Origin of the sequence: Bacillus sp. 5B6 (assembly GCF_000259405.1) — a bacterium.
Classification (GTDB): domain Bacteria; phylum Bacillota; class Bacilli; order Bacillales; family Bacillaceae; genus Bacillus; species Bacillus velezensis.
Genome location: NZ_AJST01000001.1, coordinates 293358 through 349695 on the forward strand (window position 1 = coordinate 293358; position 56338 = coordinate 349695).

64 protein-coding genes, 7 tRNA genes and 4 pseudogenes (1 of these 75 running past the window's edge) are annotated in these 56338 nt (G+C 43.2%); 55 read left to right on the forward strand and 20 right to left on the reverse strand.

Annotated features, from left to right (window positions below; all coding sequences use genetic code 11):
* Window positions 1–140, reverse strand: partial view of a hypothetical protein gene (locus MY7_RS01330; protein ID WP_007609521.1) — the 5' portion only. Its footprint begins 127 nt before the window's first position; the window shows 140 of its 267 coding nt (coding positions 1–140); the start codon lies at window positions 138–140; its stop codon lies beyond the left edge, outside the window.
* A 106-nt stretch (window positions 141–246) separates the two neighbouring features.
* Entirely contained in the window at window positions 247–1524 is a 1278-nt protein-coding gene (locus MY7_RS01335; protein WP_088005335.1) for an Nramp family divalent metal transporter, read from the reverse strand.
* A gap of 655 nt (window positions 1525–2179) precedes the next feature.
* Between MY7_RS01335 and MY7_RS01345 the strand changes: the two genes are divergently transcribed.
* On the forward strand, window positions 2180–2533 hold the full coding sequence (locus tag MY7_RS01345) for a hypothetical protein (RefSeq protein ID WP_007410203.1): 354 nt from the start codon (window positions 2180–2182) through the stop codon (window positions 2531–2533).
* Between the two features lie 58 nt (window positions 2534–2591).
* Here the strand turns inward: MY7_RS01345 and MY7_RS01350 are convergent.
* The 3 genes and pseudogenes from MY7_RS01350 to MY7_RS01360 form a co-directional block, all read right to left on the reverse strand.
* Window positions 2592–2807, reverse strand: a pseudogene (locus MY7_RS01350) (DUF2188 domain-containing protein); the annotation flags it as partial.
* A gap of 57 nt (window positions 2808–2864) precedes the next feature.
* Complete coding sequence (locus MY7_RS01355; protein ID WP_007609537.1) at window positions 2865–3272, reverse strand: DUF5360 family protein; 408 nt, start codon at window positions 3270–3272, stop codon at window positions 2865–2867.
* Window positions 3269–3634, reverse strand: coding sequence for a DMT family transporter (locus tag MY7_RS01360; protein ID WP_007609539.1), 366 nt, complete (start codon window positions 3632–3634; stop codon window positions 3269–3271). The genes MY7_RS01355 and MY7_RS01360 overlap by 4 nt, the downstream gene beginning before the upstream one ends.
* 166 nt (window positions 3635–3800) lie before the next feature.
* On the opposite strand from MY7_RS01360, the gene MY7_RS01365 reads away from it, so the two are divergent.
* The 4 genes and pseudogenes from MY7_RS01365 to MY7_RS01380 all read left to right on the forward strand — a co-directional run bounded on the left by MY7_RS01365 (window position 3801) and on the right by MY7_RS01380 (window position 5907).
* Entirely contained in the window at window positions 3801–4607 is an 807-nt protein-coding gene (locus MY7_RS01365; protein ID WP_007609542.1) for an EcsC family protein, read from the forward strand.
* 100 nt (window positions 4608–4707) lie between these two features.
* Window positions 4708–5079: a glucose starvation-inducible protein GsiB gene (gsiB, locus tag MY7_RS01370; protein ID WP_007609544.1), complete on the forward strand. Its 372-nt coding sequence runs from the start codon at window positions 4708–4710 to the stop codon at window positions 5077–5079.
* A 134-nt stretch (window positions 5080–5213) separates the two neighbouring features.
* Window positions 5214–5555: a cupin domain-containing protein gene (locus tag MY7_RS01375; protein ID WP_007609550.1), complete on the forward strand. Its 342-nt coding sequence runs from the start codon at window positions 5214–5216 to the stop codon at window positions 5553–5555.
* Window positions 5549–5907 (forward strand): annotated as a pseudogene (locus tag MY7_RS01380) (DUF4937 domain-containing protein). Before MY7_RS01375 ends, MY7_RS01380 begins: the two are co-directional and overlap by 7 nt.
* Window positions 5908–5943: 36 nt before the next feature.
* Here the strand turns inward: MY7_RS01380 and MY7_RS01385 are convergent.
* Window positions 5944–6765 carry a manganese catalase family protein gene (locus MY7_RS01385; protein WP_007609558.1) on the reverse strand — a complete coding sequence of 274 codons (822 nt, stop codon included), beginning with the start codon at window positions 6763–6765 and terminating at the stop codon, window positions 5944–5946.
* Between the two features lie 84 nt (window positions 6766–6849).
* On the reverse strand, window positions 6850–7902 hold the full coding sequence (locus MY7_RS01390) for a TRAP transporter substrate-binding protein (RefSeq protein ID WP_007609559.1): 1053 nt from the start codon (window positions 7900–7902) through the stop codon (window positions 6850–6852).
* 80 nt (window positions 7903–7982) lie between these two features.
* On the opposite strand from MY7_RS01390, the gene MY7_RS01395 reads away from it, so the two are divergent.
* The 8 genes from MY7_RS01395 to MY7_RS01430 all read left to right on the forward strand — a co-directional run bounded on the left by MY7_RS01395 (window position 7983) and on the right by MY7_RS01430 (window position 16329).
* Window positions 7983–9605, forward strand: coding sequence for an ATP-binding protein (locus MY7_RS01395; protein ID WP_007609562.1), 1623 nt, complete (start codon window positions 7983–7985; stop codon window positions 9603–9605).
* Window positions 9580–10251, forward strand: coding sequence for a response regulator (locus MY7_RS01400; protein WP_007609564.1), 672 nt, complete (start codon window positions 9580–9582; stop codon window positions 10249–10251). Before MY7_RS01395 ends, MY7_RS01400 begins: the two co-directional genes overlap by 26 nt.
* Window positions 10252–10359: 108 nt before the next feature.
* The gene (dctP, locus tag MY7_RS01405) at window positions 10360–11616 is read left to right on the forward strand and encodes a C4-dicarboxylate transporter DctP (RefSeq protein WP_029326214.1); all 1257 of its coding nucleotides are present in this window, start codon (window positions 10360–10362) and stop codon (window positions 11614–11616) included.
* 185 nt (window positions 11617–11801) lie between these two features.
* Window positions 11802–12851 carry an AI-2E family transporter gene (locus MY7_RS01410; protein WP_007410215.1) on the forward strand — a complete coding sequence of 350 codons (1050 nt, stop codon included), beginning with the start codon at window positions 11802–11804 and terminating at the stop codon, window positions 12849–12851.
* 101 nt (window positions 12852–12952) lie between these two features.
* On the forward strand, window positions 12953–13879 hold the full coding sequence (locus tag MY7_RS01415) for an ABC transporter ATP-binding protein (protein WP_012116860.1): 927 nt from the start codon (window positions 12953–12955) through the stop codon (window positions 13877–13879).
* Window positions 13872–14639, forward strand: coding sequence for an ABC transporter permease (locus MY7_RS01420; protein WP_007410217.1), 768 nt, complete (start codon window positions 13872–13874; stop codon window positions 14637–14639). Before MY7_RS01415 ends, MY7_RS01420 begins: the two co-directional genes overlap by 8 nt.
* Before the next feature lie 94 nt (window positions 14640–14733).
* Window positions 14734–15069, forward strand: a complete 336-nt coding sequence (locus MY7_RS01425) for a hypothetical protein (RefSeq protein ID WP_007609568.1) — start codon at window positions 14734–14736, stop codon at window positions 15067–15069.
* A gap of 114 nt (window positions 15070–15183) precedes the next feature.
* Window positions 15184–16329, forward strand: a complete 1146-nt coding sequence (locus MY7_RS01430; RefSeq protein WP_007609569.1) for an acyl-CoA dehydrogenase family protein — start codon at window positions 15184–15186, stop codon at window positions 16327–16329.
* A 26-nt stretch (window positions 16330–16355) separates the two neighbouring features.
* Here the strand turns inward: MY7_RS01430 and fbpB are convergent, their stop codons facing one another.
* Window positions 16356–16502 carry a Fur-regulated basic protein FbpB gene (fbpB, locus tag MY7_RS18955; RefSeq protein WP_003156206.1) on the reverse strand — a complete coding sequence of 49 codons (147 nt, stop codon included), beginning with the start codon at window positions 16500–16502 and terminating at the stop codon, window positions 16356–16358.
* Complete coding sequence (locus tag MY7_RS01435; protein WP_007609570.1) at window positions 16489–16668, reverse strand: Fur-regulated basic protein FbpA; 180 nt, start codon at window positions 16666–16668, stop codon at window positions 16489–16491. The genes fbpB and MY7_RS01435 overlap by 14 nt, the downstream gene beginning before the upstream one ends.
* Before the next feature lie 215 nt (window positions 16669–16883).
* Here MY7_RS01435 and MY7_RS01440 point away from each other — a divergent pair, with 215 nt between their 5' ends.
* Window positions 16884–17777: a cation diffusion facilitator family transporter gene (locus MY7_RS01440; RefSeq protein ID WP_007609573.1), complete on the forward strand. Its 894-nt coding sequence runs from the start codon at window positions 16884–16886 to the stop codon at window positions 17775–17777.
* Here MY7_RS01440 and MY7_RS01445 read toward each other — a convergent pair.
* Window positions 17774–18091, reverse strand: coding sequence for a thioredoxin family protein (locus MY7_RS01445; protein ID WP_003156200.1), 318 nt, complete (start codon window positions 18089–18091; stop codon window positions 17774–17776). The genes MY7_RS01440 and MY7_RS01445 overlap by 4 nt on opposite strands.
* 153 nt (window positions 18092–18244) lie before the next feature.
* On the opposite strand from MY7_RS01445, the gene MY7_RS01450 reads away from it, so the two are divergent.
* The 5 genes from MY7_RS01450 (at window position 18245) to MY7_RS01470 (ending at window position 24643) form a co-directional block, all read left to right on the forward strand.
* Window positions 18245–19330 carry a D-alanine--D-alanine ligase gene (locus tag MY7_RS01450; RefSeq protein ID WP_003156199.1) on the forward strand — a complete coding sequence of 362 codons (1086 nt, stop codon included), beginning with the start codon at window positions 18245–18247 and terminating at the stop codon, window positions 19328–19330.
* Between the two features lie 76 nt (window positions 19331–19406).
* On the forward strand, window positions 19407–20777 hold the full coding sequence (locus MY7_RS01455; protein ID WP_029326213.1) for a UDP-N-acetylmuramoyl-tripeptide--D-alanyl-D-alanine ligase: 1371 nt from the start codon (window positions 19407–19409) through the stop codon (window positions 20775–20777).
* Between the two features lie 330 nt (window positions 20778–21107).
* The gene (gene cshA / locus MY7_RS01460) at window positions 21108–22592 is read left to right on the forward strand and encodes a degradosome RNA helicase CshA (protein ID WP_015239193.1); all 1485 of its coding nucleotides are present in this window, start codon (window positions 21108–21110) and stop codon (window positions 22590–22592) included.
* A gap of 115 nt (window positions 22593–22707) precedes the next feature.
* Window positions 22708–23187 (forward strand): PH domain-containing protein, encoded by a 480-nt coding sequence (locus MY7_RS01465; RefSeq protein WP_007410226.1) that lies wholly within the window; start codon window positions 22708–22710, stop codon window positions 23185–23187.
* Entirely contained in the window at window positions 23177–24643 is a 1467-nt protein-coding gene (locus tag MY7_RS01470; RefSeq protein WP_029326212.1) for a PH domain-containing protein, read from the forward strand. Before MY7_RS01465 ends, MY7_RS01470 begins: the two co-directional genes overlap by 11 nt.
* On the opposite strand, the gene MY7_RS01475 is transcribed toward MY7_RS01470, so the two are convergent.
* Complete coding sequence (locus tag MY7_RS01475; RefSeq protein ID WP_007609579.1) at window positions 24640–25239, reverse strand: rhomboid family intramembrane serine protease; 600 nt, start codon at window positions 25237–25239, stop codon at window positions 24640–24642. The genes MY7_RS01470 and MY7_RS01475 overlap by 4 nt on opposite strands.
* A 92-nt stretch (window positions 25240–25331) precedes the next feature.
* On the opposite strand from MY7_RS01475, the gene acpS reads away from it, so the two are divergent.
* The 14 genes from acpS (at window position 25332) to MY7_RS01545 (ending at window position 36104) form a co-directional block, all read left to right on the forward strand.
* On the forward strand, window positions 25332–25697 hold the full coding sequence (acpS, locus tag MY7_RS01480; RefSeq protein WP_007609580.1) for a holo-ACP synthase: 366 nt from the start codon (window positions 25332–25334) through the stop codon (window positions 25695–25697).
* Between the two features lie 164 nt (window positions 25698–25861).
* Window positions 25862–26869: a LolA family protein gene (locus MY7_RS01485; RefSeq protein WP_007410230.1), complete on the forward strand. Its 1008-nt coding sequence runs from the start codon at window positions 25862–25864 to the stop codon at window positions 26867–26869.
* Window positions 26870–26985: 116 nt separating this feature from the next.
* Window positions 26986–28155, forward strand: a complete 1170-nt coding sequence (gene alr, locus MY7_RS01490) for an alanine racemase (RefSeq protein WP_007609581.1) — start codon at window positions 26986–26988, stop codon at window positions 28153–28155.
* A 119-nt stretch (window positions 28156–28274) separates the two neighbouring features.
* Window positions 28275–28556 carry a type II toxin-antitoxin system antitoxin EndoAI gene (endB, locus tag MY7_RS01495; RefSeq protein WP_003156188.1) on the forward strand — a complete coding sequence of 94 codons (282 nt, stop codon included), beginning with the start codon at window positions 28275–28277 and terminating at the stop codon, window positions 28554–28556.
* A 5-nt stretch (window positions 28557–28561) separates the two neighbouring features.
* A complete protein-coding gene (gene ndoA, locus MY7_RS01500; protein WP_003156187.1) occupies window positions 28562–28912 on the forward strand; it encodes a type II toxin-antitoxin system endoribonuclease NdoA in 351 nt (116 codons plus the stop codon).
* 117 nt (window positions 28913–29029) lie between these two features.
* On the forward strand, window positions 29030–29851 hold the full coding sequence (locus MY7_RS01505) for an STAS domain-containing protein (protein WP_003156182.1): 822 nt from the start codon (window positions 29030–29032) through the stop codon (window positions 29849–29851).
* A gap of 4 nt (window positions 29852–29855) precedes the next feature.
* Window positions 29856–30221: an RsbT antagonist protein RsbS gene (gene rsbS, locus MY7_RS01510; RefSeq protein WP_007609584.1), complete on the forward strand. Its 366-nt coding sequence runs from the start codon at window positions 29856–29858 to the stop codon at window positions 30219–30221.
* A 2-nt stretch (window positions 30222–30223) separates the two neighbouring features.
* Window positions 30224–30625 carry an anti-sigma regulatory factor gene (locus tag MY7_RS01515; RefSeq protein ID WP_003156178.1) on the forward strand — a complete coding sequence of 134 codons (402 nt, stop codon included), beginning with the start codon at window positions 30224–30226 and terminating at the stop codon, window positions 30623–30625.
* A gap of 11 nt (window positions 30626–30636) precedes the next feature.
* Entirely contained in the window at window positions 30637–31644 is a 1008-nt protein-coding gene (locus MY7_RS01520) for a PP2C family protein-serine/threonine phosphatase (protein ID WP_007609589.1), read from the forward strand.
* A gap of 63 nt (window positions 31645–31707) precedes the next feature.
* Window positions 31708–32037 (forward strand): anti-sigma factor antagonist RsbV, encoded by a 330-nt coding sequence (rsbV, locus tag MY7_RS01525; RefSeq protein WP_003156176.1) that lies wholly within the window; start codon window positions 31708–31710, stop codon window positions 32035–32037.
* A complete protein-coding gene (gene rsbW / locus MY7_RS01530) occupies window positions 32034–32516 on the forward strand; it encodes an anti-sigma B factor RsbW (protein WP_007609591.1) in 483 nt (160 codons plus the stop codon). Before rsbV ends, rsbW begins: the two co-directional genes overlap by 4 nt.
* The gene (gene sigB / locus MY7_RS01535) at window positions 32482–33270 is read left to right on the forward strand and encodes an RNA polymerase sigma factor SigB (RefSeq protein WP_003156171.1); all 789 of its coding nucleotides are present in this window, start codon (window positions 32482–32484) and stop codon (window positions 33268–33270) included. Before rsbW ends, sigB begins: the two co-directional genes overlap by 35 nt.
* Entirely contained in the window at window positions 33270–33872 is a 603-nt protein-coding gene (locus MY7_RS01540) for a PP2C family serine/threonine-protein phosphatase (protein WP_007410234.1), read from the forward strand. The genes sigB and MY7_RS01540 overlap by 1 nt, the downstream gene beginning before the upstream one ends.
* A gap of 72 nt (window positions 33873–33944) precedes the next feature.
* A complete protein-coding gene (locus MY7_RS01545; RefSeq protein ID WP_007609594.1) occupies window positions 33945–36104 on the forward strand; it encodes a Tex family protein in 2160 nt (719 codons plus the stop codon).
* 9 nt (window positions 36105–36113) lie between these two features.
* Here MY7_RS01545 and cmpA read toward each other — a convergent pair whose 3' ends face one another.
* On the reverse strand, window positions 36114–36227 hold the full coding sequence (gene cmpA, locus MY7_RS19480) for a cortex morphogenetic protein CmpA (RefSeq protein ID WP_003156164.1): 114 nt from the start codon (window positions 36225–36227) through the stop codon (window positions 36114–36116).
* A 99-nt stretch (window positions 36228–36326) separates the two neighbouring features.
* On the opposite strand from cmpA, the gene MY7_RS01550 reads away from it, so the two are divergent.
* From MY7_RS01550 to MY7_RS01585, 8 genes are all read left to right on the forward strand, one after another.
* Window positions 36327–36776, forward strand: a complete 450-nt coding sequence (locus MY7_RS01550; RefSeq protein WP_029326211.1) for a SprT family protein — start codon at window positions 36327–36329, stop codon at window positions 36774–36776.
* Between the two features lie 135 nt (window positions 36777–36911).
* A tRNA-Asn gene (locus MY7_RS01555) sits at window positions 36912–36986 on the forward strand.
* 3 nt (window positions 36987–36989) lie between these two features.
* Window positions 36990–37080 (forward strand) — tRNA-Ser (locus MY7_RS01560).
* A gap of 19 nt (window positions 37081–37099) precedes the next feature.
* A tRNA-Glu gene (locus MY7_RS01565) sits at window positions 37100–37174 on the forward strand.
* Between the two features lie 11 nt (window positions 37175–37185).
* Window positions 37186–37260, forward strand: a tRNA-Gln gene (locus MY7_RS01570).
* 33 nt (window positions 37261–37293) lie between these two features.
* Window positions 37294–37369 (forward strand) — tRNA-Lys (locus MY7_RS01575).
* A gap of 8 nt (window positions 37370–37377) precedes the next feature.
* A tRNA-Leu gene (locus tag MY7_RS01580) sits at window positions 37378–37459 on the forward strand.
* A 68-nt stretch (window positions 37460–37527) separates the two neighbouring features.
* Window positions 37528–37611: transfer RNA gene (locus MY7_RS01585), tRNA-Leu, on the forward strand.
* A 493-nt stretch (window positions 37612–38104) separates the two neighbouring features.
* On the opposite strand, the gene MY7_RS01590 is transcribed toward MY7_RS01585, so the two are convergent.
* Window positions 38105–38554, reverse strand: a complete 450-nt coding sequence (locus MY7_RS01590; protein WP_007609601.1) for a hypothetical protein — start codon at window positions 38552–38554, stop codon at window positions 38105–38107.
* 1133 nt (window positions 38555–39687) lie between these two features.
* On the opposite strand from MY7_RS01590, the gene MY7_RS01595 reads away from it, so the two are divergent.
* The 6 genes and pseudogenes from MY7_RS01595 (at window position 39688) to MY7_RS01615 (ending at window position 44684) form a co-directional block, all read left to right on the forward strand.
* Window positions 39688–40212: an NAD(P)H-dependent oxidoreductase gene (locus MY7_RS01595; protein WP_007609603.1), complete on the forward strand. Its 525-nt coding sequence runs from the start codon at window positions 39688–39690 to the stop codon at window positions 40210–40212.
* A gap of 911 nt (window positions 40213–41123) precedes the next feature.
* Window positions 41124–41525: pseudogene (locus MY7_RS19835) on the forward strand (BCCT family transporter); the annotation flags it as partial.
* 38 nt (window positions 41526–41563) lie between these two features.
* Entirely contained in the window at window positions 41564–42967 is a 1404-nt protein-coding gene (locus tag MY7_RS01600) for an MFS transporter (RefSeq protein WP_007609613.1), read from the forward strand.
* Window positions 42968–43306: 339 nt separating this feature from the next.
* Window positions 43307–43621, forward strand: coding sequence for a MarR family winged helix-turn-helix transcriptional regulator (locus MY7_RS01605; RefSeq protein ID WP_007609620.1), 315 nt, complete (start codon window positions 43307–43309; stop codon window positions 43619–43621).
* A gap of 160 nt (window positions 43622–43781) precedes the next feature.
* Window positions 43782–44133: pseudogene (locus MY7_RS01610) on the forward strand (cystatin-like fold lipoprotein); the annotation flags it as partial.
* A 125-nt stretch (window positions 44134–44258) separates the two neighbouring features.
* On the forward strand, window positions 44259–44684 hold the full coding sequence (locus MY7_RS01615; RefSeq protein WP_007609622.1) for a MaoC family dehydratase: 426 nt from the start codon (window positions 44259–44261) through the stop codon (window positions 44682–44684).
* 264 nt (window positions 44685–44948) lie between these two features.
* Here MY7_RS01615 and MY7_RS01620 read toward each other — a convergent pair whose 3' ends face one another.
* From MY7_RS01620 to MY7_RS01625, 3 genes are all read right to left on the reverse strand, one after another.
* Entirely contained in the window at window positions 44949–45290 is a 342-nt protein-coding gene (locus MY7_RS01620) for an MmcQ/YjbR family DNA-binding protein (protein ID WP_012116882.1), read from the reverse strand.
* 148 nt (window positions 45291–45438) lie between these two features.
* Window positions 45439–45540, reverse strand: coding sequence for a hypothetical protein (locus MY7_RS20095; RefSeq protein WP_225307344.1), 102 nt, complete (start codon window positions 45538–45540; stop codon window positions 45439–45441).
* Window positions 45541–45633: 93 nt separating this feature from the next.
* Entirely contained in the window at window positions 45634–46077 is a 444-nt protein-coding gene (locus tag MY7_RS01625; protein ID WP_007609624.1) for an Rrf2 family transcriptional regulator, read from the reverse strand.
* A 197-nt stretch (window positions 46078–46274) separates the two neighbouring features.
* On the opposite strand from MY7_RS01625, the gene MY7_RS01630 reads away from it, so the two are divergent.
* From MY7_RS01630 to MY7_RS01645, 5 genes are all read left to right on the forward strand, one after another.
* Window positions 46275–46913, forward strand: coding sequence for an NAD(P)-dependent oxidoreductase (locus tag MY7_RS01630; RefSeq protein ID WP_007609625.1), 639 nt, complete (start codon window positions 46275–46277; stop codon window positions 46911–46913).
* A gap of 195 nt (window positions 46914–47108) precedes the next feature.
* The gene (locus MY7_RS19995) at window positions 47109–47234 is read left to right on the forward strand and encodes a hypothetical protein (RefSeq protein WP_260627164.1); all 126 of its coding nucleotides are present in this window, start codon (window positions 47109–47111) and stop codon (window positions 47232–47234) included.
* Window positions 47235–47768: 534 nt separating this feature from the next.
* Window positions 47769–48344: a TetR/AcrR family transcriptional regulator gene (locus MY7_RS01635; RefSeq protein ID WP_007609628.1), complete on the forward strand. Its 576-nt coding sequence runs from the start codon at window positions 47769–47771 to the stop codon at window positions 48342–48344.
* Between the two features lie 58 nt (window positions 48345–48402).
* The gene (locus tag MY7_RS01640; RefSeq protein ID WP_007609629.1) at window positions 48403–49152 is read left to right on the forward strand and encodes an SDR family NAD(P)-dependent oxidoreductase; all 750 of its coding nucleotides are present in this window, start codon (window positions 48403–48405) and stop codon (window positions 49150–49152) included.
* 263 nt (window positions 49153–49415) lie between these two features.
* On the forward strand, window positions 49416–50429 hold the full coding sequence (locus MY7_RS01645; RefSeq protein WP_029326210.1) for an NADP-dependent oxidoreductase: 1014 nt from the start codon (window positions 49416–49418) through the stop codon (window positions 50427–50429).
* Window positions 50430–51027: 598 nt separating this feature from the next.
* Here the strand turns inward: MY7_RS01645 and MY7_RS01650 are convergent.
* Window positions 51028–52056: a fatty acid desaturase gene (locus MY7_RS01650; protein ID WP_029326209.1), complete on the reverse strand. Its 1029-nt coding sequence runs from the start codon at window positions 52054–52056 to the stop codon at window positions 51028–51030.
* 184 nt (window positions 52057–52240) lie between these two features.
* On the opposite strand from MY7_RS01650, the gene MY7_RS20100 reads away from it, so the two are divergent.
* Together MY7_RS20100 and cspC are read left to right on the forward strand one after the other, a co-directional pair.
* Window positions 52241–52339: a molecular chaperone TorD family protein gene (locus tag MY7_RS20100; RefSeq protein ID WP_076490075.1), complete on the forward strand. Its 99-nt coding sequence runs from the start codon at window positions 52241–52243 to the stop codon at window positions 52337–52339.
* A 446-nt stretch (window positions 52340–52785) separates the two neighbouring features.
* The gene (cspC, locus tag MY7_RS01655) at window positions 52786–52989 is read left to right on the forward strand and encodes a cold shock protein CspC (protein WP_003156143.1); all 204 of its coding nucleotides are present in this window, start codon (window positions 52786–52788) and stop codon (window positions 52987–52989) included.
* A gap of 662 nt (window positions 52990–53651) precedes the next feature.
* Here cspC and MY7_RS01660 read toward each other — a convergent pair.
* A complete protein-coding gene (locus MY7_RS01660; protein WP_012116891.1) occupies window positions 53652–54113 on the reverse strand; it encodes a CarD family transcriptional regulator in 462 nt (153 codons plus the stop codon).
* A 451-nt stretch (window positions 54114–54564) separates the two neighbouring features.
* Here MY7_RS01660 and MY7_RS01665 point away from each other — a divergent pair, with 451 nt between their 5' ends.
* Window positions 54565–55245 carry an aspartate/glutamate racemase family protein gene (locus tag MY7_RS01665; protein WP_007609641.1) on the forward strand — a complete coding sequence of 227 codons (681 nt, stop codon included), beginning with the start codon at window positions 54565–54567 and terminating at the stop codon, window positions 55243–55245.
* 104 nt (window positions 55246–55349) lie between these two features.
* Here MY7_RS01665 and MY7_RS01670 read toward each other — a convergent pair whose 3' ends face one another.
* Together MY7_RS01670 and MY7_RS01675 are read right to left on the reverse strand one after the other, a co-directional pair.
* Window positions 55350–55919, reverse strand: coding sequence for a DUF2812 domain-containing protein (locus MY7_RS01670; protein ID WP_029326208.1), 570 nt, complete (start codon window positions 55917–55919; stop codon window positions 55350–55352).
* Window positions 55906–56223 carry a PadR family transcriptional regulator gene (locus MY7_RS01675; protein ID WP_007609643.1) on the reverse strand — a complete coding sequence of 106 codons (318 nt, stop codon included), beginning with the start codon at window positions 56221–56223 and terminating at the stop codon, window positions 55906–55908. The genes MY7_RS01670 and MY7_RS01675 overlap by 14 nt, the downstream gene beginning before the upstream one ends.
* Window positions 56224–56338 lie beyond the last annotated feature (115 nt).

Sequence of the window (56338 nt, forward strand, 5' to 3'; positions counted from 1 at the left end):
AAGGAAACGATGCTTAATGCGATCATGAAAAAGCCGGGAATCAGACGTTTCTTACCCGTTGTCCGATAAGCAATAAGAGAACAGAAGATGCCGATGACAATCGGCACAATCCACAGATAAAAAAGGATAAATACTGACATAAGCAAAACTCCGATTTTTCTTCTATCATACCAAAAACGCCCGGAAAAAGATACGAACGGCACCCGGCGCCAAAAGAAAAACCGGCCGCTATGGCCGGTTTTTTTTCTAACGGAATGAATCGTAGATCACAAACAGATTAAGCGCGATCACCAAAACCGCAATCAGCCAGGCGAGAGCCGTCACCCATTTTCGGTTCGTCAGGGCGCCCATCAGGCGTTTGTTGCTTGTAAACATAATCAGCGGCACGAGCGCAAAGGAGATGCCGAATGAAAGAACGACCTGGCTCCATACGAGCGCTTCTGTGGCGTTGACCCCCGAGATAATGATGATCATCGGCGGAATGATGGTAATGAAACGCCGCAAGTAAAGCGGGATACGGTAACGGATGAAGCCCTGCATGATAATATCGCCTGACAATGTGCCGACAGAAGAGCTTGAAAGCCCTGCGGCCAGCAGCCCGATCCCGAAGAGAATGGCTGAAGCCGGTCCGATATAGTGGCCGAATTGCTGATAAGCCACGTCTAAATCTTCTACATACAGCCCGTTCTTGAAGAAAAGCGCCGCGGCGACGATGAGCATGCTTGCGTTAATCGCCCCGGCGATCACCATCGCGATGAGAATGTCAATCGTCTCGAATCTAAAAATCTTTTTCCGCTCACTATCCGTTTTTCCGACGACCCGGCGCTGTGTCAGTGCGGAATGTAAGTAAATGGCATGCGGCATCACGGTTGCGCCGAGTATCCCGGTTGCCAAGAGCACACTGTCCATTCCGTCAATTTTCGGAATAAACAGCCCTTCGAGAACGGAAGCGGCGTCAGGTTTGGCAAAGAAGGTTTGCAGAGCGAAGGCGATCACCACGACAAACAGAAGTCCGGCGATGCCCGCTTCCAGCGCCCGGTAACCCCGGCGCTGCAGCTCTAAAATCGCGAATGATCCGATCGCCGCGATAATGGCCGCTTCAACCATCGGTATGCCGAACAGCAGGTTGAGCCCTAGCGCCGCCCCGATAAATTCTGCCAGGTCAGTTGCCATAATCACCAGTTCACCCTGTATCCACAGCCCGGCGGATACCCATTTCGGATACCGGTCTCTGGCGATTTCCGGAAGGTTTTTACCCGTGGCAATGCCGAGCTTCGCGGAAAGAACTTGGATTAAAAAAGCCATCAAGTTTGAAAAGAGGATGACCCACAGCAGCATATACCCAAATTTCGAACCAGCTGAGATATTCGTAGCGAAGTTTCCCGGATCAATGTAGGCAATCGCCGCGATAAAGGCTGGGCCTAAGAAAGGCAGAAGCCGCTTGAATCCCTTGCTTTTGCCGTCAAGTGCATCCTGCACGGCTTTTGCTTGCAGTGATTGTGCTGAGATGTCTTTGCTCATTATGTCTCACCTAAATTCCGATAGATTTTTAGCTAAATAACAAAAAGTTTCCTAGATGCAAATTATTTTATCTACATCATAAATCCGCTATTATGAGATGTCAAGTTCTTTATGTTCAATAAACCGGCACATTGATGCCCTGTTTTATCTATGATATGTATCCCGCCGAAGAAAGGTCCGAAAATGAAAACGGCATCGTTCCGGGAAAGAAGCGATGCCGTTCGCAAAGCGTGTTTCCGCGTCCGATCATGCGCGGATGCGTTGAGCGTTCTTTTAAAAAGGTGAAAAGAGGACACTTGCCTGTATAACTTCACAACTTTCTGTGCGCCCAACTGATTTGAGAAAAAGACGCTTTATTTCCTCCGTTTTCCCGGGTAAATAGAATAATAATGTTTCTTTCCATTGGAAGATAAAACCTTTCTGTACCATTCAAATGACCTCCGGAAAAACTCCGGCCGCTCTGAATAAACGTTTGAATCAACGATATATCAGTGATTCCAGTCCAATAAACCGCTGTTATTTATCAAATAAAGAATCGGCATGGTCACTTGCGAAGAAAAGAAGTTGGAGCATTAGACTTATTTCAGTCTCCCGGGCGAAAAAGTATAATAACGTCAGGAAAGCTTTCCAGCCATATGATAAAAGAGGGGGAATTTTCTTGGTGCGTCGTTTGTCGATCATTTCTTTAGCCATGATTTTTGCTGTTTCTTTATTCGCTTTTGGCGGCTCTGCATCAGCAGCAGCTTTCAAACCTAAAGCTGAACCGGACGTTTCCATTTTAGCCAGCGGGGGTACAGTCGGTATTTACGGTGCTAATATGCGCTCATGCTCTAAGGTCAGCTGTTCAACGATCACAACATTCTCAAGCGGTAAAAAAATTACAGGTTCTTGGGTAACCGGAGAATATGTCCAAGGCCACTACACGAATTCTAATAAATGGCTGAAAGTCACGTATGCAGGAGCGACAGGCTACGTTTCAGTCACCACACTATCTTATTATTACGGTTTATAATCAGAAAAACCTCGTTCTCTTGAGAGCGGGGTTTTTCCTTTATTCCGATTCAATTTCCGCGTTTCGTTTCATCATCGTGTTTCATCAGCTGATCGATTTCTTCCTTAGAAGCGTTTTTTTTCCACTCTTTCGCCTGACTTGTCGCAATGGGAATGGCCCGTCCTTCTTCATAACCCTCATCTATCATCGCATTCGCGATTTCGATCGCTTTTTTCTTCACAGGTTCCTCGAGATTCTTCAATGATTGCGGATAATCCTTCATAGACCAAGGCATGTCTATCACTCCTTTATGAAAAGTGTTTCCCGCCTGGGGAAAAAGAAAACCGCCTCATCAAAAAGAATGACAGCTATTGTGACGAGAGACCAGCAATTTCCGAATAAAATATAAAGGATAAAGAAGCAAGTACAGATTGAATGCCCACCACATAAGATCAAAATCACCGATAAATACCCAAAAGGCAATCGCTTGCAGGCCTGAACAAAAGGTCAGCACAAGTGATATTAATGCGAAAGAGCGCCATAACGCATGTTTCCGTTTATAAAGAAACAAGCTGTACAGCCCGGTTATCGAAATGAAAATATCTAAGGGAAAGAATGACCAGTTCCAGGCCATTATCATGGCGTTATCATAATCTTTAAACACCATGTTTTTTGGAATCCACTCAAAAAAAGTAACAATCCAATAAACGATAAATCCAATATCTGTAATGAGGAAGAGAACCTTTAACCCTTTCATCATCTGTTTCTGTCCGTATGAACGCTGATGCCGTTTGATGACGTTTCACTTTCAGAAATAAAGTTTAAGGAAACAACACCGATGATGATCAGAAGAACAGAGACAGCTTTTATGACAGAGAACTGTTCATGAAAGAAAAAGATTCCGATCGCGGAAATCAGCACGATCCCCATTCCCGACCAGACCGCATACGCGATGGAGACGCTTATATATTTTAAAGTCAAAGTAAGAAAACAAAGGCTGCCGATATAAAACAATAACAATAAAATACTTGGGACAAGTTTTGTAAATCCATTTGATAATTTCATGCTGACCGTACCCAATACTTCAAAAATGATCGCTAAACTTAAATAAATCCATTGCATTCAACATTCTCCTTCAATCGTATTATTCAAAATTATACAATATAGAGAATTTGAAGAAAATTAAACAATGGAATGTTTTCCGGATAAAAAATCCGGCCGGGTGTAAAAAGAAAACGCCATAAAGGTATACTATGAACAAAGAAATCAGAAAGGACGTGCAGGACGGGTGACAGAAGAGCGGACAGACCTGGAAAGACAACTGAGAGACATTCAAAAATGGGAAAAGGCGCAGCAGAGGGTGATGTTCTGGCAAACATTCACCCGCTTGCCGTTTCAGCTTTTGGACAAGCTGACACCGCAATTTATTCAGAGGAAAATCGGACTCATTCTCGATGAAACGGGAACGTTTATTCAGTCAGGCGGACAGTACCTTACATCAGAAAAGCGCATCATGAAAAAGTTTCAAAAACGGCTGCCGCACGGTACATGTCAAACGCTTCACGACATCCGCAATGCGCCGCTTGCCGTCATGGACGAAATCGCAGAAGCCATAGCGCGTACAAGCGTAAAGGCCGCGACGGTGCAGGGAGCCGCAACGGGAGTCGGCGGCGTATTCACGCTGGCGGCAGACATTCCGGCGATGCTCGGCCTGTCCTTAAAGACGCTGCAGGATATCGCGGTTGCTTACGGCTTTGATCCGAAAGACAAAAAAGAACGCGTGTTTATCGTCAAATTGCTTCAGCTTGCATCCAGTGACGTCATCGGAAAAAAAGCAATCCTGCAAGATTTACGGCAATATGATCAAAACGACCGCGCCTATCAGCGCGTCGCCTCGCAAATCCAAGGCTGGCGGGAAGTCGTTTACAGCTACCGCGATACGTTCGCCGCGAAAAAACTGCTGCAAATGGTTCCGGTCGCGGGCATCGTCTTCGGCGCGTCCGCCAACCGTTCAGCTTTAGAAAGCATCGCGGAGACAGGCATCATGCTTTATAAAAAACGCCGGATTCTAAAACGCATGAACGATACAGAATGATAAAAAACCACCCGAAAACACATTCAATGTGTTTTCTTTGTTTAGCAGTTCTGAAATCGGGAAACCAACAACCAACACCAATTAAAGGAGGAATTCAAAAATGGCACAAGATAATAACAAAATGAGCAGAGAAGAAGCAGGTAAAAAAGGCGGAGAAGCGACAAGCAATAACCATGACAAAGAATTCTATCAGGAAATTGGTCAAAAAGGCGGAGAAGCAACAAGCAAAAATCACGACAAAGAATTCTATCAGGAAATCGGTGAAAAAGGCGGAGAAGCAACAAGCAAAAATCACGACAAAGAATTCTATCAGGAAATCGGTGAAAAAGGCGGAGAAGCAACAAGCAATAACCATGACAAGGATTTCTATCAAGAAATCGGCCAAAAAGGCGGAGAAGCCACTAGTAAAAATCATGACAAAGATTTTTATAAAGAAATCGGCCAAAAAGGCGGAAACAGACGAAGCAGCTAATAAAAGCATAAAAGGCAGACAACCTGCAGATCAAAAGCGATCCGGCGCATCAGCTGGATCGCTTTTTATTTTGGGGAAATCTTGATCTGAGCCGCCGTTGCGATACAATAAAATGAAAAAGGGGTTTTTCACTCGTGTCTGACATGCTGAATTTGCTCGCTATCGCCAATAAAGTCAAAGAAAAACACGACAATTTTTCAATCGCGGAGATCAATGACCACTGTGTGCGCCTCGCAGTGTTTACGGGAGAATATGACTGGCACCACCACCCTGACTCAGATGAATGGTTCATCGTTCTGGAAGGGGAGCTGATGATCGATTTTAAGGACAAAGAAACCGCAGTGCTCAAAGCAAATGACAGCCTGCTCATCCCGAAAGGCACGATTCACCGCACTCGCTCTTACGTCAGAACCGTGAATCTTTGTGTTGAGCATACGCATGCGAAAACAGTCATCACAGAGGAACGGTCATGCTGATCAAAAAGATTGTATGTGAAACAGACGCTGCAAACGCTGAAGCATTTGCGCAAGCACAGTCAAGGTGGGGAGCATTATCATGTGTAAATGGCTTCGTCAAACAGGCCGGCGGCTGGCGGAAAAACGCAGACGGCCTGTTCATCGCAGAGATCATCAGCTTTGGGAGAACAGACAGGCTTATGATGATTTTATGGAGAACGAACATGACCGCATATACGAAGAAATTGAGCAGAAGGCTGCGATTCTTTCAATAGAAGTGATGCTGTACGAAGAGGATGAACCTTTCATTCATGAGCTGCTACATCACCCGGACATCCGGTACGAACCGGACTGGACGGTTCAGAAGGCATAATGAAAGCCCAAAACAGTTTGTTTTGGGCTTGTGTCTTTACCCGCGGCCGGGAAGCGTGTTGTGGACATACGGCGGGACGGGATCCAGCTTAGCTATTTCGCCGTGCGCTTTCGGTTCCTTTTCGTATTCAAATGGTTCTCCGTCCGGCGCTGTTTCCTTCAGCCAATTTTGTTCAGCGCTTTCTGCTCCATCTGAGAAATGAATAAGCTTATGGGAGAATGACTGTTTTTCCAGAGCCTTCGGGAATGTGGAAGGAACGATCGGACCTTCCTGTTCTTCTAATTCTTTAATGGCCGCAAGCCATTGGTTTTGATGCATGGTATCGCGGGCCAATAAAAAGCTGAGCATATCTTTCACGCCTTTATCATCGGTCATTTCATACAGGCGTGCGACTTGAAGCCTTCCTTGTGATTCGGCGTTCAGATTGGCGCGGAAGTCTGCCAGAAGGTTTCCGCTTGCGACGATATAGCCTGCGCTCCACGGAACGCCCGTGCTGCTCTCCGGCATTGCGCCGAGTCCTGACACAATTGCATGATGCGGATTCATCCCGCCTAAAATGGACCCGATGACCGGATCATCAGCCGCTTTTTCCTGCTCTGCCAGCGGGGCGTCTTCTAACAGTCTCGCAATCATCGTCGCGATCATTTCGACATGGCCGATTTCTTCCGTCGCGGTATCCATCAGAAGATCCTTATATTTTTCATTGCCCCGTGTATTCCATCCTTGGAACAAATATTGCATGGCGACGGATATTTCCCCGTATTGTCCCCCTAAAATTTCCTGCATCTTTTTTGCGAACAGCGGGTCAGGACGATCCGGTTTAGCCGGATGCTGCAATTTTTTCGTATGTGTAAACATGTCTCCATCTCCTTTTTTTGCTCTGTCCCTATTTACTTCCCCGGCGGGAAAAGGGATGAAACGGAGATGGGCGTATTGGTCCTGCTAAGGCTCGCGGCGCAAGGATAACAAATCCTGCACAAGCCCGCGGCCGATCACCTGTTCATATTGTCCGTAAATCGGGTCGAGGCGTTTCATCCATGTGTTCTTTTCCGCTTTGCTCAGCACATGAATATGAATGGATGAATTCTTCTTTATCTCTTCAAGCTGGTCTTTATTCATTTTCTCAGCGGAGGCTTCGTTCCACTCCGTCGTTTCTCTCATCGCCTCCGTTAAGATGGCTCTCGTTTTTTCTGTCTGCGAATTCCAGAAATGCTCGTCGGTCATCACGGCATAACCGAGGTACCCGTGATTGCTGATTGTCAAATAATCTTGAACATTATAAAATTTTTTAGAATAGATATTTGAAATCGTATTTTCTTCTCCGTCTACAAGATTGCTTTCCAAGAGCTGAAACGTGGAATTAAAGGAATCCTGCCGCGGGTGCGCGCCGAGCAGACGGTATTGGTCTTCGATCACGCTGCTCGGCATGATCCTGAGCGCCTGTCCTTTCAAATCGTCCGGAGTGAAGATCGGTCCTTTATTTGACGTAAGCTGCTTAAACCCGTTCGTCCAGTACGCCAGTCCTTTCAAATGATGCTTTTCTAATGAAGTGAACAGGCGTGTGCCGATTTTGCCGTTCAGGCCTTCTTGCACGGCTTTATAGTTTGTAAACGCGTACGGCAGATCCAAAACACCCCATTCGGGAGACAGTGATCCGAGCTTTGAGGTGGAGGGAGCGATGAATTGCACGTCCCCGTTTTGGAGGGCGTTTATTTCTTCATTATCTGAATAGAGGCTCCCGTTTGGAAACACCTCTACTTTAATGGTGCCGCCGGACTTTTGATAGACAAGGTCGGCAAACTTATTCGCCGCCCGCCCTTTAGGCGTGTTTTCAGCAACGACATGGCTGAATTTGAAAACGATTTGATCTTTCAGGCCTTCCTGTTCGTCATCATAATACGGTTCTTCCGTTGAGAAATGATCATGAAAGCCGATGAATAAAGCGGTTCCGATACCGAGTACCATCAGGCTGAGACAAGTCAGCAAGCTTTTCATCGAAAACCCCCTCCGCCATTTTCTATAACAAGCATAATCGGGCGGGCCGTTTTCGTAAAGAGACGGAAAGGAAGAGGCCAATGACGAAAAAAAAGCTCACCATCCGCTGGAAAATCACCATACTTTCGTATATCGTCGTGCTTTTTACCTTTTTGATCGTCGGCATCGTGCTGATCGGCAATATTCAGCATACAGAGGAGCGCGAGCTGAAAAAACGGCTGATGAATACCGCGCGGACGGTATCTGAGATGACCGATGTCAAACGCGCCCTCGAGCAGAAAAAACAAAGGGAAGACGTGCGCCATGCGGTCGAAGAAATAAGGATCATCAATGAAGCGGACTACATCGTCGTCATGGATATGGATCATATCCGCTATTCACATCCCGTCAGCACAATGATCGGAAAGCGTTCAAGGGGTGAGGACGAAGCCGCGGCGTTCGCCGAGCACATTTATTTTTCCGAAGCAAAGGGAGAGATCGGCACCGCCGTCCGCGCTTTTTATCCCATCAAAGACCGGGATTTGAATCAGATCGGCGTCGTTCTGGCCGGTAAAACGCTGCCCGGATTCGGTGAAATTCTTCTTCAGCTGAAACATGAAATACTGTTTATCGTTCTGCTGGCGCTCGGGTTCGGACTGGCCGGCTCCTTTTTACTGGCCCGCCACATCAAAAAACAAATGTTTTGGCTGGAGCCCCATGAGATCGTGAGAATGTATGAGGAACGGACCGCTACGTTTCATTCAATGAATGAGGGCGTCATCGCGATTGATAACCAGCATCACATCACCATTTTTAATGAAAAAGCGAAGCAGATATTCAATGTCAGACAAGAGACCGATGGCAGGCTGATCTGGGACGTGTTAAAAGATTCCCGCCTCCCTGAGATCGTCGAGCGGAACCGAGCCGTATATAATGAAGAAATCCAAGTCAGCGGAAAGGTGATTATGAGCAGCAGAATTCCGATCGTCATGAAAAAGAAGGTCATCGGAGCCGTCGCCATTTTTCAGGACAGGACGGAAGCGGCGAAAATGGCGGAAGAACTGACCGGTGTGAAAAATTTTGTCGATGCGCTCAGAGTTCAAAATCATGAACATATGAACAAGCTTCACACCATCGCGGGACTGATTCAGCTCGGAAAATCAGAAAAAGCGCTCCAGCTTGCTTTTAAGGAATCGTCAGAACAAGAAAGCGTCACCGATTTTCTTCATCAGGCCATTCAGAATGACGCTGCGGCGGGGCTGTTGTTAGGCAAAATCAAAAGAGGAAAAGAGCTTGGCATTTCTGTGAAAATTGATGAAAACAGCAGTTTCTCGGCATTTCCGGAGCATGTCGACCAGCATGACATCGTCGTCCTGCTCGGCAATTTAATTGAAAATGCGTTCGGCGCATTCGAAACAGCGGACACGGAGGACAAACATATTGACATCAGTATCGAGCAAAATGATGAGGTGCTTGCTATATTAATAGAAGACAACGGAAGCGGGATTTCCGATCAGCACATCCCGCGCCTTTATGACAAAGGGTTTACCGTCAATAAAACGGGAGGAACGGGATACGGCTTGTACCTCGTCAAACAAATCGTCGACAAAGGGATGGGCGTCATTGAAGTCGACACACGGCAGGGACAGGGAACGGCATTTTCTATTTTATTTCCGATGAAGGGGGAGGAATCATTCGATGAACATCAAGGTGCTGCTTATTGAAGATGATCCGATGGTGCAGGAGGTGAATAAAGAATTTATCACCGGTGTTTCGGGGTTCAGCGTCATCGCCACGGCCGCTGACGGAGACGAGGGAATCAGGCTTATAAAAGATCTGCGGCCCGGGCTCGTGGTATTAGACGTATACATGCCGAAAAAAGACGGAATTAAAACGCTCCAGGAAATCAGAAAACAAAAGCTCGAAGTGGACGTCATCATCGTCTCGGCCGCAAAAGACAAAGAAACAATCCAGCTTATGCTGCAAAACGGTGCGGCCGACTATATTTTGAAGCCGTTTAAGCTGGAGCGGATGAGACAGGCGCTCGAAAACTATAAACAATATAAACGGAAAATTGAAGAGCATGACACCATGTCGCAAGAGCAGCTTGACATGCTGCTTAAAATTCCGCAAAATCCGTCCAGGGATCTGCCGAAGGGGTTAAATCATTTTACGATGAATGAAATTTTGACCTATATGAAACAGCAGACGGAGCCGCTTTCAGCTGAAGAAGCCGCCAAAGCGCTCGGGATCGCAAGGGTGACGGCGCGGCGTTATCTTGATTTTCTTGAGAAAGACGGCCAGATTAAGCTCGACATTCAATACGGGGGAGTGGGCCGGCCGGTTAACCGCTACAAATTCGTCCGCTAGCCGAGACCAAAAAGACCAAAATGTCCGTTATGATCATAAGCTTCCCCTCTTTGTATGAAAACGCTATCATTTTATTATAGACGCAGCGAGAGGCAAGGGGGAGTAGGGATGAAAATTTTCAAAAATCTTACGGTGCAGGTCATCACGGCGGTGATCATCGGCGTCATTGTCGGACTCGTATGGCCTGAGGCCGGGAAGCAGATGAAGCCGCTCGGTGATACATTTATCAATGCGGTAAAAATGATTATCGCACCGATCATATTCCTGACGATCGTGCTCGGCATCGCCAAGATGGGAGACATGAAAAAAGTCGGCAAAGTCGGGGGAAAAGCATTTATTTATTTTGAAGTCGTGACCACCATCGCCCTTATTATCGGACTTCTGGTCGTCAATATCATGAAACCCGGTGAGGGGCTTGATTACAGCAAGCTTGAAAAAGGGGATGTCTCTCAGTACACCCAAAACGGGGGACAGGGGATTGACTGGATTGAGTTTATCACTCACATCGTTCCGTCAAATATGGTTGACGCTTTCGCAAAAGGCGACATTCTTCAGGTCTTATTCTTTTCTGTTTTATTCGGTGTCGGCCTGGCGGCGCTCGGTGAAAGAGGCAAAAGCATTATTGATTTCTTTGATAAACTGTCGCACGTTTTTTTCAAAATCATCGGCTACATCATGCGCGCGGCGCCGATCGGAGCATTCGGGGCCATGGCCTATACGATCGGGCACTTCGGCCTTGATTCCATCAAGCCGCTGGCGAGTCTGATGCTGTCTGTATACGTTACGATGTTCCTGTTTGTATTTGTCGCTTTGAATATCATTTGCAAACTATTCGGTTTCAGCTTGTGGAACTATCTCCGTTTTATTAAAGATGAACTGCTCATCGTTCTCGGCACAAGCTCTTCTGAGTCCGTCCTTCCGCGGATGATGGATAAAATGGAGCGTTACGGCTGTTCCAAATCGGTTGTCGGCCTTGTCATTCCGACGGGATATTCTTTTAACCTGGACGGCACCTCGATTTATCTTTCCATGGCGACGGTTTTTCTGGCGCAGGTGTTCGGCGTTGACCTTACCATCGGCCAGCAGGTTACGATCATTCTCGTGCTGATGCTGACATCAAAAGGCGCGGCGGGCGTAACCGGAAGCGGATTTATCGTACTCGCCTCCACTTTATCGGCGCTTCAGGTTATCCCGCTGGAGGGACTGGCGCTGCTCCTCGGCGTCGACCGCTTTATGAGTGAAGGAAGGGCGATCGTCAACCTGATCGGAAACGGAATCGCCACCATCATCGTAGCCAAGAGCGAAAATGAGTTTGACGAAACGAAAAGCACACAGGCCGTAAAAGAAATGAAAGCGGCGGTATAAAAGGAAAGGAACGGCATGCATCGGGCATGCCGTTCTTTTTTTCGGCCTCCATGAGTAAAAAAGATAAATTTGTTTAAATTTATTAGGAGGTGGACAAAGACCTTAGCGTCATTTTGTTATATAATTTACAATTAGAGAGTGAAAGATGAAATCTAAGGGCTTTTTGTCCTAGCAGGAGTGTATAAATGGCGGCTATTTTTAAATTTTTTCAGCATCCGGGTGTCAGACGTTTTTCCGTTTTTCTTGTTTTGACTGGGGTGTTAGTTGTATTCCGAAGTATGATTAATTTGATTTTGCTTACGTTTATTTTTACTTTTCTGATGGATCGGCTGGAGACTGTCATCCGGCACGTGTTGAACCATTTTTTCCGGATCAGCCAGAGGGTGGTCATCACCGTTTTATATATTGCGCTGGCTGTCGGGGCGACTGTCGGAGGCTTTGTCTTTTACCCGATTGTTGCCAAGCAGATTGAACAGCTGATTAAGCAGATCAAGCACATCGCGTATCATCCCGATGTCATTCCGTTTTATGATGAGATATCGAGCGTGTTCGGCGATATCAATATCGGTTCCTATGTAAAAGAAGGTTTTAATGTACTGTATACATACTTGGCCGATATCAGCACTTTCGGTTTGCAGGTCGTGATGTCACTGATTCTCAGCATGTTTTTCCTGTTCGAGAAAAAGCGGCTCACGGAGTTTATGAAAAAATTTCAGCACAGCAAGCTGTCTGTTTTTTACTACGAACTTGCTTATTTCGGCAGCAAATTTGCGAGAACATTCGGCAAAGTGCTTGAAGCCCAATTTATTATCGCGCTGGTGAACTGTATCCTCACCTTGATCGCATTGGCGATTCTGCATTTTCCGCAGCTGTTCGGCCTTTCAATCATGGTCTTTTTCCTCGGGCTCATTCCCGTGGCGGGTGTGGTGATTTCGCTCATTCCGCTCAGCATCATCGCGTATACGACGGGCGGCGCAGCGTATGTCATCTACATCGTGCTGGTCATTTTCGTCATCCATGCGATTGAGACGTACTTCCTTAATCCGAAACTGATGTCAGCGAAAACGGAACTGCCGATCTTTTTTACCTTTACGGTTCTGATTTTCTCGGAACATTTCTTCGGTATCTGGGGCTTGATTATCGGAATTCCGATTTTTGTGTTCCTGCTTGATATTCTGGATGTCGTCAATAATGAAGAGAAGGAAAAAAACGGACCGGTCCCGGATAAGACATAACGTCGGCTCCGGCTCTTCACGAATATATGACTAATGTTATAATGCAGACAGTGCCTATGTACGGGCACTGTTTATTTTTTGTGAAAAAGGAGGAAGGCTGTATGACTGAGCCGATTTTACATATTGAAGGCCTTGACAAAACAATAGGCAAAAAGCACATTTTAAAAAACATCAGCATGGATGTCAGGCAGGGCGAGATCATCGGTTTGCTCGGTCCGAACGGGTCGGGAAAAACCACACTTATCCGAATCATCGTCGGTCTTTTAAAGAAAAACAGCGGCACGATTACAATTAACGGCTTTCAGCACGATGCTGATTTCGAAAAAGCGCTTGAATCCGTCGGAGCGATCGTGGAAAATCCTGAATTCTACCCGTACCTGACGGGGTGGGAAAATCTGAAGCACTTTGCCAACATGCACAAAAACATCAAAGAGGACAGGCTTCAGGAAGTCATCGAGCGTGTCGGGCTCACCAACGCCGTTCATGACAAAGTTAAAACGTATTCCCTTGGTATGCGTCAGCGTCTCGGGATTGCGCAGGCCATTCTTCACCGTCCGAATCTGCTCATTTTAGATGAACCGACAAACGGGCTTGATCCCGGCGGAATGAAGGATTTCCGCGATCACTTAAAGGAACTCGCGGAGCTTGAAGGGACGAGCATCCTTTTTGCGACGCATTTATTGCGTGAAGTGGAGGACCTTTGCGACCGTGTCATCATCATTCAAAAAGGTGAGATCAAAACAGAGGTTGTTCTGCGCGGCGCTGAGGAAAAAGAAGAAAAAGCCGTCCTCGACATTCAGCCGGCTGACGAAGCCTTCGAATGGCTGTCCCAACAGCAATTTGCTCCTGAGAAAAACGGCGGGGGCATTACCGTCACCGTAGCGAAGAAGGACATCCCGGCATTAAACCGTGCGCTCGTCGGACAAGACTTTCTCGTGTATTCCATCATGCCGTATGCGGAATCGCTGGAGGATGAATTCATGAAAGTGACGACGGCGCTTCAAGAGGAGGGGGAGACGAATGTTTAAATTGACAGCGAATGAGCATATGAAGCTCTTTAACCGAAAAGTCTCATTAGTGGCGCTGATTCTGATGGCCGTTCTCCAATTTATTATGGCGCTTGTCATTAAACGGCTTGTCATCAGTTCCGGAACGGATGAGAATTTCATCGGCTATATGGCGTACGCGCCCGGGCTGAATATTCTGCTTGAGGCATTAACAATCGTGATCGCGGCAACGATCATTTCCGCTGAATTTGATAAGAAAACGATCAAATTTCTGTTAATCCGCCCGGTAAAGCGGGAGCGGATTTTTGTATCTAAACTCATTACCGTATTTTTGGTCAGCTTGTACCTGTATGCGGCGTACTATATTCTGTCTCTGCTGTTCGGCATGGCTTTCTTCGGTGTGTCGGTGACATCTGAATCAGGGACGCTTCTTATGAACACCCTGAAAGTAATCGGCACGAACTGGGTCGAGGCGTTTGCGATGGCATGTTTTGGCTTGTTGTGTTCTTCTGTATTCCGAAACAGCGCAACGGCCGTCATTTTGTCATTTATCGTGCTGTACGGCGCAAAATCACTCGTGACGATTATGTCGCTCTTCCAAAACAAATGGGGAAGTTTTCTGCTGTTCGCAAATACTGACCTGACGCAATATATGAGCGGGGCGAAACCGCTGTTTGCGGGAATGACGCCGTTATTTTCCGCAGGCATTATCATTATCCATATCGTATTCTTCTTAGCCGTCGCTTGGTGGAGCTTTTGCAAACGCGATGTTCGGGTATGAAGTAAAGGAATGACATTTTTGTGAAAAAGATCACGATAAATCAATAATTTATGCTATTTTGATTTATAATAAAGGTAATGACGGAGGTGCTCACTTGAGAAATTTTATTACCGCATTACCGATTGTGTTATTGCTTAGTTTTTCCTTTGTGTCATTCATGTTCCAATTCGAACATCTTGTTTATTTCAGACTTGCGCTGGGATTGTTTTCTACAGTGGGGCTGTTTCTCTTATATAAATTGAAGACGGGATTCCGTTATTTCATCATCTACTTGTATGCAAGCTGGATCGTGCTTGCGGCGGTTACCGCGTTTGAAGAGCCGATTTTTTCAAGCTTTTTCTTTGGCGGGCTTGTGATGACGATGGGTTATCTCACATATATGCTGATTTATCTCGGGCTCAAGCAGGACCGCGGCCCGGAAGCAGTCTGAACGCGCTATTCCATGGAATAGCGTGTTTTTTTGTACAGCCTCACAGTTGCGAAACGAGACTTGAATCTCTATAATACTTATTAACTTTATCGGAATTATAATGGGGGGATTCCAGTGTCTTTATGGATACAGAATGAACGGCAGAGGGAATGGATGGAAAAAATCGGCCTGCTTGCAGACGAATTTCAAAAAACAGCCGCGCTTGATGATGAGGCGGGCCGTTTTCCCGCTGAGAAAATTCAAAGACTGCGCGACGCAGGATATACGGCGTTAACAGTACCTGAGGCATTCGGCGGTGCAGGCATTTCCGTTTATGATATGGTGCTGTTTCAGGAACGGCTGGCGCGGGGAGACGCGGCCGTGGCTCTCGGAATCGGCTGGCATTTATCCGTCATGGGTGAGCTCGGAGAAGGAAACAGCTGGGATGAAGATGTCTTTTCATTTATCACAGAAGAGGTGAAAAAGGGAGCTGTCCTGAACAGGGCAGCGACGGAACGGCAGACCGGCAGTCCGACGAGGGGAGGAAGACCCGGCACCTCCGCTGTCAAAAAAGACGGAAAATGGGTGCTGAACGGCCGAAAAACCTTTACAACCCTTTCGCTGACTTTGGATTATATGCTTGTGACGGCATGGATTGAAGAAAAACAAACGACCGGTGTTTTTCTCATTCATAAAGATCAGGCAGGCGTCTTGGTCGAAGAAACATGGGATATGATTGCCATGAAGGCGACCGGAAGCCATGATCTCCTTTTAGATCATGTCACGGTCAGTGACGAGCGGCTTGTGGAGCTTATCAGCGGGCCGAGAGCGGCGAAAGTGAATGGCTGGCTGCTTCACATTCCCGCTGCTTATCTGGGTATCGCTCAAGCGGCAAGGGACTATGCCGTCCGGTTTGCATCCGAATATTCGCCGAACAGCCTGAACGGACCGATTAAAGACGTGCCGGCCGTTCAGCAGCGTGTCGGGGAAATGGAGCTCGAATTGTTAAAAGCGAGACAGTTTCTCTTCACGGCGGCGCAAATGTATGATGACCCGAAACGCCGCCCTTTCATCAAAAGTGAGCTCGGCGCCGCAAAACATATTGTGACAAATGCCGTCCTTTCTGTTGTTGATAAAGCAATGAGAATCACCGGCGCAAAAAGCCTTGAGCGAAACAATCCGCTTCAGCGGTATTATCGGGATGCCCGGGCCGGCCTTCACAATCCGCCGATGGACGATGCGGTCATCGGCAAATTAGCGGCGGAAGCCTTTGAGCAATAAAAAAAAGAGCCTGAAAAAGGCTCTTTTTATGTATGGCTGTTGTGCCGGAGCAGTTTTTGATGCTTGCGGTCAATTCTGTCATAGATCACATTCATCAGCTTTTGATTATTCATAATGGCCGCCTTGTTTTCTTTTATCAGCTGTTCGTATGTTTTTATTTTACGTTTCGCCATGAGCCTGCACCTTCCTAACATATTTGTATTCGCTTTCTAATTCTCCGAGCGATAATTCATATAAATGCCGTTCCGACTTTTTGTATATTCCGTTATTGATCAGCAAATGGATCAGATGTTTTTTTCGTCCTTCAACTGATGATCTGAGCTGAGGAGAAGACCTCATGATTACCCTCCTAATCAAATGATATTGAGAATCATTATCAATTAATGAAAGTATACAATGGGCATATTCATATGTAAAGGAAAAATACCGCCAATTTTTCGACAAAAAGTTTCCCGGGGAATAATGCTGTCGAATTGATTTGATTCTGACAGATCAATACTGCTATTTTTCACCTTTTCCATCCATACTATGAATGAGAATGGAGGAGTCCTTACATGAATGATCAAACGGCAAACTTAAAACAGGGTGAGAAAGGCGCGATTCTTAATATCGCCGCGTACCTCATCCTTGCCGCCGTCAAACTGGTGATCGGTCTTATTTATCATTCTGAAGCGCTCAGAGCGGACGGGTTAAATAATGCCACGGATATTGTCGCATCACTGGCTGTGCTGATCGGGCTCCGGATTTCCCAGCGCCCCGCGGACAGTGATCATGCCTACGGACATTATCGGGCTGAAACAATTTCTTCATTAATTGCGTCTTTTATTATGATGGCGGTCGGTATTGAAGTGCTGATCGGAGGAGCAAAGGCGATTGTCAGCGGAACGAAGGCCGAGCCGAGCTTCATTGCGGCATGGACGGCGCTCGGAAGCGCGATTGTAATGTACGGCATGTATGTATATAACAGCCGTCTTGCGGATCGGGTTAAAAGTTCTGCGCTTCATGCGGCGGCGAAAGACAGCTGTTCTGACGCCTATGTCAGTATTGGGGCGTTTATAGGCGTCTTAACGGCCCGGCTTCATCTGCCGTGGATTGATCCGGTCATTGCTTTTCTGATCGGAATCATCATCTGTAAGACGGCATGGGACATCTTCAAAGATGCTTCCCACTCATTGACGGACGGGTTTGATCTGAAAGATTTGGAGCCGTATAAACACACGGTGAAAGAAATAAAAGAGGTCAGCAGGCTGAAGGATGTGAAAGCAAGGTATTTGGGGAGCACGGTTCATGTGGAAATAGTCATTACGGTAGATCCGGGACTGTCTGTGAAAGAAGGCCATGAAGTAGCCGATGAAGTCGAGTATGCAATAAAACATGAACATGATGTGACTCATGTCCATGTTCATGTAGAGCCTGAAGTCATAAACAAAGATCGTGAAACGAATTAAATATGCTGTGATAAAAACTCTGTGACTTCTTCGGGCGTTTTCGCGTTTGCGCTGTGAAGATGCGCTTTCTTTTCACCGTTTTTAAAGATCAGAAGGCTTGGTATGCCCATTACCTGATATTTGTCGGCAAGCTCAGGGAGCTCGTCTCTGTTCAGCTCATACCAATCATTTTGATTATATTCTTCCAAAATATCGCCGATGAACATATTCATGCGCGTGCAGTCAGGGCACCAGTCAGCGAAAAATTTCACGATGATTTCCTTGTCGGATTGAATAAGTTCATTAAATTGTTCTGTTGTACTGATTTTTTTCATATGACACATCTCCTTTTCCATGCCATTTTAATATAAAATAAAAAGGAATTACATACAAATGCTTTCACATTCAGAATGCCCAAAAATAATTAGATCATTTTCTGAGGAAAGTGATAAGATAGTAAAGATGAATTGTTGTGGGGGGAATATCCATTGAAAACAAGTCTAGGATTGGTGTACGGCGGAAAGTCAGCCGAACACAATGTATCGCTGCAGACAGCATTAGCTGTAACAAAAGCGCTTAATACTGAGAAGTTTGATATACATCCGATTTACATCACTGAAAAAGGAGAATGGCAAAGAGGCCCGCTGCTGACTGAGCCGGTTTCCAACGTGAAAATGCTTCAGCTGGAACAAAACGGTGAAAGTTTCGCTCTATCAGCATTGAACCGGGAAATGTTTCCTGAAGCGTCGCCTGACGAAAAGGCGCCGATCGATGTCGTATTTCCGCTTCTGCACGGACCGAACGGTGAAGACGGCACCATTCAGGGTCTGCTGGAATTGCTGAACGTTCCTTATGTCGGCAACGGGGTGCTTGCATCATCAGCCGGCATGGATAAAGTCATCATGAAGCATTTGTTCGCTCAAGCGGGGCTTCCGCAGGCGAAGTACGCCGCTTTCTTAAAAAAGGACTGGAAACAGACGCCGGACAGCTGCTTACAGCAGGTTGAAGAGGAGCTGGGATATCCGTGCTTCGTCAAACCGGCGAACCTCGGATCAAGCGTCGGAATCAGCAAATGCCGAAACCGTGAAGAGCTTGAAAAAGCCTTCGAACTGGCTTTTGAGTATGACCGGAAAATTGTGGTGGAAGAAGGAATCGCCGGAAGAGAAATCGAAATCGGCGTACTCGGAAATGACGAACCGAAATGCTCCGCCGTCGGTGAAATCGCGCCGAAAACCGACTTTTACGATTACAAGGCGAAATATGAAGACGGCGACACGGATTTAATGATTCCCGCGCAAGTGACGGATGAACAATATGCGGAAATCAGCGAGATGGCGATTAAAGCCTTCAAAGCGATTGACGGATCAGGCCTTGTCCGCGCCGATTTCTTCCTGACCAATGACGGTCAAGTGCTCATTAACGAAGTGAACACAATGCCGGGCTTTACGCCATTCAGCATGTTCCCGCTGCTTTGGAAAGAAGCAGGCGTAGATTACAGTGATCTGATCGAACAGCTGGTTGAGCTGGCAAAAGAACGCCATGCCGAAAAACAGCTGATTAAACATACATTTTAATGAAGACGGACACTGCCTGAAGGGGCAGTGTCTTTTCCCGTAACAGACAACATTTTCAGAAAGCGAGGTGCCACCTTTGATAAAGCGAACTGTAAAGCGAATCGCAGACATGGTCAAAGGCACACTGACAAATCCCGTATTTGAACAAACAATGATTGAGGGAGCCGCAACCGATACGCGGACTTTGGAAAAAAATCAGCTGTTCATTCCTTTAAAAGGCGAGCATTTTAACGGCCACACCTTTGTGCCGCAAGCATTCGAAAAAGGCGTTTCCGCGGTGTTGTGGGACCGCTCTGAACCGAATCCGCCGGAAGAGCGTGCTGTCATCCTGGTCGATGACACGCTGGAGGCGCTGCAAACATTGGCAAAAGCTTATTTGGAAGAGCTCGGCACACGGGTTATCGGGGTGACCGGGAGCAACGGAAAAACGACAACGAAAGACATGCTTCACGCCGTTCTCGGCACGCAGTACCGCGTTCACAAAACTGCCGGCAATTTCAACAATCATATCGGCCTGCCGCTGACTGTGCTTGCCATGCCTGAAGATACAGAAATCGCCGTTTTAGAAATGGGAATGAGCGGGAGAGGCGAAATTGATTTTCTGAGCCGTCTTGCTGAACCGGAAGCTGCCGTCATTACCAATATCGGCGAATCCCACATGCAGGATTTAGGCTCAAGAGAAGGAATTGCGGAGGCGAAACTTGAAATTATAAACGGACTTCGGGAAGACGGCGTTCTGTTTTATTTCGGGGATGAGCCGCTGCTCCGCCAAAAGGCGTACACTTGCCGGACAACGACATACGGCGCAGGCGCGGACAATGATCTCCGCCTGAAAGAAATAAAACAGGCGGAAGAAGGCACGTACTTTAATATCGACGGGATCGACCGTTCTTTCTTCATTCCCGTTCTCGGCAGACATAATGTGATGAATGCCATGGCCGCATACGCCGCCGGCATCTATTTCGGCATTACGCCGGAAAATGCCGCTCTGGGACTGAGCCGCCTGAAGGTGACGGGGATGAGATTGGAACTGGTCAAAACGGACAGCGGCATCTCGATCGTAAACGACGCGTATAATGCGAGCCCGACGTCAATGAAAGCGGCGGTAGAATTAATTGAAACGATGAAAGGCTATCGGAAGAAAATGCTCGTGCTCGGTGATATGCTTGAACTTGGTGATGAAGAAAAAGCATTCCACGAAGAATGCGGAGCTGCGGTCAATCCGGCGGAAATCGACCATGTATTTACTTACGGCACACTCGGCGCATTCATCGCTGACGGAGCGCGCCGGCATTTTGAAGAAGGGCGCGTCAGCCATTATCTTGACAAAAAAGAACTGCTTCACGCCATACAGGAAATGGCCGCTTCCGGCGATCTCCTTCTGTTTAAAGCATCGAGAGGTATGAAGCTCGAAGAAATCGTTAAAGATTTATTAGAGAAGAACTGAAAAAATACTGATCAGCATTATAAAAATATACAAAAATGAAGAAACTAATTCATGGTGAAATAATTCTGTCCGTATGAAAAAGAAAGACCGCCGGCTGGGAAATCCCGTCCGGCACGGGGGCCGGCCTCGTTCGCGGGAAGAATTCGGTCAGGCCGCTTCCGGCCGCCTGACCATCTCGCCTTATTGAAAAACACATAGTGTAATGGTAAGATTAAACGTAAAGTAATTCGGGCTTTGTATACGTATGATCCTGTCCTTTGGATGAAAGGGCGGTTTTTAGTGGTAAATCACGACATTACTGAAACAGCAATCAGAAGGAGTTTGAATAATTTGACTATAACGTTTCAAGATTTCCAATTAAGTTCTGATCTCATGAAATCAATCAATCGTATGGGATTTGAAGAAGCAACACCGATCCAGGCACAAACGATTCCGCTCGGACTTTTAAATAAAGATGTCATCGGACAAGCGCAAACAGGTACAGGTAAAACAGCTGCGTTCGGTATACCCCTTGTTGAAAAAATGAACCCCGAGTCTCCTAATATTCAAGCAATCGTAATCGCGCCAACCCGTGAATTAGCCATTCAAGTATCTGAAGAGTTATATAAAATCGGACAAGATAAGCGTGCGAAAGTACTGCCTATTTACGGCGGCCAGGATATCGGACGTCAGATCCGCGCATTGAAGAAAAACCCGCATATCATCGTAGGTACGCCGGGGCGTCTTCTTGACCATATCAACCGCCGCACGATCCGTTTAAACAACGTGAACACGGTTGTCATGGATGAGGCTGATGAAATGCTGAATATGGGATTCATTGATGACATTGAATCCATTCTCTCAAACGTGCCGAGCGACCACCAAACGCTCTTATTCTCAGCAACAATGCCTGCGCCGATCAAACGGATCGCAGAGCGTTTCATGACTGAGCCGGAACACGTAAAAGTAAAAGCGAAAGAAATGACTGTGTCCAACATTCAGCAGTTCTACTTGGAAGTGCAGGAGCGCAAAAAATTCGATACCCTGACTCGTCTTCTTGACATTCAGTCTCCGGAACTTGCGATCGTATTCGGACGTACGAAACGCCGTGTCGATGAGCTTGCTGAAGCCCTGAACCTTCGCGGATATGCGGCTGAAGGAATTCACGGCGACTTAACGCAGGCGAAACGTATGGTAGCGCTCCGCAAGTTTAAAGAAGGTGCGATCGAAGTGCTTGTAGCGACTGACGTTGCCGCCCGCGGACTTGATATCTCAGGCGTTACCCACGTTTACAACTTTGACGTGCCTCAAGATCCTGAAAGCTACGTTCACCGTATCGGAAGAACGGGCCGTGCAGGAAAAACGGGTATGGCGATGACGTTTATCACACCGCGTGAGAAAAGCATGCTTCGCGCGATTGAACAAACGACAAAACGCAAAATGGACCGCATGAAAGAGCCGACGCTTGACGAAGCATTAGAAGGACAGCAGCAGGTGACGGTTGACCGTCTGCGCACGGCGATCAGCGAAAACAACCTGAACTTCTACATGACGGCAGCTGCGGAATTGTTAGAAGATCATGATGCAGTGACAGTTGTGGCTGCAGCCATTAAAATGGCGACAAAAGAGCCGGACAGCACGCCTGTACGCCTCACTGATGAAGCGCCGATGGTCAGCAAACGCTATAAAAACCAGCGTACTTCTAAGCGCAGAGACGGCCAAGGCGGCGGCTACCGCGGCGGCAAAGGGAAAACCAACAACCGTTCTTCCTACGATAAAAAACGCTCAAGCGACCGCCGTTCTTCAGGTGACAGACGCCAGAAAAAATCATACTAAAACACAGGAAGCGGACCCTTTTACGGGGTCCGCTTTTTTTGATATGCCGGAAAGTGAATCTTTTTTGCAAATCAGCCGTATTTGTATGTATGATAAAAAATGGGAGGTAGGTATGTTGAGAGCACAGCCAAAAAATCGAATCAGTCCAAGCGGCTTAAAAGTCTGGCGTCTTCAGGAAATCATCCTGTCCGCCTTCTGTCTTCTGGCCGTTATAGCAGCAGCTGTTTTAAGCCATTTCTTCCATTGGCCGTATTGGATCACCGGAGTCCTCGGCATCATTTGGATATTCGGTTCAGTGATATCCGTCTATGCCATACCGAAAATCAGGCACAGGATCTGGCGCTATGAAGTCCATGAAAATGAAATTGATATTCAATCCGGCATTTTTATTGTCAAACGGGTCATTGTGCCGATGGTGAGGGTGCAGCACGTAGATACTTCACAAGGCCCGCTCCTCAGAAGGTATCGTCTGGCCTCAGTCAAAATCTCCACGGCGGCAACCGTTCATTCCATTCCGGCGCTTGATATGGAGGAAGCTGACCGGCTGAGGGATTCCATTTCCCGCCTGGCAAGGGTGACGGAAGATGATGTCTGAGCCGAAACGTCTGCACCCGGCGGCCGTGATTTTGAACTTATTCCATACTATTATCGAAACCATTAAAAACATTATTCTGCCATTTTTTCTCGTCTATATTGTAAACTCCAACCACTTCATCCGCTTTTACGGAGGCATTGCGCTCGCCGTCCTGCTTATCTGGCTGATTACGGCAAGTGTGATCGAGTGGAGAAAATTTACATACCGGATTGAGGACGGAGAATTCAGAATTGAAGAAGGCTTGTTTTTTACGAAAAAGAGATACATCTCCATTGACCGGATTCAATCAATGAATACGAGTGCCGGCATCATTCAGCAGCTTTTTAAGCTTGTTAAGCTTCAAATCGAAACAGCCGGCGAAGGGAAAAACGCCGAGGCCGTCTTATCCGCCATTACTGTGGAAGAGGCGGAACGGATCAGAGCGGCTGTTTTTCAGCAAAAAGCGGAGCAAGAAGAACGAGGGGAGACCGAAGCAGAGCAGGAGCCGATGCGCGGGGAAGATGTGCAATCCGTTTACCGCCTGTCTGTAGGTGAGCTGCTTATGGCCGCCTCAACATCCGGGGGAATCGGTGTCATCATCTCAGCGGTATTCGCCCTCTTTTCTCAGATTGATGAAGTACTTCCGATGGACTGGCTCTATGACAGGTTTTCCTTTCTCAAGCATGCGAGCATCGGCATATACGCCGTGATCATTTTCATAGGATTGTTCATCGCCTGGCTGTTAAGCATCGCCGGTATGATGATCAAGCATGCCAACTTTAAGATAGAAAAAAAAGAACACGAATTGGTCATTACCAGAGGAATTATTGAAAAACATCAAGTGACGATCCCGCTCCGTAAAATCCAAGCCATTAAAATGAAAGAAAATGTGATCCGGCAATTATTCGGATACGCGACGGTTGCGATTGTCAGCGCCGGCAGTGCGGGGAATGAGAAAGAAGGAGCACAGACGATTCTGTTTCCGATCATCCGCAAATCAAAGCTCGGTGTGATGCTGAACGGTTTCACACCGGATTACGTGCTGGAAGAAAACCGGAATCATTTGCCGAAAAGGGCGCTGCGCCGGTATTTATTCCGATCCATAATCTTCTCGGTTTTCGTGATCATCCCGCTTTGTATTCTGTTTAAACCGTGGGGATATGCATCGCTCCTTGTGCTTCCCGTCGAAATAGTGCTTGGATATGCCTCGTTTAGGACAGCGTCATGGTGCATCAACGGCGGCAGGCTTCAGATCACCACGAGGCTTATCGGGAAGACGACCACGATTATGCTGAGAAGAAGAATGCAGATGTTTGAAGTCAGCCGCTCCTTTCTGCAAAAAAGAAGGCGGCTCGCATCTGTGGCTACCGCAGTGAAATCAGCTCACCACATGGAGCATGTCATGCTGAAGGATGTCAGCGAGGAAGATGCCGAACGCATCGGGCGCTGGTATTCATATGAAAAAGCGGACGGTTAATACCGCCGCTTTTTTTGCTGCACGCATAAAAAGGAAAGCAAAAATCCGCCTGCCAGTCCGAACAAATGCGCCATAATGTTAATATTAGAGTTGATAAACGTCGACAGCACCGCGATGATAAGCAGGGTCATAATCATTTTCGACTGATCCCGGCCGATCAGCTCCTTGCGGAAAACAGTCAAAAACACATACACGCCGAAAAGTCCGAAGATCGCGCCGGATGCGCCGACATGCACATAATCAAGCGGTTCGGCAAGATACGTGCCGATATTGCCGATGAGGCCCGATGCGATGTACACAATCAGAAAACGGACTTTTCCGAGCATCTGCTCAAGCGGGGGCGCGAATAAAAAGAGAGACATGGAGTTAAACAAAAGGTGAGTGAAATTCGCGTGTAAAAACATCGGTGTCACCAGCCGCCACCATTCTCCCGAGGAAACGCCGTAATTATAGCCGGTCACAGCATCTGACCACATCATGACGGAATGAAGCGGCATACTGAAAAACAGCCACAAGAACGCCTGCAGCGCCAAGATACAGCTGACGGCCGGATAACGTCTGATAAAAGTCTGGAAATTTTCCGTTCGTATAAACATCGCAAGCCCCTTTGCATCTGATTTGTTACATATATAGTAACACGTTTATGACATAAACCGTTTTTTAGTACGGACTTTTAGGAGGAATTCACATGATTTTCGGAATCGGAATCGACATCGTTGAACTGCACAGAATTGAAAACATGCTCAGCCGGCAGGCGAGGTTTCCGCAAAGAATATTGACGGAGGCTGAATACGCCCGTTTTACATTGCTGTCGGACAAAAGGAAAATTGAATTTCTCGCGGGAAGATTTGCGGCAAAAGAAGCTTTTTCGAAAGCATACGGCACAGGTATCGGCAAAGAGCTCAGCTTTCAGGATATTGAAACCGGAAACGATACGGCGGGAAAGCCTGTGCTGGCCTGCGCCAAGCTTGACGGCGCGGCGGTTCACGTCTCCATTACCCATACAAAAGAATACGCCGCGGCACAGGTCGTGATTGAAAGGTTGTCACGCTAGTCTGCATATTAGCCGGAACCCCTTCATATATTTGATAGTGCATTAAGGGAGACAAGTTGTTTGAGGCTTTTATGGTACGCGTCCGTCCGTTCAGGGCGTACCGTTAAAGTCAAACAAGCGATTTCTTCCCTTTACATCAATTGAGAAGAAGGGGTTGAAAAAAGGTGAGAAAAAGCTTTGTTTTGCTTTTAACGGGACTGCTTGCCGTCCTTATTCTTTCGGCCTGCGGCCAAAAATCACAGGAAGATATCGTGAACGGTTTAGATAAGAAGGCGAAAGAATACACCTCGTACAAAGCGAAAGCCAAAATGACCATCGAAACGGGGAGTGATCCGCAAGTATACAATGTGGAAATCTGGCATAAAAAACCTTCCCTGTACCGGGTCTATTTGGAAAATCCGAAAAAAGACCAAAACCAAGTCATCTTACGGAACGCCAACGGAGTCTTTGTCCTCACGCCGTCTCTAAATAAGAGCTTCCGCTTCCAAAGCGACTGGCCGAATAACAGCAGCCAAGTATATTTGTTTGAGTCACTTGTAAAGGACGTGCAGCATGACAAAGACGCCGTCTATTCCGCCAAAGATAAAAAGTACACGTTTGAAACAAAAACAAACTATCAGCACAACAAAATGCTGCCGACTCAGGAAATCACTTTCAACAAAAAGGACATGAGCCCATCGCTCGTCAAAGTCATGGATACAGACCGGAAAGTGATGGTAAAAGTCGAATTCAAAAGCTTTGAATTCAACAAGCCGTTTGATAAAGACTCTTTTGACGAGAAGAAAAATATGACGCTTTCCCAGATGGACGTCGCCACAAGCGCCAAACCGTCTGATTCATTTGCGGTCAAAACACCGCTTCAAGTGCCGGCCGGCGTCAAAAAGCTTGAAGAGAAAGATATTTCAACGGCGGATGGCAAACGGATCGTCATGACTTACGGCGGAGAAAAATCATTCACCCTTATTCAAGAAAAAGCCCATATCGCAAAAGCCGCCTCTGCCGTCACGCTGAAAGGCGAACCGGTTAATCTCGGCTTCACGGTGGCCGCATTATCTGATACGTCTTTAACGTGGACATATGACGGAGTGGATTATCTTCTGTCATCACAGGATCTGACAAAAGATGAAATGGTGGCCGCCGCCAAAAGCATGCAGGGACAGTCGTCAAAATAACGTCAAAAAAGAGGCCGCTGCTGTCGGTCTCTTTTTTGATTCCATTTCACTTTGCAGAATAATTTTAGTATGATAATAACAATATGAATTGAAAATAATGCTAGGAAGTGTATCGAGTGAACACAGCATCCTTTTACAGAGAAACGTGGGCGGAAATCAACCTGTCCGCGATTAAAGAAAATGTCACGCATATGAAAAAACACATCGGGCAAAACGTCCATCTCATGGCGGTTGTAAAGGCGAACGCTTACGGCCACGGAGATTTGGAAGTTGGGAAAGCCGCGCTTGAAGCGGGTGCTTCGTGTCTTGCCGTAGCCATACTGGATGAAGCAATTTCATTGAGAAAACGGGGCATTACAGCGCCGATTCTCGTGCTTGGCGCCGTGCCGCCCGAATATGTACAAGCAGCTGCCGAGTATGACGTAACACTCACGGGGTATTCTGTTGAATGGCTTCAGGAAGCTGCGCGCCACCTCGGAAGTGAAACAGTGCCGTTTCATCTGAAAGTCGACACCGGCATGAACAGACTCGGAGTCAAAACGGAGGAAGAAATCCAAAGCGTGTTAAAAATCCTCAGCCAAAATCCCGGTTTAGTCTGTAAAGGCGTATTCACCCACTTTGCTACTGCGGATGAGAAAAACAGAGATTATTTCCTCTTCCAGTTTGACCGCTTTAAAAAATTGATCGCTCCGCTTCCTTTAAAAGAATTGATGGTGCACTGCGCGAACAGCGCTGCCGGACTTCGTCTTAAAAAAGGCTTCTTTAACGCGGTTCGTTTCGGCATCAGTATGTACGGGCTTCGTCCTTCTGCTGACATCCAAAGCGAAATTCCGTTTCAATTAAAGCCGGCTTTTGCGCTGCACTCTGTTTTATCCCATGTGAAAAAGATCCGCAAAGGGGAAAGCGTCAGCTACGGCGCAACATATACGGCAGAGAAGGATCAATGGATCGGAACGGTTCCCATCGGCTATGCGGACGGGTGGCTCCGCAAGCTGAGCGGCACGTCTGTGCTGATCGGAGGCAAACGGATGAACATCGCGGGAAGAATCTGCATGGATCAAATGATGGTCGAATTAGATCAATCTTATCCGCCGGGCACCAAAGTCACCCTGATCGGCAGCCAGAAGGAAGAAACGATCACGATGGATGAAATCGCAGGGCGGCTTGGGACGATTAATTACGAGGTCCCTTGTACCATTAGTTCCCGCGTTCCCCGTATGTTTTTGGAAAATGAGAGTATAATGGAAGTAAGAAATCCTTTACTGCAAGATAATACAAACAAGTAGCCGTCATCCGGAAAAAGAGAATTTATAAAACAGCTTTGCTTGACGTTTGAATAATGGTATCATTATGTCTGGATGGATGTATTGGTCGTATCCGTAAGTTTGGTGGAGGTGTATGTTTTTTGTCTGAATCCAGCGCAAGAACCGAAATGAAAATCAGCTTGCCTGAAAACTTAGTAGCTGAATTGGATGGTGTAGCGATGCGGGAGAAACGAAGCAGAAACGAACTGATATCACAAGCAGTGAGAGCGTATGTCAGCGAACGGACAACTCGCCATAACCGTGATTTGATGAGACGCGGGTATATGGAAATGGCGAAAATCAACTTGAATATCTCTTCTGAGGCTCACTATGCTGAGTGCGAAGCAGAAACGACCGTTGAGCGCTTAGTCAGCGGAGGATAATCATTTTGATTGTAAAGCGCGGCGATGTTTATTTTGCTGATTTATCTCCTGTTGTTGGCTCAGAGCAAGGCGGCGTACGCCCGGTTTTAGTGATCCAAAATGATATCGGAAATCGCTTTAGCCCGACTGCTATTGTTGCAGCCATAACAGCCCAAATACAGAAAGCGAAATTACCAACCCACGTCGAAATTGATGCAAAACGCTACGGTTTTGAAAGAGATTCCGTTATTTTGCTGGAGCAAATTCGGACGATTGACAAGCAAAGATTAACGGATAAAATAACTCATCTGGATGATGAAATGATGGATAAGGTTGATGAAGCCTTGCAAATCAGTTTGGCACTCATTGATTTTTAGTCATATTTTGGTTGCTCATATGGAGCAACTTTTTTTGTTTTCGAAAAACATAAGCGCTATAATAAAGAGATAATCAAACAAAATTTGTTGTTTTGTGTCGGGAGGTCAGTGAAACCCATGTCGAATCAGAAAGTGTACCAGTTCATCATTGATCAGCATGATGAACTGCTTGATACTTGGACAGCCAAACTAAAAGAAGTAGGCAATCAGGAAGACTATCAGCTTACGAATCACATATGTGAAAATATTTGTAAAGACTATATAGACATTCTTTTATTATCGACTAAAAATGACGAGGCTACGGAAGAGCAGATCAGTGAACTCGCACTGCGCGCCGTTCAGCTCGGCCTGTCACTGAAACTTCTTTCAGCCACCCTGTCAGAGTTTTGGAAACTGCTTTACGAAACGATGGTCGACCTTAATATGGCCGATCAGGACAGAGCAGATTTGATTTTGGAAATAGACAGCTTTTTCAATCCGATCAACACGGAAATTTTAAATCAGTATTCTATCTCCTGGGAAAAAACGGTTACTTTGCAAAAAATCGCGCTTCAGGAATTGTCGGCTCCGCTGATCCCGGTATTTGAGCATGTAACGGTCATGCCGCTTGTCGGGACGATTGATACGGAGCGCGCAAAGCACATTATGGAAAATCTGTTAAACGGCGTCGTAAAGCACCGTTCACAGGTTGTATTAATTGATATCACGGGCGTGCCGGTCGTTGATACGATGGTGGCGCACCATATTATCCAGGCATCGGAAGCGGTGCGGCTTGTCGGCGCGAAATGCCTGCTCGTCGGAATCCGTCCGGAAATCGCGCAGACGATCGTTAATCTGGGAATTGATTTGTCGCAGGTTATTACGAAGAATACCCTTCAAAAAGGAATTCAAACAGCGCTTGAAATGACAAATCGAAAAATCGTTTCATTGGGGGAATAACATTGTGAGACATCCAAAAATCCCGATCCTGAAACTGTATAACTGCTTATTGGTATCCATCCAATGGGAACTTGACGACCAGACAGCTTTGCATTTTCAAGAAGATCTGCTGAACAAAATCTATGAAACCGGCGCAAACGGGGTCGTCATTGACCTGACATCCGTTGACATGATCGATTCATTTATCGCGAAAGTGCTCGGCGACGTCATCACCATGTCTAAATTGATGGGCGCAAATGTCGTATTGACGGGAATTCAGCCGGCTGTGGCGGTCACATTGATTGAACTCGGAATCTCACTTGAGGAAATCGAAACAGCGCTCGATTTAGAGCAAGGGCTTGAGACATTGAAGCGGGAATTGGGGGAATAGCGATGAACGACCAATCCTGTGTGAAAATCATGACAGAATGGGATATCGTAGCCGCCAGACAGCTTGGCCGCAACGTTGCGAAGGAATTAGGCTTCGGCACGGTGGACCAGGCCAGAATCACGACGGCTATCTCAGAATTGGCCAGAAACATTTACTTATATGCAGGCAAGGGCCAGGTCAGCATAGAACAAGTAAACGACAGAGGGAAAAAAGGCCTTAAAATTATAGCAGAAGACAAAGGACCCGGAATCCCCGACATCCGTAAAGTGATGGAAGACGGCTTTTCAACGTCAGGCGGACTGGGAGCGGGCCTTCCGGGCGTCAAAAGGCTGATGGACGAATTCAGCCTGCAATCTGTTGCAGAGGAAGGAACAGAGATTCAAGCCGTGAAATGGCTTCGGTAGGAGGTTAGAACGTGGATTTCAGGGAGGTTATAGAGCAGCGGTATCATCAGCTGCTTAGCCGATATATAGCCGAATTAACAGAAACATCTTTATATCAAGCCCAAAAATTCAGCCGAAAAACGATTGAACATCAGGTTCCTCCGGAGGAGATCATCAGCATCCACCGAAAAGTAGTAAAGGAACTGTATCCGGATCTGCCGGAAGATGTTTTTCATTCGCTGGATTTTTTAATAGAAGTCATGATTGGCTACGGGATGGCTTATCAGGAACATCAAAGTCTGAGAGATATCCAGCAGGAGCTTCGTTCAGAAATTGAAATTGCCGCAAATGTTCAGCAGACGCTGCTTGGCACAAAAATTCCTGAAGAAGAAGACCTGGATATCGGGGCAATCAGCGTCCCCGCCAAACAGATGAGCGGGGACTATTATCACTTTGTCAAAGACAAGGAATCGATTAACATCGCGATAGCCGATGTCATCGGAAAAGGAATACCCGCCGCATTGTGCATGTCGATGATCAAGTATGCCATGGACTCTCTTCCGGAGACCGGCATTCACCCCTCCCAAGTGCTGAAAAATCTTAACCGCGTTGTAGAACAGAACGTGGACTCAAGCATGTTTATCACCATGTTTTACGCAAACTACAATACGAAAAATCACCAATTTACATATGCCTCTGCGGGGCATGAACCGGGCTTCTACTACTCTGAAAAAGAAAAAAAGTTTTATGATCTGGAGGCAAAAGGATTGGTGCTGGGAATTTCTCAGGATTTTGATTACAGCCAATATGAACAGCACATGGACGAAGGAGACATGATCGTTCTTTTTTCTGACGGCGTCACCGAATGCCGTACCGAAAACGGTTTCTTAGAACGCAGCGACATTCAGCGCATGCTGGAAGAACATATGGACTGCTCCGCGCAGGATATGGTCAAAAATATTTACGACAGCCTGCTGAGACTCCAGGACTTTCAGCTTCATGACGATTTTACGTTAATTGTTTTGAAAAGAAAGGTTTAAAAAAACAGCAGCACGGGTAAAAAGCCATTAGCACGAGTAAGGATAACTTTCAGAGGTGATACGATGAATTTAACGGTAGATATGAAGGAGAATCTTTCAGATATACAAATCAATATCGCTGGAGAAATCGATGTATACTCAGCTCCGGTGGTTCGTGAAAAGCTGATGCCCCTGGCAAACGAGGGGAAGGACATGAGAATCTGCTTAAAAGATGTAAATTATATGGACAGTACGGGTTTAGGCGTTTTTGTAGGCGTGTTTAAAACGGTGAGCAAGGAAGGCGGCTCTCTGAAGCTTGAGAATCTTTCCGACCGGCTCGTCCGTCTGTTTGAAATTACGGGGCTTAAGGACATCATCGACATTTCGGCAAAGTCAGAAGGTGGCGTGCAATGAGTACATCAGTTGATTATATAGAGATGAAAATTCCGGCCGAACCGGAATATGTAGGAATCGTCAGGCTTACGTTATCAGGTGTCGCAAGCAGAATGGGCTATACCTATGATGACATTGAAGATTTAAAAATCGCTGTCAGCGAAGCTTGTACAAACGCTGTCCAGCATGCATACAACGATGAAAATAAGGGAGAAGTATCCGTGCGGTTCGGTGTGTTTGAAGATCGGCTGGAGGTCATTGTCGCCGATCAGGGAGACAGCTTTGATTTTGATCAGAAGCAGCAGGATCTCGGGCCGTACACACCTTCGCACACAGTCGATCAATTGTCAGAAGGAGGGCTCGGTCTGTATTTAATGGAAACGCTCATGGATGAAGTCAAAGTTCAAAGCAACTCTGGCGTAACCGTGGCGATGACAAAGTATTTAAATGGGGAGCGAGTTGATCATGGCACAACCATCAAAAACTACGAAACTAACTAAAGATGAAGTTGATCGGCTCATACGCGACTTTCAAACACATGATAATAAAGAAGCCCAGGAAACACTCGTCGAGGTGTATACCAATCTCGTCGAAATGCTGGCAAAGAAATATTCAAAAGGAAAAAGCTTTCATGAAGACCTCCGCCAGGTCGGGATGATCGGACTTCTCGGAGCCATTAAACGGTATGATCCCGAGGTCGGCAAATCCTTTGAAGCATTTGCGATTCCGACCATCATCGGCGAGATCAAACGCTTCCTCAGAGATAAAACATGGAGCGTACACGTCCCGAGACGGATTAAAGAACTCGGGCCGCGCATTAAAATGGCGGTGGATCAGCTGACGACAGAGACGCAGCGGTCGCCGAAAGTCGAAGAAATCGCAGCCTTTCTCGATGTGTCAGAAGAGGAAGTGCTTGAAACGATGGAGATGGGAAAAAGCTATCAGGCGCTGTCTGTCGATCACAGCATCGAAGCGGATGCGGACGGAAGCACCGTCACGATTTTAGATATCGTCGGTTCGCAGGAGGAAGGATACGAACGCGTCAACCAGCAGATGATGATCAAAAGCGTGCTTCATGTGCTGTCCGACCGCGAAAAACAGATTATCGATCTAACATTTGTGCAAAATAAAAGCCAAAAAGAAACAGGGGACATTCTCGGAATATCTCAAATGCACGTCTCGCGCCTGCAGCGGAAAGCGGTGAAAAAACTGAGAGAGGCCTTGATTGGAGATCCCTCCATGGAGCTAATGTAATGATTCAGGTTGAAGAAAATGAACATGTTCAAACTCTTGTATACCAATTAAATAAAGAAGGCAAGTCCATATGCGGCGACAGCTTTTTTATGAAGGCGAATGAAGAAGAATTAGTTTGCGCGGTAGCGGACGGTCTCGGCAGCGGATCTCTTGCCAACGAATCCTCGTCAGCCATTAAAGACATCGTGGAAACGTATGCGGATGAGGATGTGGAAAGCATCATTGAGCGCTGCAATCAAGCGATGAAAAACAAAAGAGGGGCGACTGCCTCCATCTTAAAAATCAATTTCATCAAAAGGGAATTGACATACTGCTCGATCGGCAATGTCCGTTTCTTCCTGCACTCCCCATCAGGCGAAGTCTTTCATCCGCTGCCGATTTCGGGTTACCTCTCAGGCAAACCGCAAAGATACAAAACGTATACGTCATCATACGAAAAAGGGGCGAGGTTCATCATCTACACGGATGGGCTTGAGGTTCCGCATATCCGCACCTGCTTAAAGCAGGGACACTCAATAGAAGATATATCAAAATCACTTCATCCGTACACAACATCCAGACGTGATGATTTGACCTATATTCTAGGGCAGCTTTTATCGTAAGGCTGCTTTTTTTATGTTCCGCCGTTTTTTGATACACTAGAGAAAGAATGAAGAGATGGAGGCTTTTGTGATATGGAAACGTTAGTCCTTTTGAAAAAACAAATTGCTGAAGAAACAGCGTTATCCCAAAAACATGTCGAAAGTGTCATCCGCCTGCTGGAAGACGGCAATACCGTCCCGTTTATTGCACGGTACCGAAAAGAGCAGACCGGCTCAATGGACGAGGTGCAGATTCAGGCAATCTCCGAGCGGTGGCAATACATACAAAACCTGACGCAGCGGAAAGAAGAAGTCATCAGATTGATCTCTGAGCAGGACAAGCTGACGGAAGGGCTGAAGCAAAAAATCGAACAAGCGGTCAAGCTTCAGGAAGTCGAGGATTTATACCGTCCCTTCAAACAAAAACGGAAAACAAAAGCCACCGTCGCCAAAAGCAAAGGCCTTGAACCGCTTGCGGACTATATTCTTTCTCTCCCGAAAGAAAACCGCCTTCACGACATCGCTGATCAATATATCAGTGCAGAAAAAGAAGTCGCTTCAAGAGAGGAAGCCATTGAAGGCGCGAAGCACATCATAGCCGAACAAATCTCGGATGATCCTCATTTCAGAAAGTGGATTCGCCAGGAAACGTATAAAAAAGGAATTCTCACTTCCGCAACAGGCAAGTCAGCCGCAGATGACGAGAAAAACGTCTATGAAATGTACTACGAGTACGAAGAGCCGATCCAAAAGGTCGTTCCTCACAGAGTGCTTGCGATGAACCGCGGTGAAAAAGAAGGCATTTTAAAGATTGCGATCGAACCGCCCGCCGATCAGATAAAAGCTTATTTAGAAAAGCAAATCATCAAACACCGTGAAACGCCTGTGAAAGAAACGCTGAAAGAAGCCATTGAGGACAGTTACAAACGTCTGATCCAGCCGGCTATTGAGCGCGATATCCGCAAAGAGCTGTCAGAAAAAGCAGACGCGCAGGCGATTCATATTTTCGCTGAAAACCTGCGTAAGCTCCTGCTGCAGCCGCCGATGAAGGGGAAAGTTGTGCTCGGCGTCGATCCGGCCTTCCGTACGGGGTGCAAACTGGCAGTTGTTGATGAGACGGGAAAGGTGCTGAAAATCGACGTCATTTACCCGCACGCTCCCGTAAAAAAGACAGCGGAAGCCCGGAAAAAAATCAAAGAATTGCTGGACCGGTACGAAGTCGAGGTTGTGGCGATCGGAAACGGCACGGCATCACGGGAGACAGAGCAATTCGTCGTTGATGTGCTGAAAGAAACAGAGCGGGACATTTATTATGTCATCGTCAATGAGGCCGGAGCAAGCGTGTATTCCGCATCAGAAATCGCCCGTGAAGAATTTCCGGATTTTCAGGTCGAAGAGCGCAGCGCCGTCTCCATCGCACGGAGGTTGCAGGACCCGCTGGCCGAGCTTGTAAAAATTGATCCTAAATCCGTCGGCGTCGGGCAATACCAGCATGATGTCAGCCAAAAGCATTTAAATGAATCACTCCGTTTTGTCGTTGAGACCGTCGTCAACCAAGTCGGGGTGAATGTCAATACAGCATCAGCCGCGCTGCTTCAATATGTAGCCGGGTTATCCAAAACCGTTGCCGGTAATATCGTTAAAAAAAGGGAAGAGCTCGGAAAATTTACAAATCGCAAAGAGCTGAAAGAAATCCCGCGTCTCGGCGCAAAAACATATGAACAGTGCATCGGCTTTTTGAGAGTGCCCGGGGGACCGGAACCGCTCGACCGCACCGGGATACACCCGGAAAGCTATAAAGAGACAAAGGCGCTGCTCAAAAAACTGCAGCTCACTGCGGATCAGATCGGAAGCGCGGACGCAAAAGAGAAAATAAGCGCACTGCCGCTGTCTGAAACGGCTGAAGAGCTCGGTATAGGGGAAATTACACTTGCAGATATTTGCGGGCAGCTGACAAGGCCGGAGCGAGATCCTCGTGACGAAGTACCGAAGCCTTTGCTGAAAAAAGACGTTCTGCAGCTTGAGGATTTAAAGGAAGGAATGGAATTGCAGGGCACCGTCCGCAACGTTGTAGACTTCGGCGCTTTCGTCGATATCGGCGTCAAACAGGACGGGCTTGTGCACATTTCAAAACTGAGCAATCAATACGTCAAACATCCTCTCGACGTCGTATCGGTCGGGGACATCGTCACCGTATGGGTCGAAGGGGTGGACGTGCAAAAAGGCAGAGTGTCGCTGTCTATGGTAAAATAAAAGCACTGCTTACGAGCAGTGTTTTTTTCTGTAGAAATACCAGCACTGGTTCAGCAGTTTGATTTGGTAATTGTCCTTTTCTAAAAACGCTTTTTGCATTTGTTTCATCAGCCAATTCGGCATGGCTCATTCCTCCTCAGCTTTTAGTTAGAGGTCGGTTTTAACTCATTGTATGCGAACGGTGAATTGTCCCGTTCAATGTTTTTAAAGCGGGGTGCACATATGGATAACGAACAACTTCAAAAGCTGACGGAAGACATCTCTGCACAAGATTTCGGAAAACCGTTCCGTCACCGGGCCTTTTTCAATGACCGGCTGAAAACGACAGGCGGCCGGTACATGCTGTCTTCCCATAACATCGAATTAAACCGAAAATATCTTCTCGAACACGGGCAGAGCGAGCTGGAAGGAATCATTAAACACGAGCTGTGCCATTACCACCTTCACCTTGAAGGAAAAGGGTACAAGCACAGAGACAAGGACTTCAGAGAATTGCTTCAGAAAGTCGGAGCGCCGAGATTCTGCACGCCGCTGCAAACCAAAAAGCCACAAAAGAAAACATATATGTATAGATGCGCGGCTTGCGGCCAACAGTATATAAAGAAGCGGGCAATGAACCCGGAAAGATATGCCTGTGGAAAATGCAGAGGGAAAATCAAAAGAATTTTTTAAAAAGGCTTGACTCATTTTAATGTTCTATGTTAAATTATAAAAGTCGTTGAGAGACAACGACACTTTCTTAAAAAAATAAATGTTGCTTCTTGACACAATATGTCGCATCATTTATAATAAAGAAAGTCTGATTATTCCACAGTAGCTCAGTGGTAGAGCTATCGGCTGTTAACCGATCGGTCGCAGGTTCGAATCCTGCCTGTGGAGCCATATGGAGAAGTACTCAAGTGGCTGAAGAGGCGCCCCTGCTAAGGGTGTAGGTCGCGTAAGCGGCGCGAGGGTTCAAATCCCTCCTTCTCCGCCAGATAAGTTCTCAACCAGACGGCCCGTTGGTCAAGCGGTTAAGACACCGCCCTTTCACGGCGGTAACACGGGTTCGAATCCCGTACGGGTCACCATTTACCTTCGTTGGGCTATAGCCAAGCGGTAAGGCAACGGACTTTGACTCCGTCATGCGTTGGTTCGAATCCAGCTAGCCCAGCCATTTTATTTAAAAATTTTGAATCACTTTTAGAGCGAGCCATTAGCTCAGTTGGTAGAGCATCTGACTTTTAATCAGAGGGTCGAAGGTTCGAGTCCTTCATGGCTCACCACTTGTCACGCGGGTGTGGCGGAATTGGCAGACGCGCTAGACTTAGGATCTAGTGTCTTACGACGTGGGGGTTCGAGTCCCTTCACCCGCACTTTATTTTCAAAGTGCTGATCATCATCACTAGCTTATATGCTTAGTGGAAAGACAGCTTCATAGCACGCGGTCGTGGCGGAATGGCAGACGCGCTAGGTTGAGGGCCTAGTGGGTGAATAACCCGTGGAGGTTCAAGTCCTCTCGGCCGCATCAATGACACCAAGGATAATAGAGATCCTTGGTATTTTTTTGTTTGTAGAAAATTTGTCTGTTACTGTCCACTTACTTATAGTAAGTCATCTAGTTTGATGCCCTTCGTTTTTTATTTTACTTATCTTGGTGAGTGGTCAAGGTTTCTTTACTCCCATTTACTGTCCAGAAAATATGAAAAAACATTAAAAAAGGTGTAAATAATGATAATGAGCGCTGTATAACCCTTAAATATAGGACAGGATAATATTTCATAAGGCTGAGGGGAAAAGAGCAGGAAAAGCAGGAGAAGAAAATTGGAGAAAAGTAATTACTAATCGGTTTGATTTGCATCATATAGGATTTAATACAAAACCTTTTATTTCTAGAAAAAGAGAAGTTGAAAAACCTGGAGTGAATTTATCTCCAAAGTATAGAAAGTAAGGAATCTTTTAAAAAACTAAAAAAAATGAAATTACGGAAAGGTAATGAGTGATTACCTTTCCGTAATTCGTTAATTATTTCTTTGAGCAATTTTATATTTCATCTTAACACTACCACCTTGAGCCGTTGGTGAAGCTGTAAATGTGTAATTGTATGTCCAACCAAACCAACCATTTTTAACCTCGGCAGAAATGCTGCCTTGCTTGCCTGGTGCGATGGTTCTTGAGACTTTTCCGTCAATTGATATTTTTATGTCATTGCTTCCGTTATTTGAAATCCAGAAGTTTACTTGTGCTCCGTCATTCTCATCTAATTCGAACTCCCGACTCCAGCTTGATTGATCAACAGAGTCTTCTGAAACCTCCCTGTCTAGAGCTTTGAATACTCCACTTGTAACTGCATAATTTTTCGGCGATACACTTGTAGTCGACTCCGCAAAAGCAGGTATAGTACAAGTTCCAACAATTGCACCAGCTATCAGAGTCGATGTTACTCCTTTGAAAATGGACTTAAGATTCACGATCAAGCACTCCTTTTAATTTCATTTATTACACATACATATTCCGTATGCACAATACAAATAGTACCATGTAAAATAATTACAGTAAACGTTCTTTTGGATAGTAATGTTTGTAACTCAACTTTTGTACCCCAAACATCCCAAATCAGACAAGTAAGCCTTGATATAGTTATGTAAGCGGAAATCGCGATCTTCTTATTGAGGTACTGCTACTAGCAAAGATTTTCCGATACCCGCAAAACGAAAAAACACTATCCTTTCTCTAAAGTAACGAAAAGGGTAGTGTTTTTTGTGCTATTCAAGATTAATACGTACTCTTTTTTACTCTGTCTATCTACACTGAATTACAAAATCGGACAAGCCAAGGTACTACCAAAAGAAAAAACTATCGCACCTAGTGGGCGGGACCACCTTACTTCTCTTGTTAGTGGTTACTTAGGTCTTAGCTGAAATTACAAATTTAAAGCTAATATTTTCAGTGATTTTTTTAAAAAAAGTAACACCTAATTTTTGCCCAAAATTCATAAAAAAAGAAGAAAACAAATGGAAATGTAGATAAAGAATGCTTTATTTATAAGGTTTATGTAATGCATGATACGTTTTCACTATGTTGAGGGCCTAGTGGGTGAATAACCCGTGGAGGTACAAGTCCTCTCGGCCGCATCTCAATAATACCAAGGGTTTAACCACCTTTGGTATTTTTTGTGCTTATTTTTAAATGATCTACTGCCCACAAACTGCCCACTTACCTGGAGTAAGTCATCTACAGTAGACATCGCACAAATATTTTCATTATTTATAGATAGTTACTAATGCCTCAAACTCCAATTTGCAAAAGCAGAGAAAGTATTGCTAAACACGGAAGAAAACAAAGATGTCCTGTTATATGATCAGCTATTAGAATTTAGACACGAGATAATAGGGCAGGGGCATAAGGGTACTGAAAAGGCTTAATCTTTTTTTAAAAGGTTAAGCCTTTTTTTGGCTATAAATGTAATCGGCGTCCAATTAGTTGCCCTGAATTCATGAAAAAGGATAAAATAGGTGTAAATAAGTTGTTATTTTAAAATTAGAATCAATTCTTTATCACAAAAGCAATAATAACTAATCGGCGAAGAAAGGATAACAGTCAAATGAAAACATTAGTTATCGTTATACACCCTAATTTGGAAACGTCTGTTGTCAACAGAACCTGGATGAATCGTTTAAAGCAAGAGAATGACATTACGGTTCATGACCTGTACGGTGAATACCCTAATTTTATCATTGATGTAGAAAAAGAGCAGCAGCTCCTGTTAGATCATGAGCGTATCGTTTTTCAGTTCCCAATGTATTGGTACAGCAGTCCCGCGTTACTCAAACAATGGGAAGATGATGTGTTAACACATGGCTGGGCTTATGGAACTGGAGGTACTAAATTGCATGGAAAAGAACTGCTCTTAGCTATCTCCTTAGGCGCACAGGAATCTGATTATCAAGCAGGCGGAGAATATAATATCACGATCAGCGAGCTTATCAGACCGTTTCAAATCACTGCTAACTATATAGGAATGCGTTTTCTTCCTGCCTTTACACAATATGGGACACTTCACCTTTCAAAAGAAGATGTTAAGAACAGTGCGGAGAAATTGGTTGACTATCTTAAAGCTGAGCATTGATCCGGTATTCGCGAGGGAAGCTGAAATAAATGATGTGAAACTAATTACAGCAGGGCGATGAGTACATATTTCTTGATGAAATGCAGATTTCCTTGGTCTCTAATAGGTGCCCGGTTTGTGCTCAGAATTCATGAAAAATGATGAAAATAAGTATAAATAAAATAAACAGGTGCTTTGAATAAAAGTTTTTGTAACTCATGATAGGTTTTTTACTAGGTTGAGGGCCCAGCGGGTGAATAACCCGTGGAGGTTCAAGTCCTCTCCGCCGCATCAATGATACCAAGGGTAATAGAGAGATCCTTGGTATTTTTTTGTGCTTATTTTTAAATGATCTACTGCCCACAATCTGCCCACTCCTAAAGTAAGTCATCTGCAGTAGACATCGCACAAATATTTTCATTATTTATAGATAGTTACTAATGCCTTCCAGCTGGATATAAAAGATAATTTTGTCAGGTGTCATGCAAAAAATTCAATTGTCGGTGATTGGCTGTTTAAATAAAACCATTATTTCATACCCGGTGCTACTTATTTCTGTTGTAGTCTGCATACTGATTAATATAGGTAAAGAAAGTCGAAAAGGTATACGACATTCGTCATACAAATTAAAGTTTTGAATGAAAGAGCAGGATTACTCCTGCTCTTTTTCTTTCTAATTGGGCTGGATTAAACGCAGACGGTTATTCCTTGGGAAAAACAAAAAAATTTCTTCTATCCATTGACTAGCTGGGCTTTAGCCGGGTTTCTATCACCCTGTTGAGCTTGTCAGATTTAAAAAAGATATGGTACGTTTATAGTGTTTTGTTTCACCTGATTGTGGGGTAATAAAGATAGAATCAGTAAATAAAGACGTAATGGAAGAACTAAAATAAAGGTTTAGGATACTTTGAAGAAATAAAAGTTTTTTTTCGATTGTGATCATATTCACAATAGAGCTGTATTAAGGGGAATCATTTCTCCAAATAGTCTGCAGAAAATACCAGCCACAGCCCAAGGATATCTCACTAACCGCTTAGGCTGGTATTATCTGTTGGCTGTTTCTCTTTTTGTTGCTTCTTGTATTATTTTTAGCCCAATCGGCAAAAATAAGTTAAGGAAACCAGCGAAAAAACTGAATTTCATCCTTCTTTCCTGGTTTACAATGTTATTTGGCGCTGATATGGATATTAGTCTAGCCTTTTAAGGTACAGTTGAACCAATCATCCACTATGCCGTTAGCTCTCCATCAGGTGAAACAGAAACCCCCAGACTTTTAGAGAAGCATTACGCTATACATTCTGGGACTGCATGCTTGGACCGTTTATGCGCTTGTATAATGTGGATTTGATAATTAAGGAGTCGATATTATTAAATGAAGTTTAACAAGAAAAAAATTAACGTTGTAGACATTCAAAAAGCGAAGAAAAGCGTGTTTGCTACAGGGATAGGAAACGCGATGGAATGGTTTGATTTTGCTTTATATTCTTATTTGGCAGTTATTATTAGTAAAAACTTTTTCAGTCCAGTTCAAAACGATGAATTAAAGTTAATATTTACTTTTGCTACATTTGCAATTGCCTTCTTACTTAGACCGGTAGGCGGAATTATTTTTGGTAAAATGGGTGATAAATTTGGTCGGAAAATAGTATTAACAATTACTATTTTAATGATGGCTTTATCTACTTTAATAATTGGTGTGCTTCCTACCTATGATCAGATTGGTGTATGGGCCCCTATATTATTACTCTTAGCTCGTATTTTGCAAGGTTTTTCTGTGGGTGGAGAGTACGCTGGTGCAATGGTATATATCGCAGAATCTTCTCCAGATAATAAGCGTATAAGGTTAGGCAGCGGTTTAGAAATCGGCACATTATCTGGTTATATAGTAGCTTCTGTTTTAGTTACAGTACTTTTCTGGACTTTATCTGATGTTCAAATGAATAGTTGGGGATGGAGAATTCCTTTCTTCTTAAGTATTCCAATAGGATTATTTGGTTTATATTTGAGAAGTCATTTAGATGAATCACCAATCTTTGAAAATGACATCTCTGAAAACCAAGAACAACAACCAGGTTTATTAGAAGTCATTAAAACATATAAAAAAGATATCTTTTTATGTATCGTATTTGTGGCCTTTTTCAATATAACCAATTACCTATTGTTAGGTTATATGCCTTCTTATTTAGATGAGAACCTTGGTATAAGTGATAATATAAGTACACCGGTTACAGCAATTGTATTGATTATTATGGTACCGTTCGCTTTAACTTTTGGTAAATTGGGAGATAAATTAGGAAATAAAAAAGTTATAACAATTGGATTAGTATTAGGAATTGTATTTTCGATTATCTCTTTTCAATTTCTTAATATGGGGAGTCTAACATTCTTATTTATAGGACTTTTAATGTTAGGGATTGTATTATCTGTATACGAAGGTACTATGCCAGGATCTTTACCTACGTTGTTCCATACTGACATTAGATATCGTACATTATCCTGGACATTCAACTTATCAGTTTCTATTTTTGGTGGAACAACGCCTTTAGTTGCTTCTTGGTTAACCCATGTGACAAGAAACAATTTGGCGCCGGGTTTCTATTTATTAGCAGTTAGTTTAATTGGCTTAATAGTTGTGTTAACCTTATTTAAAGATACTTCAGGTAAATCTTTAAAAGGTTCTTACCCAACAGTTGCTTCTAAAGCTGAGTTTCAAGAAGCTGTTGAAAATCCAAAAGATTCACTGTGGTGGAAAATGGAAGAAACAGAAAAGGAATGAAAAAAACATCCATTTAATTGACCGGCTACTCGAAATACAGACTCAGAATAAGCTGGGATTATCCGAGCAGCAATGACTGCAGCTCTTTTATATTCTGGAGGGCTTACTGCTTTGCAAAAGCAGCGTTGCTATTCTCGATCGTCATTATTTTATTGGTTGTGTCCTAATAATAAAACATTGACGCAAGAACGAAGAGAAATTAAAAGGTCCGAGCAATACAGCAAAATAAGAAGCAAGAAGCTTTGTTATGCCAGTTCTTCTCCCGAAGGAGAGCTGGCTTTTTATTTTCTATATGGGGTCCAAAGCAGAAAACGAGAACTTGTACGCTAATCACAGTATTTGGTTCTTCTTGTTTTATGGGAGAAGGAAAAAATATCTGTTAAAGGTTTAGGCGAAGAATTATATCTAGACTCCGGAACATTAACTCCAGTTTTAAAACGACTTGAGGAGCGAGGACTTATTATAAGAGAGCGTTCAAAAGAGGACGAACGAAGTGTAATTATTACGTTAACAACTGAAGGGAATGAGTTTAAAGAAAAAGTCACATTGATTCCTAATGCAGTATTTGATAAAACCGGTTGTAATGAAGAAGAAATTAAAAGTTATAACAAGGAAATTCGTAATTTACTTAACATGCTGACAACTGAGCAATAGTTTTATGAATATAGATGGTGGGCCCAGCGGGTGAATAACCCGTGGAGGTTCAAGTCCTCTCGGCCGCATCAATGATACCAGGGGTTTTGACACCCTTGGTATTTTTTGTTTATAAAAATTTATCTGTTACTGTCCACTTACTTATAGTAGGTCGTATGATTTGTCAGTCACCTTCATCCTTCTGCTGACTGCGTGCGGCGGTAGTAAATATGATAATGATTAATGAAGTGATGAAGCAGGAGAAGAAAGTCAGAAAAGAAATGCGAGCAGATTCAGATGAGCACAAAAGAGATAACGCCATAATTCGTGTATATGATGACGGGAAGTATATTCAACTTGTGTTTTATCAGCCAGAAGAAAGTTCTCGTAGGCTGACTGCTTATTCTTATTATGAGAAGCTTGGAGATTCTTATGAGGAAATGGCACATATGCCGGGTGATGGTGATGGCGACCGCCTTGGTCTTTATAAGAAAACACCTGATTATAAAGAGGTTAAAGGCAAGGAAACAAAAACAATGTGCTTGTTCATTCCTGATAGGGGAACAATTGTTTTACCGTTAAGTTGTTGTGTGAGAGCCAGTATGTTAAAATGCTACATAGATTTAATAATAAAGTTTAGATTCTAGGAGATTTATTTATGAAGTTGGATGAATTCACCATCGGGCAGGTTTTTCAAACTAAATCTTTTGAATTAACAAAAGAGAATATAATGAATTTTGCAGAAGTGTATGACCCACAATACATGCATTTAAATGAAGAAAAAGCAAAAATGGGCAGATTTAATGGAATTATTGCTTCTGGAATACAAACGTTATCTATTACTTTTAAGCTTTGGATTGAAGAAGGGCGTCATGAAGACGATATTATTGCTGGGACAGGAATGAATAATATAAAATTCCTAGCACCCGTTTACCCTAATGATAAACTGCACACTATTGTTAAGGTTATTGATAAAAAACCAAATAAAAGCCAGACGGGGATACTTACTGTATTGTTATCTACCTATAATCAGAAAGAGGAAAAAGTGTTTGAAGGTGAGTTATCAGTATTAATTAAACGCTAAATGACCTTTGTGGCATATCATCGTCACCTTTCAATTTTTATAGGTGTCTGGATGAAATAAGCAATCATCTTAATGAATTGAGTGGACTTTGTGTCTGCTCTTTTTTTATTTGTTCAACCTATGTCAAGAAACCAAAGGACTAACAATAACGAAAAAATCATCTCGTAAATACGAATTTAAAAATTGCTGCCTTGAGGTTTTTGCATATTCCTCTGTATCATTGCACCGGGTGAATATCTATAATGAGCGTTCTATCCTTCGATGTTATGTTTCCTTTTTACTTTTTGGTTTTGTCAGTTCAAAGCTGTACTTTACCATGTCATGGATTTGGTGCTCTGGGAGTCCCTCATCTAAGGTAAGAGTATTCCAATGCTCCTTGTTCATATGGTATCCGGGCTTGATTTCTTCAAAAAGACCACGTAGAAAATCAGCCCTTTCAGGTTCGCATTTAAGGTTGACACATAAGTGTTCGTCGCGAGTGAAGATAAGTGCAAATATTTTCTTATTCCCTTTGTGACGAATTGCAGTCCAACCATCTCCAAAAGGATGGTCTTCATAAGAGTTTGGAAAGGTTAGGCAGTAATCTTTTATTCCATCATAATTCATTATCAATTCACCCCATACCTCATTATTTTTATATACAGAACATATTCGTTCAAACTAAGATTTGCGGTTTCTTTTATACCAATCCGAGATTTCCTCAAGTCTTTGTTTGAACTTAGCTTCTGAACCTTGAGTTGTTGGATAGTAATACTCAACGCCCTATTAAAGAATCTGGCATCGTCTGCATTGTCGTTAACTTTTCCTCTGTATCATGAGCATATTTATATCCCTTACCGTAATCTAAATCTTTCATCAAAAGGAGCAGACTTTATGTCTGCTCTTTTTTTGTTCATGAAAAAGCCATTTTTTTATCCCCAGTCTGATAAAAGATTTTCTGTGAAATCATTTAACAATTATTGGTCAATTTTTCTTTTTCAATAATATCCTTTACCACATCCTCAATTGTGATATGCCCAAGAGCTTTTTCCAAGGCAGATTGGGCGATTTCAAATATTGGACCAATTGTACTTTGAATGTTCCGGCCTACAGGACATTGAGGATTGGGATTTTCATGTATACTAAACAATTCTTTATCTTGAACAACATTAACTGCTCTATAAACATCAAGTAAGGTGATTTCAGTTAAATCCTTCGCTAATTCAGCTCCTGCAATACCTGGCCGTACACTTACTAAACCTGCTTTTTTCAGCATTCCCATAATTTTTCTTATGAAGGCGGGATTTGTATTTACACTTCCAGCTAAAAATTCAGAAGTGCTAATTCCGTCTTCATTTATTTCAATAAGAGCCAATATATGAATTCCTACAGCAAAACGGCTGCTAATAGACATGATTTCTTCACCATCCTAATTACTTTACACTCTTTATAGTACACTTGTAACTGAATGTATTACAAGTTCTTTTACTCTAATATGCTCAATTAACAAGATGATAAAAGTATTGACAAATAAATAAGGTGTAACTAAAATTATTACATGTAATCAATATGGTTACATTTAAAATTTTGAATGATTAGGAGGACTTTAAATTGAAAATTGGAATCATTGGTGCAACCGGAAAAGCTGGAAGTCTTATCTTGAAAGAAGCGGTAAGCAGGGGACATGAAGTAACTGCAATTGTAAGAGATGCTGCAAAACTTAAAGAGGAAAAGATTTCAATCATTGAAAAAAATATAATCGATCTTACATCGGATGATCTAAAAAAGTTAGATGTAATAGTTAATGCCTTCGGTGCTCCATTAGGAGAAGAACAGGCACATGTAGATGCTGGCCGGGCATTAATTAGGGCATTAAAAGGAACGGGTACAAGAGCTGTAATTGTAGGTGGAGCAGGGAGTCTTTATGTAGACGAAAATAAAACTGTCAGTGTAATGGATACACCTGATTTCCCGGAGATTTTTATTCCAACAGCTAAAGGGCAAGGTCGTAACTTGCAAGAACTAAAGGAAACTTCTGATATTAACTGGACATTTATCAGTCCTTCAGCGATATTTGACCCAGACGGGAAAAGAACTGGATTTTATCAGTCAGGAAAAGATCATCTTCTTGTGAATTCGAAAGGCGAAAGTTATATCAGCTATGCAGACTATGCAATTGCAGTATTGGATGAAATTGAAAATCCAAAACATATAAATGAACGCTTTACAGTTGTTGGAGAAGCTGAATAATTGAGTAGAAACAAAGGGGTACCATTAGTGTCATCGCTAATGGTATTTTCCTTCTAAGAATGTACGGAGACATTCAAAACTTTGCAATCAGAGTAGCTGATTATTTTTATGAAAAAGGGGATTTATCATGTTCCAATGAATATTATCGACTGAGATTAAAGCGAGACGAAAAAATAAAAAAAGGGGAGATTATTAATGAAGATCAGCCTGACTTTGTTTACAGTCATTTTATTGGGTAGCATCGCAGGAGTGGTTTTAACAAATGATGTCCCTGTTATCAAAGCTCCTTTTCATGTTGCTGATGACAGAGTAGGTGCTTAGTGAGTTGGACCAAAAAAATATGTATAAAAAGCTCTGACTAGCAACCTTTTGGATTAGTTAGAGCTTTTTTATTTGACTGTGTTACCCAGTGTAATCCTCCGCATTGTTTAATACAGTTTAGTTTGAAAATCCGGGAAACTCTTCTACAGTTCCTATTTCGTGTCCAAAGTGTGAATGTTCCAGCGGGGAGCTTTACTGAAATGAGGGGTATTTTCGAAAACACACCAGTATGCTCTATGACCTGCCGTCAATGACATTAAAGAAATGATTTGATGAAAAATAAAAGTGAGCGATATTCGTTAAAATTCAGGTAGTAGCCATACATAGCCATATAAAACACATGATTTAATTCTAAATTCTTTACTGATCGTTCTTAAATTTGATATACTTGAAATACGTTAGATCTAACTGTTTTGCTACTGAAATGAGAATGATCGTTCTTTAATTATTTAAGAATGAGGGAGGGATGAATGCATCAATGATTCTCACGCCTTTCTCAGAATAAAGAGGTAATATATTCTAAGGTGGGATTACATGGCTAGAAATAAAGAATTTGATGAAAAAAAAGCATTAAGAAAAGCAATGGACCTTTTCTGGGAACAGGGGTATGAAAAAACATCCATGCAAGACTTGGTGGACCATATGGGCGTTCACCGCAGAAGTATCTATGATACATTTGGCGACAAACATACTTTATTTATGCGAGCCTTAAGTCACTATGTAGAAGTAATGGAAGTAAGAATGAAGAATGAAGTGAAAACAGAATTAACGGTTAAGCTGGCTATACGAAAATTATTTGAAATGGTTATTTACCCAAAAGAAGATCAGCCAAAAGGATGTTTAGCTGTTAATGCAGCTGTTGAATTATCCCTAATAGATGAAGAAGTAGCTAAGAAAATTACAGAGATTTTTATAAATGTGGAAGCATTATTATTTGATCTGCTAAAACATGGTCAAGAACAAGGAGAAATTCCTAAACACCATGACATTAAAGGGCTTTCTCAATTTATTCATAATTCACTCGTAGGGATACGAGTATTAGCAAAAACGACAAATGATAAGGAAAAATTAGAAAACATTATTGATTTGACTTTGTCGACACTAGACTGAATCTATTTTGTTATATGGATTAACTAATTAGAAAATTTGTTTTCGAGGAGAGAATAATATGAAGTACACAGTTATTACAGGAGCAAGCTCAGGTATAGGATATGAGACAGCATTGGAATTTGCTGCTCGCGGCAAAAACTTAATTATTGTAGCTAGAAGATTAGATAAATTAGAAGAGCTTAAATCAACCATTCAGAATATTAATCCTGATTTGGATGTTATTATTCGTACAAGTGACTTATCTGTCACAGCTCAGGCATACACACTGTATGACAATTTAAAGGAATATCAAATTGAGACTTGGATTAATAATGCCGGGCTTGGTGAATCTTCTTCTGTCACGGATCAGAATTTAGATAAAGTGGAAACCATGTTACGTGTAAACGTAGAATCCTTAACGATTCTTTCTACACTATTTGCACGTGATTATTCGGATGTAGAGGGAACTCAGTTAATTAACGTATCATCAGCACTCGGATATGCAATTGCTGTTGGCAGTATTACTTATTCTGCATCTAAATACTTTGTCAGTGCATTTACAGAAGGGCTTGCAAAAGAACTGGAACGTAAAGGTGCGAAAATGAAGGTGAAAGTTTTAGCACCAGCAATCACGGAAACAGAATTCATGAAAACTGCATCTGATACGAAAGAATATGATTACAAAGCAAATATCCCGATGTACCACACAGTTGAGCAAGTGGCGAGTTTTATGATGGAGCTTTATGATAGTAATCAAGTAGTAGGAGTTGTAGACGGAGACTATGAATTTCAATTAAGAGATCAAATCTATCCGATTCTAGAGATGTAATATTTCAAGTTATTAAACCTGTATAACGATGCTCTGCATCAATAACACTAGGAAGATGAGAAACATTTATTCACAGTATCGGTCTATAAAATTTAATCATTTGAGAATGATCGTTCTAAAAATGACTACTGTTTAGGTGGAGGGTTAATCATAAAATTGGAAGTCAGACTTCTCTAAAAGAAAGATTCCCCTCCACCTAAACGATTATATAAAAAGGTAAAAAACCTAATAAACGTAATATGATAGAGGATGCTGATAAAAAAATGAAAACACTCATGAAAGCAGCTCAGATCACCAGGTATTCAAAAGATCTCTATGCCCAAATCAATGACATTCCAATTCCGGAAATCGATGACAATGAAGTCTTGGTAAAGGTCAAAGCTGCGGCAGTCAATCCACTCGAAATGCTAATTATTACAGGCAGCGTGAAACTGATTCAAGATTATGAATTCCCATTAACGCTTGGTAATGAATTGACAGGAGTTATCGAAAAAGTCGGAAAAAATGTGGCGGAATTTCACGTAGGAGATGCCATCTATACACGTCTCCCTCTCGAAAAAATTGGCGCTTTTGCGGAATATGCCGCAATTGATGCTGCCGCAATTGCACCCATGCCAAAAAATTTGTCTTACGTGGAAGCCGCTGCTGCACCACTGGCTGGACTCACAGCGTATCAAGGTCTGCATGAAGAACTTGAGGCACAGTCAGGTAAATCTGTCTTCATTCCAGGTGGATCAGGCAGCTTTGGTCAAATGGCTGTACCAATCGCAAAGGCAATGGGCCTAAATGTCATTGTTAGCGGCAGCTCAGAAGCGCGCGAACGCATTTTGGAAATGGGTGCTGATCAATATTTGGATTATTCAACAGAAAACTATATTGACTTGTTGTCAAATGTGGATTACGTGATTGATACACTGGGACCTAAAGAATTTGACAGTGAATTGAGTATCATCAAACCGGGGGGAAGATTGCTCTCTCTCCGTACAGGACCAAATAAACGTTTCGGAAAAGACCGAAATTTCCCATCGTGGAAACAAATGCTATTTTCCCTTGCTGGCGCAAAGTATGATCGCAAAGCCAGGAAACAAAACGTGGAATACCATTTTATCTTCGTTCGTTCTGACGGCGCACAACTTAAAGAGATTACCAAAATCATTGAAGAAAACAACATTGTTCCAGCAATTCATCCAACACAATTTACCATAGACAACGTAAATGAAGCGCTAGAACTAGTCGCAAATGGACGGCCAAAAGGGAAAGTGATTATTAAATTTTAAGGGGAATACGAAGAAAGCAGTCAAAAAGTTGAGATCGTTTATGCAAAGGATTTTGAAAGGCAATAATAAGGTGTTACAAACCGCGAGTGCTGCTGATTAAGAAATGGAAAGATAAAGCTAGATCAAATCATAGAAAAACTTCATCAAGCCGGAGTTCATTATAAAGCATGGAGAACTAGCCATTTCAATTGTTCTTATAAAAAATGTTGAAATGTAATTAAGTTAGGCGGTTACTCTAATAGACATGTCACCAGTAACAAGACATTAACTGTCTTGAAATGAAAACCTACTCCATTTTTACTCCCAAATAAAAATAAATCGACTCATAATCAAAATAAACAAATGCTGATATTATAGGCTTTTGTAATTCATAATAAAGAATCACTTTATTGAGGGCCCAGCGGGTGAATAACCCGTGGGTTCAAGTCCTCTCGGCCGCATCCTAATGATACCAAGGGTTTTGACACCTTTGGTATTTTTTTGTTGTAAGTGCATGTGGCATTAAAAAAGTGCTGACCTCTGCACAAAATCTTTGCGCGAGTCTGCACTTTTATTATGCAAAATACACTGCCCATTATCATCGATTATGGGCGTTTATTTAATCCGTTTTTAGCCGAGCTGGTGCCTGGTTTTTAGAAGTTTTTTTTAAGTGGTTAAAACCAACAAATTTTTTGCCTTCTTCATCCCATAGTCGGAACTTTAACGACTTAATACTTGTTGCCAGTGTGATGGTCGGAACGTTTTGCAATGGTTCAGTATTGTTATGCACGATTTCAAGCTTATAGTTTGGGACTCTTGGGCTTAAATGATGAACATGATGGAAACCGATATTGCCTGTCAGCCACTGCATGACTTTTGGAAGCTTATAAAAAGAGCTTCCTTCAACTGCTGCTTTTACATATTCCCAATGCTCATCTTCTTCGAAATATGAATCCTCAAACGTATGCTGAATATAAAACATCCAAATTCCGAGGGATCCCGATATCATAAAAATTGGCGTCTGGACCAGCAGAAAGTTTTTCCAGCCGATAGCCCAACATATAAGTGCTGCCAAAGCGACGATCCCCAGGTTCGTTACATATGTATTCATCCGTTCTTTGCGTTTTGCCCCTTTACGATTAAAACGATTGGCAATCCCGAAGACGTAAATCGGTCCGATAATAAACATAACAAACGGATTTCTGTACAAGCGGTACATTATTTTTGTCTTAGTTGAGGCTTCCTTATATTCCTCAACAGTCAGTACCCAAATATCGCCCGTACCGCGTTTGTCCAGGTTGCTGCTTGTCGCATGGTGGACAGAATGATCGTGTGCCCACTGGTCAAACGGATGCAGAGTCAGAATTCCTGTAATTGTTCCAAGGATTCGATTCGCCTTTCGGTTCTTAAAAAAGGAATAGTGGCAGCAATCATGAAAGATAATGAAGGTTCTCACTAAAAAACCTGCCGCAACGACAGAAATCGTTAATGTAAGGATATAAGAAATCGACAAGCTCTTATAGGCCAAACACCATAACAGGAAAAATGGCACCAATGTGTTAATGATTTGATAAATACTTTTTTGTAAATCGGACTTTTCATAAGGGGTAACCAGTTTTCTCAAAGTCCTTAGGTTTTGTTCATTCATTTTTAAAAGCTTCCCCTTCCCTGATGTTCTTAATCTGCGTATAGAAAACGTTTTATTGCCTTTGAAGTCCCAGCTGTCATACTCCATGTATAATAAGTATCTTTCCTAATCCTGTGTAAAATTATTGAAGGTCAGAAAATGATCTCCATCTCGATTAAATCTTTATTAGCAATGGCCAGCCGGGATACAAAAAGCGTATGAAGATTATACCCAGCTCTTTATCGGGCCAAACTCTCTCCATGCTCCCCCATGTGAATCAGTTTATTTAGACCGTAAACATTGATTGTTTGAGGAACAAACATGACAAGTTAATACCGTTAAAATAGGGGTATACCTGAGTGATCGTTTGGAAACATGTGCAGAAACAAAGCTATACCAGTGAACAGCCAAGAATATCTTGTACTTGAACAAGAAACAGCTGAGCTTTTTAAAGAAACCTTTAACAATCAATATGAAGTACTGGGTTTGAAGGCACTCGTGATTCATTTTCACGGTGTTTTCAAACCATAGCTATTAACAGGCATCTTATTTTGCACTGGTATCGACAGGTTTAACAAATAAAACATGAATGAACACATTATTAATTTGCAGTTATTTCCGTTTCGTGATATGATAAAGGAGAATTATTTTTGTTCGTGTAAAGGATAGTATGAATATCGACTTTTCGTCTTGATGATACTTTGGGCAAGGATAGTAATACAATGTGTAACACACTAGGAGGCAACAAAAATGGAACAAGGTACAGTTAAATGGTTTAATGCAGAAAAAGGTTTTGGATTTATCGAACGTGAAAATGGAGACGATGTATTCGTACACTTTTCTGCAATCCAAAGTGACGGATTCAAATCTTTAGACGAAGGTCAAAAAGTAACGTTTGACGTTGAGCAAGGTGCTCGTGGAGCTCAAGCTGCTAACGTTCAAAAAACTGCTTAATCTTCAATCGTTTATCAAACAGGCTCTTTATATAGAGCCTGTTTTTTTATGTTCTCTGTATCATACTGAATAAAAAAACCCTACTCAACGTTCGAGTAGGGACAGATGCTACAAGGTAAGAAAAAGGTTTAAAACCTCAAAGGATTGTTTACAGTATAACATACCGGATTGACGATATGTGGAATATATATAAATGATTTGTTTTTATGTTCTCAATATAACTGTATGTTATTCTTTGTTACAATTCGCATATCTCTTTTATGAAAAGAAGATAAACAACTGCTATTCACTGTCGCAAGAGATGTAAGAAATTCTTAAAGATAAAGAGGAGAGTGGTTGTTTTTTTCTTCCGGAAATAATCACTTAGACCTAAAACAATGAAAGCCCTGCCTCTCTTCCATCCTTACGGCTCCTTGTCCGTGCCAGTGTGAATCAGGATTACAAAAATCAAGTGACTATTTCATCGAGTTTTTGATAAAACATCGAATGTTCGTTGAAGAAATTTTTAATAATAAAAACAGATTAGATTGTAGGAATAATAAAAGAGGTTAATGTTCTAAAAGTAAGTTGATGAAGTTAAGCGTCTTCGAAATATTTTAATCGTAATATTCCGAAAACTCGTGGGTGCTTTTTGGAATGCAAAACATTATTTAAAATTAACCTTAGCAGAAACTTTTTATTTGTTTTTCAGTGATTCCTTTAATGACTTCCAGTTCACTAATCAAAAATTCATATGCATTATCCAACATTTTTTTTTCGCTTGAATTAAGTGCTTTTTCTTTCTTCATTCGCATTAAATCACGTACAACTTCAGCGCCTTCTTGTATTTCACCCGTTTTTATTTTGTTCGTGTTTACTATATACCTTTGCTTCCACGGCAGTAACTTATCTGATTCTCCATGCTGAAAAATGTGTATAATGTGTTTTAATGCACGTATATCAGTAACTGGCCGTATATTTGAACTCAATATTTTACGCGTTGGAATCATAACTGTCATATTACTGATTGACATTCTTATGACATAATACTGTTGTTTTTCCTCTAAAAATTGTTTTTCTTCTATGGCTTCAATTGTACCTGCTCCGTGCATTGGATAAACAATGTTATCGCCAATTTGAAACATATAATCCACCTCCATATATGGGAACTTAACTTAAGGTTACCATATATGGAGTGAGATATCAAATTTTTAATGATAACATGGTCATTTATTGGTGTCAATAACTTTTTTAAAAAAACAACATCAAAATAAGAGGGAACCTGTGCGATTCCTAAAAAAGGAAAGGTCAATTGGTCCGTGTATATCTTGGAATCTCGACTAATTAACAGAGATCAGTTTTTCGTTGAAAATGAGTTATTAAATTTCCTTTAGGAGTTCATGACTTGACATCAATGACACGTTTACTAATCAATATGGGCACAATTTAATCACCGATTTTTAACCATAATTCAAATAATGAAATGATAAAATAGGAGAAGACAGCCAAAAAGAAATGAGAGCAGATTCAGATGAGAAACACAAGAATAACTCATCGTGATCGTATTCGTATACATTTTTACAGAGGAGGACAATTATGATTGGAATACTGGCAGGAATGGGGCCAAAATCTACTGGGCCATTTGTAGATAAGGTAGTAGACGAGTGCCAAAAAATATATGGAGCAATACATGACATGGATTTCCCTCATATGATGATTTATTCTTGTCCGACTCCTTTCTATATGAATAAACCTCTCAATCATACGGACATGGAAAAGGCAATTATTGAGGGGGCTGTAAAGCTTGAAAAAACGGGTGTTGATTTTATTGCCATCCCATGTAATACCGCACATATTTATTTTAATCAAATAAAAAAATCGCTTTCAGTCCCTTTACTAAACATGGTTGATGAAACCATAAAAAAAATACCTAAAGGCTCAAAAAAAGCAGCTCTTTTAGCCACCGTTCCTACGGTTCAATCTGGAATATTTCAAGAAGCGTTAAACAGAGAAGGTTATGATTTTTTACATCAAGATAGTTGGCAAATCTTTGTCGATCACATAATAGAAAAGATTAAACAAGGTCAAATCGATGAGGCTGGTACATTATATGATGAATTACACCGTGAATTAGCAGAAAAGGTTGATACGGTTATCATTGCATGTACGGATTTAAATATGGTCACGGATCAAAAAAGCAGCGAACTTACCTTTGTTGATTCATCAGCTTGTCTCGCTCAAGCCATTGTAAATAAGTATGTATCATTAACAAAATAAGCCGTCTGATTTATCAGCAAATGCCGGGCGCTTTTTTCCGTTAAAGCGCCCGGCTTCGGCAAATACATGATCCTCGATTACTTCTTGAATGTAACTTCCCCGTGTTATTGTTCCTTTAACATTGAATATTTTCGATACGCTTTATAGTAACTGCAGCCGAAGACAACAGCCATAAGAGCGGGAAGCGACCTTAGAAGGGCAAATGGAGTTTCAAATAAAAATGCTTTCCAAAACATTGCGCCTTCCATACTCCACAGACCTTCTGCTAAATACAAACCTGAATCCTTGTAAATCAAATAAGAATAAAATAAGCAAAGTAAACCAAAACAAGATGAATAACTCATTAATCTTTTATAATAACTACTTTTTGATTGGCGATCCGAGAAGATTTCATTTTGATCATCATCTTCTTTTTGCCAATATCGAGTTCCGCTGAGCCATGGGCTGTTTATATAACTCCAGCCGAAGTCTTCATAGATCTCTCTGTAGTCTTTGAACTTTTTCTTTGATAAATAATCATGATAATCCAGTCTCATTACATATCTCTTGTCGGTTTTTTCGAAAGTGTATATTCCTAATCCGCTGATATTTGTACAGCGATAGCCTTTTTGTAATTGCTCGTTCAGCCATTGCTCCTCTTTTTCAATATCAAAAAACATCTTAAATTTCTTCATTCGATTCACTTCCTTCATGCAGGGATAAAATATGCAGTAACCTGTTTTGTTCCATCTTCAAAATGGCGCTTCCTTCCGCAGTTATCATATAAACCTTTCTCCGGCCCGATTCTCCAATAGGTTCAATCCAGCCATGTTTATTCAAGTTTTCAATCGCGCCGTATAATGTGCCGGCTGCTAAAATAACAGTTCCGTTACTCATCTTTTCGATCTTCTGCATGGCGGCATAGCCATGAAGCGGCTCACGCAGAGCTAATAAAATATAATGCATGGTTTCAGACAGCGGTAATAATTTATGTTTCATATCCTCATCCTCTATTCAGTTCGACTATATAGTTAAACTTAATACAGTTCAACTGAATAGTCAATGCTCTTTTCAAATTTGTCAAAGGAACTTGAAAATCAAATCTAAAAAGTCG

Bases quoted from the DNA above. Each gene is read 5' to 3' on its own strand.
- MY7_RS01640 (WP_007609629.1), top strand. From the start codon at position 48,403: ATGAAGTACACAGTTATTACAGGAGCAAGCTCAGGTATAGGATATGAG.
- MY7_RS01600 (WP_007609613.1), top strand. From the start codon at position 41,564: ATGAAGTTTAACAAGAAAAAAATTAACGTTGTAGACATTCAAAAAGCG.
- dctP (WP_029326214.1), top strand. From the start codon at position 10,360: ATGAAAATTTTCAAAAATCTTACGGTGCAGGTCATCACGGCGGTGATC.
- MY7_RS01515 (WP_003156178.1), top strand. From the start codon at position 30,224: ATGAACGACCAATCCTGTGTGAAAATCATGACAGAATGGGATATCGTA.
- MY7_RS01545 (WP_007609594.1), top strand. From the start codon at position 33,945: ATGGAAACGTTAGTCCTTTTGAAAAAACAAATTGCTGAAGAAACAGCG.
- MY7_RS01660 (WP_012116891.1), bottom strand. From the start codon at position 54,113: ATGTTTCAAATTGGCGATAACATTGTTTATCCAATGCACGGAGCAGGT.
- MY7_RS01625 (WP_007609624.1), bottom strand. From the start codon at position 46,077: ATGTCTATTAGCAGCCGTTTTGCTGTAGGAATTCATATATTGGCTCTT.
- rsbV (WP_003156176.1), top strand. From the start codon at position 31,708: ATGAATTTAACGGTAGATATGAAGGAGAATCTTTCAGATATACAAATC.
- MY7_RS01595 (WP_007609603.1), top strand. From the start codon at position 39,688: ATGAAAACATTAGTTATCGTTATACACCCTAATTTGGAAACGTCTGTT.
- MY7_RS01635 (WP_007609628.1), top strand. From the start codon at position 47,769: ATGGCTAGAAATAAAGAATTTGATGAAAAAAAAGCATTAAGAAAAGCA.
- MY7_RS20095 (WP_225307344.1), bottom strand. From the start codon at position 45,540: ATGAAAGATTTAGATTACGGTAAGGGATATAAATATGCTCATGATACA.
- rsbW (WP_007609591.1), top strand. From the start codon at position 32,034: ATGAGTACATCAGTTGATTATATAGAGATGAAAATTCCGGCCGAACCG.
- MY7_RS01650 (WP_029326209.1), bottom strand. From the start codon at position 52,056: ATGAATGAACAAAACCTAAGGACTTTGAGAAAACTGGTTACCCCTTAT.
- MY7_RS01435 (WP_007609570.1), bottom strand. From the start codon at position 16,668: ATGAGGTCTTCTCCTCAGCTCAGATCATCAGTTGAAGGACGAAAAAAA.
- cmpA (WP_003156164.1), bottom strand. From the start codon at position 36,227: ATGCCGAATTGGCTGATGAAACAAATGCAAAAAGCGTTTTTAGAAAAG.
- MY7_RS01400 (WP_007609564.1), top strand. From the start codon at position 9,580: ATGAACATCAAGGTGCTGCTTATTGAAGATGATCCGATGGTGCAGGAG.
- acpS (WP_007609580.1), top strand. From the start codon at position 25,332: ATGATTTTCGGAATCGGAATCGACATCGTTGAACTGCACAGAATTGAA.
- MY7_RS01665 (WP_007609641.1), top strand. From the start codon at position 54,565: ATGATTGGAATACTGGCAGGAATGGGGCCAAAATCTACTGGGCCATTT.
- MY7_RS01620 (WP_012116882.1), bottom strand. From the start codon at position 45,290: ATGAATTATGATGGAATAAAAGATTACTGCCTAACCTTTCCAAACTCT.
- MY7_RS01415 (WP_012116860.1), top strand. From the start codon at position 12,953: ATGACTGAGCCGATTTTACATATTGAAGGCCTTGACAAAACAATAGGC.
- MY7_RS01355 (WP_007609537.1), bottom strand. From the start codon at position 3,272: ATGATGAAAGGGTTAAAGGTTCTCTTCCTCATTACAGATATTGGATTT.
- MY7_RS01360 (WP_007609539.1), bottom strand. From the start codon at position 3,634: ATGCAATGGATTTATTTAAGTTTAGCGATCATTTTTGAAGTATTGGGT.
- MY7_RS01540 (WP_007410234.1), top strand. From the start codon at position 33,270: ATGATTCAGGTTGAAGAAAATGAACATGTTCAAACTCTTGTATACCAA.
- fbpB (WP_003156206.1), bottom strand. From the start codon at position 16,502: ATGGCGAAACGTAAAATAAAAACATACGAACAGCTGATAAAAGAAAAC.
- MY7_RS01445 (WP_003156200.1), bottom strand. From the start codon at position 18,091: ATGAAAAAAATCAGTACAACAGAACAATTTAATGAACTTATTCAATCC.
- MY7_RS01670 (WP_029326208.1), bottom strand. From the start codon at position 55,919: ATGAAGAAATTTAAGATGTTTTTTGATATTGAAAAAGAGGAGCAATGG.
- MY7_RS01615 (WP_007609622.1), top strand. From the start codon at position 44,259: ATGAAGTTGGATGAATTCACCATCGGGCAGGTTTTTCAAACTAAATCT.
- MY7_RS01395 (WP_007609562.1), top strand. From the start codon at position 7,983: ATGACGAAAAAAAAGCTCACCATCCGCTGGAAAATCACCATACTTTCG.
- MY7_RS01475 (WP_007609579.1), bottom strand. From the start codon at position 25,239: ATGTTTATACGAACGGAAAATTTCCAGACTTTTATCAGACGTTATCCG.
- MY7_RS01390 (WP_007609559.1), bottom strand. From the start codon at position 7,902: ATGAAAAGCTTGCTGACTTGTCTCAGCCTGATGGTACTCGGTATCGGA.
- MY7_RS01645 (WP_029326210.1), top strand. From the start codon at position 49,416: ATGAAAACACTCATGAAAGCAGCTCAGATCACCAGGTATTCAAAAGAT.
- MY7_RS01550 (WP_029326211.1), top strand. From the start codon at position 36,327: ATGGATAACGAACAACTTCAAAAGCTGACGGAAGACATCTCTGCACAA.
- MY7_RS01440 (WP_007609573.1), top strand. From the start codon at position 16,884: ATGAATGATCAAACGGCAAACTTAAAACAGGGTGAGAAAGGCGCGATT.
- MY7_RS01385 (WP_007609558.1), bottom strand. From the start codon at position 6,765: ATGTTTACACATACGAAAAAATTGCAGCATCCGGCTAAACCGGATCGT.
- cspC (WP_003156143.1), top strand. From the start codon at position 52,786: ATGGAACAAGGTACAGTTAAATGGTTTAATGCAGAAAAAGGTTTTGGA.
- MY7_RS01675 (WP_007609643.1), bottom strand. From the start codon at position 56,223: ATGAAACATAAATTATTACCGCTGTCTGAAACCATGCATTATATTTTA.
- MY7_RS01505 (WP_003156182.1), top strand. From the start codon at position 29,030: ATGTCGAATCAGAAAGTGTACCAGTTCATCATTGATCAGCATGATGAA.
- sigB (WP_003156171.1), top strand. From the start codon at position 32,482: ATGGCACAACCATCAAAAACTACGAAACTAACTAAAGATGAAGTTGAT.
- MY7_RS01420 (WP_007410217.1), top strand. From the start codon at position 13,872: ATGTTTAAATTGACAGCGAATGAGCATATGAAGCTCTTTAACCGAAAA.
- MY7_RS01410 (WP_007410215.1), top strand. From the start codon at position 11,802: ATGGCGGCTATTTTTAAATTTTTTCAGCATCCGGGTGTCAGACGTTTT.
- MY7_RS19995 (WP_260627164.1), top strand. From the start codon at position 47,109: ATGAAGATCAGCCTGACTTTGTTTACAGTCATTTTATTGGGTAGCATC.
- MY7_RS01470 (WP_029326212.1), top strand. From the start codon at position 23,177: ATGATGTCTGAGCCGAAACGTCTGCACCCGGCGGCCGTGATTTTGAAC.
- gsiB (WP_007609544.1), top strand. From the start codon at position 4,708: ATGGCACAAGATAATAACAAAATGAGCAGAGAAGAAGCAGGTAAAAAA.